Genomic DNA, 57671 nt, shown 5'->3' with positions numbered 1-57671 from the left:
ATTATTAGTCATAAATTAAAAAAAAATCTCCATTTAAATAAATTAATAAAAATATTTTAATTAATAAATTTATTTTATAATAGTGTTAATAATAAGTAGATAAAATTGATTTATAAACTAAAAATTAATAAAAATAAAAAATTTAAAATTTTAATAACTAAAAATTTAATTAAATATATAAAAAAATATCAACAAAAAGTTATAAATTACGAGATAAATCGTTATAAAACGAATATAACCAAATTATATTAAAATATAATAAGAATGTCAAGCATATTCAAAATAGCTTTAATAAATATAGATCTTTTTCATTTCAATAACCGAATTTGTTTTTATGATATTTATTAAAAGATCCTAAATCCAAATCAAAAGATCAAGTTCTCCGGCATCCGAATTTTCATAAATTTATCTTCTTGCAAAGACTAAATTTTTGCAACCACTAATTATTTATTTATTCTTATTCTTCTTATTTAATTAAATTATTTAATATCAGCGAATATATTGATGAATTATCTGATAATAGCAATTTTTTTACATAACATAATCATTATTTATTTCTAATTTATATACAACACCAGTTATTATATCGGTCATTTTCATATGATAAATTTATAATAATTAGCTATTGTAAATTTCGGAAAAATTTACATTTTTTTCAATCAATTTAGAACTTTTATAATTCAGAAATGTCTCTAATGCTTATCTATTAACTAATTTTCAATTGTTTGTTAAAATTATTTTTTACCTTGAATACATATCTATTCTTAACCATATTTTTTAATCTTTATTGTTAAAAGTTTAAAATTAAACCTTTTTATTAAAAAAGGGGAAGTTAGTAAGATTTAACATTTGGACTATTAATAAAACGATTTGATTTAACTTAACCATGTAAAATAAAAATGGGGTTTTTCCTAGACAGAAATTAGTTTGAGATTTATATTTAATGATAATTTTTTTACAAATACTGTTTCAGTAAATTTTATTTTTTAAATTTTTAGCTATATAAAATTTTCATTTGAAACTAATAATAATCCGCAGAATATATTCTGCTAGAAGGTTAGGTATTCAAATTTATGATATTTTTACTAACTTTATAATTACAGTATTTTTGGGATTATATAGTAAACAACAAGATATTTTAGAGTTATAAATACGAAACTTAAATCAAAAAAGAGAGAGTTAATAAGTATTCTATGACCTTCTTAATTAAATTTTTTTTAATTACAGGAATAATATTCGCAAAAATTTATATTTCTTTTAATAAGTTATCTAACAAACAATAAATTACTGACTTCTTTCGCCCTATCAAGGTCGTTAACCTTATTCCAGGGAGGACGATTCTCTTTATCATTCCAGATCAAGTTTTACTCCTCCGACTACTAAGAAGTCGCTTTATCCTTGGGCCTAATGACTTTAAACTCATTATTAGTTAATTTAATAACTGACCTTTAGGATTCTCCAAGTTACGCTAAATATCTACCTTGATTCCTTAGGTGAAGTAACCATTTTGTTAATGGTGAGATTCCAGGTTTGTTAATTGATAAACTATCCAATATTAGATATCTATATTGATAGATTCCGGACTACTCGATTAACAGTAGTTTGCGAAGTAGGTTTCATTATTACATCTGCTTATCTTCTTAGGCCATTACAGGCTTATCCTTAGAACCATTTGGTGGCGGTATCTTCTTGACTAACTACTTCGTCGCAACCCGCTTTTAAGAACTGCTGTAATTCCTGAGAGTTTCCGTTCAAGAACCGTTCTTAGCCTTACAGTGTTTATCGCACTGGTCATTGGTTAAATGACACGATATTCAGGCCTCTTTGGCGTCCAAATGAATACAATAATAAATTAAAAATTAAATTCCCAAAATAAAAATATTTTTATTTATATAAAATTCTACAAATTATTATTGTATAAATTTTAATTTAAACTGGAGCGAATGATGGGAATCGAACCCACATATCTAGCTTGGAAGGCTAGAGTAATAACCATTATACGACATTCGCATAAACGAAAATAATTAAATTATTAAATAATAAAAAATGGTCGGGAAGACAGGATTCGAACCCGCGACCTCCTGGATCGTGATAGAATTATTGCGTTTCATAGAATATTCATTATTACAATAAGCCCCACACAACACCGTACAAACAAGTTTCCAAGTATACGGCGTTTAAATAATTTCAATTTCAATTTTTCTAAAAAATAAAATTTAAATTAAACTTATTGAAAATTTAAACTTTATTAAATTTAGAAATATTAAAAATATATAAATTAATTAATATCCGATCTGAAATTATCTTGCCCCTTTCGCCTTGTGATTAGCTTTCCTAATCTCTTAAATGGGATCATATGATAAGAATATTCCAAAACTTACCTTAAATACACCATGACTACTATGGTTTTGCTTTTCCCTTGCTACTTTTCTTGAATCAAAATTTAAAATTTTTCTCCAAAAATATCATGCAGTTTAGGGAGATAGAAGTTACTCTAAAATATTTACCCAATGACCTTAGGTGAGATAACCTAGATCCAAATTTTTTTTACAAAAAACAGATAATAGGTGAATCTTGAAACTAGTCCTTTTGATTTTTCAAAAAAGGTGATAATTATTTTAATCTTGGGACCAAATTAAAATAAAACTGAAAAATTACTAATTATTTTAGTAATTTTATTAAAACAGATTTCTTCATTCTCTTAGACTTTATAAAAAGTTTATCCATAGCCATCATTCAACTTGCACAAACTTATTGTAAAAATATTTTTTACTCAATGCGCTTTTATACCTTGCTATAATCAATTAATCTTTCGAAATAATCAACCAGATATATGTTGCGTCACATTATCATAATGACGATGGTTGGTAAAACCACTAAATATTTTAGGCATCTTTCTCGCCCTCCCAAACCAGGCGCTCTAACCAAACTAAGCTACTTCCCGACAAAAAAATAAAAATGGCACACCCAAGAGGATTTGAACCCCCAACCTTCTGAATTGGGATAGATTAAATCGGTTTAGAAAATTAAAAAATATAATTTAACTTTCCTATTCGAAATTAGCCCCCCACAGAACCGGACAAGTAAGTTTCCAAACATCCGGCTCCTAATATCTTTTTTTCTTTATTAATTTTATTACTATCGACTTAAATAAATTATTTCTAATTTATCTTAAAAGTATATTTTTGTTATTTCTTTGCTCTTTTTTTAAACCGGTTTAGGTTTATATCGATTTTAAACATATTTTTTGATGGAATTTAACATAAATTAAATTATTTAAGATAAAAAATTATAAATTAAATCTATCCATCTACTCCGGAATTTCCTAAAAAAATTTAAAAATAAATAAAAATAAAATACAAAAATAATAATTAAATAATTTATTAATTTTTGTAGAAAAAATTTTTTAATTTTAGTCGCAAACTTTTACAAATGGAATTGAACGCAAACTAATATAATTTTAACTACCAATTAATAAGTATCTTTAATAAAAAACGAAAGATATTGAAACTTTTTCGCCTTGCAAAGGTTATTATCCTTCTCCTTGATAGGGTTATCCTGAAATATTCCAATTTTAGTATTATTCCTATGACTACTATAAGTTTCACTTTTCCCTTGGATCAGCATCTATTGGCTGTTTTAAGGTTTTTTTCAAAACCTATCTTTAGGGAGATCAAAGTTACTACATAATTCTACGTGAAGTTTATAGGTTCAGTTTACAATTTCTTTTTAAAATCGAATCATCAATGTGTTTTTTCGATAAACAAGAATAAGTATAGCTGTTTGAAGAGTTAGTTCAACTAACTTTACAGATAATTAAAAGATACTACGAATCTATATCCTTTACCTTCAAAATCTCGGTTTTTTTATCAATATCTTTCCGAAGATGTCTCTGAAATTACCATGCTTTTTATCTGATTAGGGATTTTCACCTTTTCCTTAACTTCTGGTCTAGCGTCGACTTATTGACTAGATATTTTGTCTCATCTCGCTTGCGTGCTTTTGCTATTGTCAATAAATCTTTCGAAATAATTGACCAAGCCCACCTTGAGGTGTTTACGTGACCTCTTGTAATTATCGTACAAGGCTATTCGTTAAATAGCAGAATTATGCGCATCTTTTGCGCCCTCCGTAGTCAGATGCTCTATCCAGTTGAGCTATGGGTGCAATATTTAAAATAAAATAATCTTAATGGTGACCCGTACGGGATTCGAACCCGTGAATGCATGCGTGAAAGGCATGTGAGTTAACCATTTCTCCAACGGGCCTAAATGAATAGTAAAATATTATAATAATATATAAAATATATAAAATAAATTAAAACAACAAATTTTTAAATTATAAATTAATGTAAAATATAAATTAAAAAATAATAAATTATCATAAAAAGTTTGTTTCAAATTTTTTTTTTACATTTAAATAAAACTTATAAAAATTACTTTAAAAATATTTATCAAAAAAGTAATGAAAATATAAAAATTAAATTTAATTAAACTGCTTTTTATTCTAACAACATTATTTATTAAAGTCAATATTAAAATAATTATTTAATCCAACTCATCATTTTATTTTGAAATTAAAATTAATAATTTTAAAAATATTGAATAAAAAATAAATTGAAAAAATTATAATTCAAAATAGTTTAATTTTAAAAAAAATTTTAAAAAATCAAAAATATATTTGTAAATTTTTATGTTAGAATTAATCTTGTATAAGATTAAAATAATCAACAGTTATACTAAGTTTTTGCTTTTTTAATCTTAAGAATGAAAGGATAAATTTTATATATGCCTAAAATAATAAATAATATCAAAAAATTTTTTTATATTAATAAATTAATAAATATTTTAATAGCGTTTATAATATTATTATTTGCTATTAATTACATAACTTTAAATTCAAAATTTTCATTAAAAGCTAATACAAAAGAAGAAGACAGAGATATATTAACATATTTAACACAAATGAGTAATAACCCAGTAATAACAAGAAATCAATCATTACTAGAAAAATGCAATCAATTACTAAAAGAATACAAAACTATCGAAGAAGATATCAAAAATTTTTTCAATAACCAACAAGCATTTAAAAATCTAAAAAATCAATTATTTGATTCAGAAGAAAGCAAAAAAAATGAAATAGTTAATGAATTAATTTCAATAATTGGTTTAGTAAAACAAGAAGATTCAAATACACAACAAAACTTTGAAGATATAAAAAATGAAATAACAAAATATTTCAATGAAAAATTAAAAAAATTAGAAGATAGTATAACATTCTTCCAAAATATAAATGAAGAAGATAACCCAACAACTATCGAATCATTAACAGAAAATTTAAAAGATTTCCAAACATTATATAACGATTTAGACAATGATTACACAAAAATAAACAACTTATTAATAGACATGGTGGATAAAATAAATACTTTAAAATCAAAAGACCAATTAACAACAAAAATGGATAGTGTTCGCGTAAAACTATCTAGTATAAATCAAATATTAAAACAAGAATTGACAAGCCAAAATATATTAAATGAAGAAATAAATTTACAAAAACTAACATTACAAACTATTATAAATGAAAGTTTAGATGAAAAATTACTCACTTTCCAAGAATTAAAAGAAGAAATCAATAAAGTTTTAGATAATGATACTGATAATAATTCGGATACTAATAATAGTAGTAACAATGAAGATAATTTCAAATTTTCATCAAATAATAACAGTTCTTTTGCATCAAAATTATTTTATTTATTATGCGTTTTAATAACAGTAATATTTGTACTTATAATTTATCAATTTAATAAAAAAACTCCAAATACAAATAATTTATAAATATTACAAAATAAAAAAACACTCTTTAATTTTTAATTATTTTAAAGAGTGTTTTTATTTTTTTTATATTTAATTTTTTTTATTCAATTATTTAAAAAATAAAAATGGCGGAGCAGAAGGGATTCGAACCCTTGCATCAATTTCTCGAACTACATCCTTAGCAGAGATGCCTCTTATAGCCACTTGAGTACTGCTCCAATGAAAATTTATTATTATTTTTATAAATTTTATTTTAAAAAAATAATACGACGTAAATTATAACAAATATAAATCAATAAATAAAAAAAATATTATTTTTTTATTTATCAAAGATAATTTTCCATTCTAAAACGGAAAATTAAAATTGATGGATATTAATTTTATTTTTTCAAATTATTGGAACGTAACAAATAAAAAACACAAAATAACAAAAAAATAAAAATAATAATTTTCACAAAATTATTTTCTACAAAAAAATTATTTTTTTGCTTATTATTAATTATATCTTTTGCATATTGTTGTAAAAAATTAAAAACTATATTTTCAATTTCTTGTTCTGATTTAATTGTTTTGTCTGATTTTAAATTATGATTAATCCATATATTAGCTCTTTTATTAATAAAATTAAGAGTTTCAAAATCAGGATAATCTTGAAAATAATTAGATAAAAAATATTTATTTACAATTTTATTAATTTTTTTTTCTAATTTTTGTTCAAACTGTTGCTGATAAAGATCAATTTTTTCATTTAATTGTTCAATAATATTACTTAATTCTAAATCTTGTTGAAAATAAGTTTTAATTAAGTGCTGAATTAAATATTGTTTTAATTTTAATTGTTCAAAAATAGGCAAAGAAATATCTAAATATTTATATATTTGTTCTTGCCAAAGTTTATAATATAAACTATCTTGTTGATTAAAATATTTTTCTTGATTAATAAATATTTTTATTAAAATTTCTTCAGATGAAATATTTTTTTGAGAAAATAAATCAAAATCCTTTTCAAATTCTTGAATAGTTGTTTTTTTTAAATATTCTTTAATGTGTTCAATTTGAAATGAAGAAAATATTTTTTTATTTAAATTTATATTATTAATTATTTCGCTAGTTTTAGTACGAATAAAATCTTTAAACAAATTATAAAAATTTTCATTCAAACGCATAATAATCTTTTCTAAACAATTTTCTTCAGAAAGATTATGTTCTTGCCAAAAAAAGTTAATTTCTTCTTCAATCAAATTAACAATATTTAAATTAAACAAATCATAAATAGTTTTTTCAGATAATTTCATTTTAGGAAGTATTAATTGAATCCATTTATTTTTAAATTGTTTTATCCAATCATTCAATAATTCATTTAATTCTAAATCATTTAAAGAATTAATTCGAGGATTCACTTCATCTCTCATAATATGATATTTTGTTTTTAAAAAAGGATATTTTTGAACAAAAATTTCCCATTTGTTCAATAATAAAAAGTCAATTTCTTTTTGTTTAAATAAATCCCAAACAAAATATATCCGATTAACTTTATAATTATATTTTTGAATATATAACCTTAAAATATCTTCTGGATTTGAAATTTTTAAATTATCCAAATTATCGGTTATAACATCTTCTTGAACATCTAAATAAAAACCTAATAAACTAGAAGGCCACATATTATCATTTAAATCAATATCATAAAAATAACTGCCATCTTTTTTGAAAGAAATATAAACAGGTTTTTTATTCTTTTGAATATTATTTTTAATTAATTTATAATATTCTAATTCTAATTTTTCAAAATCATTATCTTCAAAAAGTTGTTTTATAGAAATGCCATTATATTCTTTAATAAAAACTAAATCTTGCCAAGAATTAGCTTTATGTTGGTGATTTTCCCAATTAACCTTATTAAGACCTAATTTTAAATCTAAAGATAATTGTAAATCAATTAATGTTACATAAGAATGTTGATGATTTGATCTTTGAGATATAGTAACAGCTTGATTTAATAAACTAATTAAACCACGAGGAGTTTTTAATTCGTCATAATTGAATTTGAATATAATGTTAGGAATATAATTTATCAAATAATCATAAGCCATTAAATCTAATTTATAATTTATAGCTTTTAATTTTAAAAATTCTTGAATAGAAGAAAAATCCCATAAATCCACTTTAATACGTTTATCAAAACGACTCAAAATAGCTGAATCTATTTCTTCTAATATATTGGTCATAGCAACAATAAATACAGGTTTCTCTTTATCTTCATGAACACCTTCTAAATAAGATAAAAAAGCAGCTATAACATTGCCATGATCATTAGTCAAAGAATTACTAGAACGAGAACGAAAAACACTTTCGCATTCATCTATTAAAATAATGCTAGGAAATTTTTTACGAGCTTCTATAAAAAGATTTTCTATTAATCTTGGAGCTTCCCCTACATAAGTTTTCGAAAAATCTGAAGATGATAAAGAAAACACGGATAATCCTGACTCTCGAGCAAATGCTTCAGCTAAATGAGTTTTACCTGTACCTGGGGGGCCATATAATATAATACCTTTAGGAAATTTTTTCATACCCATACTCGAATATTTATTAGTATCCCGGAGATAATTTAAATAATCTTGTAATTGATCTTTTTCTTTTTTCATGCCAATTAATTCCCCGAATAAAGGCATTTGAGAAGTATCTTTAGCAAATTTTTGGGCAGACACATTTAAAAAATTATTTTTAATGTTTTCAGATTTTTGTTTATCTAATTGTTTTAGAAACGAAGATGTAATCGACTTCAAACTATAAAAAAATCTATCAGTAAAATCAATTAAAAAATTATTATTTTTTGTCATTTCATCCAAATCATGATTTAATGCAGTGTGTTTATCAGTTAAAACATTTAATTCTGATGTAAGTTGATCAACAGCGCCTTTATTGAGTTGAAGATCTTTCTTTAATTCTTCTCGAATATTAGTCAATTCATAAGAAGTTTTTTGTAAATCTTGTTGCGCTTTATCTAAAGTCTTTTTCTGGCCTTCAATTTGATCTTGGCTATTACTTAATTGATTTCTAAGTGTATCAATATCTTCTTTTAACTGTTGACGTTCTTCTTCAGATAAATTCATTTGTTGACGATATTGTCTTTCTTTCTCTTGGATTTTTATAGTTAAAGAATCAATATTTTCGTCTAACTCTTTTTGTTGCTTACGAGTTTCAGATACAAGATCACTTATTGAATCAATCATTCCGCGTTGTTCGGTAATACGATTTTGTAACGAACTAACTTCTGTTTTTAAATCTATTAATTGACTTTCTAATTGTTTGTTGTGATCTTTTAAAATTTGATTATCTTGTTTCATTTCATCCAAATCATGATTTAATGCAGTGTGTTTATCAGTTAAAACATTTAATTCTGATGTAAGTTGATCAACAGCGCCTTTATTGAGTTGAAGATCTTTCTTTAATTCTTCTCGAATATTAGTCAATTCATAAGAAGTTTTTTGTAAATCTTGTTGCGCTTTATCTAAAGTCTTTTTCTGGCCTTCAATTTGATCTTGGCTATTACTTAATTGATTTCTAAGTGTATCAATATCTTCTTTTAACTGTTGACGTTCTTCTTCAGATAAATTCATTTGTTGACGATATTGTCTTTCTTTCTCTTGGATTTTTATAGTTAAATTATAAATTATTTTATTTTCGCTATTCAAAGAATTTTTTAATTTTTTTATTTTATTTTTCATGTAATGAACATCTGTATCAGCTTTAGACAATAAAAGATGTTTTTTAAGAAATATATTTAATTCTTCTTCTATAAATGATTTTTGAATCGGATTATTTTTTAACTCCCAAATTGTTGTACTAAGTTTTAAAATAATATCTAAATAACTTTTAGATATAAATAACAAATTTTTAGGATACCAATTGCTCCAAAAAAAACCCTTTGAATCTATTTTAAAGGAATTTTCTTTATAAAACAAATATTTATCATAATTATTAAATTCATTATAATTACCAGGAAGAATAAAAATATATTTGTTCGGATCAAAAACTATTTCTTCTATTTTGTATCCAAATTCGTTAAATAAATCATATTTTTCTAAAATTGATAAATATTCTTTAAAAATTAAATTTGATTCTTTGTATTTATTAAACCATTGATAATTATGATTTTTCAGTTCTCCTAAAATTAATATTAAAATGTGATTTAATAAAAAACTATTTTTATCCTCGTTAGACTCTTGAAAATATTGAGGAAAAGATTCTTTAATTTTCAATAAAACCTTAAATTTGTCAGTATCAATATTTTTCAATTCATTTTCAAAATTAATATCTTGTTCTTGTAAAAATTTTGAATTACATAAAGAAACATTAACTAGATTAATATTTTTATCTTTAATTATCATTTTATAAAAAAATAAAAAAATTAAAACTTTAAAAAAACAAAAAAAAATAAAAAAAAATAAATAATTTTTTTTAATTTTCATAGCAAAGGAAACCTTACTTCGACCAATATCTTTCTAATGAATATAGCCAAATTAAATTAATAAATATTAAGAAAAAAATTTAACAATTTTATACTTAAAAATCAAAAATTTATAAAAAATAAAAAGACAAAATAAATAAAAAAGACCTATTTTCAAGATCTTTTTTACCACTCGAATATAATTTATAAATGCAATTTAAAATATTAATTATTTCAATTAATAAGATTTAATATAATTTAAAGGTATTTTATTCAAAAATTTCCAAACAAGAAATTATTTTTTTAGAATGCCCTCCAATCCTTAAAATTAATATTAACTTTTATTTAAAAATTTTGTAAAATCAATAATTTATTAACAAATAGCTTCTGGAGTTTCAATTACTTTATGAAAGTTAATAGCAGACAAATTTTTCATTTTTTCTAAATTTTTATTTTTTGTAATAGTAGCATAATCTGGTTCAAAATCAAAATTATGATTTACAAGATTATTTGTAGAGTTAAATTTTTTTAATTTTTTTAAATTTGTTCTAATATTACGAAATGGTTTAAAAAAAGAGCGAATTTTAGATTTAGATTTAATAACATTAGTTTGTATTATATCTTTTTTATCATCTGTTCGAGTTACAGATAAAACTTCAGATGGAGTTTCGGATTCGCCAATAATTTCTTTAATTTCAGAATTACTTAAGTCCGCTAAAATCTCACTATTATAATCCTTTAAAGAAGCATAATCAAGATCATCATGATTATTTTTTTCTTCTAAATTTATTAAATTTTCATTATCTGTATCAATTCGAGGGACTTCTTCAGAAGAAATATTTCCTGATGTCAAATTTTCTTTAGAATCAGTAAACATAAATGATGTATTTATTGGTTTTAAAAAAATAAATGTTAATAAACCTATAATCATTAAAAAAAACATAATAACGGCTATTTTTTTAACATTTTTTAATGAAATAATTTTTCTTTGTTCAGTATTTATATTTATTACTTTCCTTCTTTAATAATTAAATTAATTTAAAATTATAAAATTTTAATAATTCAATATTTTGTTTTTTTAACAAAAACTAAATAATTAAATTTATCAATGCTTAATCAATGCTTAATTAATAAAATATAATTTTTTCAACGTTCAAATTCAAATTTTCAAAATCAAATATTTATTAAATTTAATTAAAAATTAAAATTAATAAACAAAAAAACAATACACTCTTTTTTATCCAAATAAGTGTTTAATTTTTGTAGTAATCATAGCTTTTTAAAACTAAATTTTTAATTAGATAACTACTACATTTAATATTATAAACGAATTTTAAAAAAATAGATAGATAATAAAATAAAAATATTTATTTAATTCAAAATTATGAAAACAAAATAAGCCAATAAATTAATAAAATTGCTAAAATCTCATAAAAAATAAATAAATTAAAAAACGAATTTATATTTAAAAAATATCTCGCAAACCAAAATATATCAATAAAAAAAATAATAAATTAGCAATATCTATTATAAAATGAATAATAAAAAATCAAAAAGAATTCAAATTTAAAATTATACAGATCCATAATAATATCGAAAGTTTTTTTAAAATTAATAAAAATTTACTTATTTGAATTTAAAAAAATTATTTTAAAAGTTTAACTTTAATTTCAGTGTTAATAAAACCAATAATAATTATAATTAGCCAACTTAGAATAATAATATTAATAATAATTAAATTTAGCTAATTATTTTATTTCTATATTTTGACATAAATCATTATCGTTATTTAAATTATTATTATTTACTGACGTATTCGATTTAGTAAAGAAAAACGAAGACAAAAATTTTAAAAAATCCCATTTACTATTGAATTTAAAAATATTAGATAACCAATTAGAACAAATATTTAAAACTCCAGATTTTAGATCACTTAAATTTTGTTCAATTTGAGGCTCTAAAATTTGATTAAAAGTTTGACTAATATGTTCTTTTGTATGCTGCTCCAACTCATCAATACATTTATATAAACGAATTTGAACATTTTCTTTAATATCATCTAAAGATTCTTTGAAATATTCACTTATTACATCTACTTGACTTTTAATTTTTTCTGAAACGTCATTACAAGAGTTTTCTGCATAATTTTTAACATTTGAAATTAAATCTTTTTGCCCTGATTCTAAATTACTTTCTAAAGCTTGACTAACGTCCAAAACAACTTCTTCATGTTGTTGTTCGATATGACCTAAAATTTTTCCCATACAAAAGAACACGAAAAAAAATAAAATAGAAGTTACCAAAATCGATAATAAAAAAATTTTTTTTCTCCTAATTATTTGTTTTTTTTTATTCATAATTGCAATACCTATTTTCTTTTATATAAATTATTTTAAGAAATTTATATTAATCTAACATTCATTTAATAAATTAAGTTATTCGTTCATCATTAGTTAAAATTCTAAATAAATATCTATTTTACAATCATAATATCAAATTAAATATTAATATTGTAATATTGTAATATCTAAAATATTCAAAAATAAAAAAATTGAACTAACCACTAACAATAATAAATATAAAAAATTCCATAAAATATATATTATATACAAACATCTATCGATCCAATATTTAAAAGTTAAATAAAGAAATCATTATACTTTAATAATACTACAAGAATTTTATCAAAATTTTTAATTTTATGGAATAAAATATTTTATTTAATTTATTTAAAATTTGACAAACATCATTTTTTTTTATAGAATTTTAAAAATTAAAAAACCAATTTCATTAAATATTTAGCGATAATATCGAAAACATTCCATCTAACTAAATAAATTAAATTTTATAATCTAAAAGGAGCATAAAAATTATAATGAAATATATAATAGAAGTTAAAAACTTAAAAAGTTCTTTTAATAAAGAAATAATTTTAAATAATATTAATTTAAAAATAAAACCACAAGAAATAGTTTCTATTATCGGTAGATCCGGTTCAGGAAAATCAACTTTATTAAGATGTTTAAATTTATTAAATAAACCAGATTCAGGAAAAATATTCTTTAATAATTATAATCTTCTAAATTCTAATATTTCCTTGACTAATTTAAGAATAAAAATAGGAATGGTGTTTCAACACTTTAATTTGTTTTCAGAAAAAACTGTTTTAGAAAATTGTTGCCTAGCATTGAAATGTGTTTTTAAAATGCCTTATATAGAAGCTTCTCGAAAAGCTTTAAAAAAATTAAAAGAAGTAGGGATGGATAAATTTGCTTATGAAAACGTTCAAAAACTTTCTGGAGGACAAAAACAACGAGTAGCTATAGCAAGGACTCTATGTATGGATCCTAAAATTATTTTACTTGATGAACCAACTTCAGCTTTGGATTCGGAATCAGCCCAAGAAATATTAAAATTATTAAAAAATTTAGTTGATAAACATAATATAACACTTATTATTGTGACTCATGAATTACAATTTGCAAAAAAAGTTTCAAATAAAATTTATTTATTAGAAAACGGTCAAATTGCAGAAAAAGGTAATTTAAATGATATTTTCAAACTAAATAAATGTCCTAAAATTAGATATTTCTTTGAACAAGAAAAAAAATAATATTACAAATAATCACTTATTTAATATTATAAATTTTTATGCAAAAACTATTATTTTTTTTGTAAATTACCACATTTAATCCTAAAAAATCACGAACGAAAGAGAACTTATTTTAATGTTTCAATTAAAAATTCGAAAAATATTAAAAATTTTTATTTTTATTACAATAATATCATTTTTACATTATAAATTATTTAAAATTTGTAGCTTTAAAGAACAATCTTCAGATAGTATTATTTTAGGAGTAGTAAGTAATTCTCCGCCTTTATGTTTTGATAGCGATTCTTCTAATCCTAATAGTTTTCGTACCGAAACAGGAACATATGTAAGTGGTTCTGATATTTTTTTATTTGAAAAATTAGCCAAAAATATGAATAAACAATTGAAAATAAAATCATTAAATTTTCCTGGTATTTTAAATGAAGTTGACCAAGAAGTTATTGATGCTGCTATCGGTAACATGAATATTACGGAAGAGCGCAACAAAATAATGAATACTATTGAATATGATAGTTCTGAAATTGGTTTTTTAATTAGAAAAGATAATCATAAATTTAAAAATTATATAAACCAAAAAGAAATTACTATTCAAGATTTAAAAAATTTAATTAAAACACACGGAAATATTAGCGCAACAACTACAGCTAGTTCTATTTATGATATCGAAATATTAAATAAATTAAATTTATATAAATTAAATCCAAAAGAAGATTTAGTAAATTGCGTTAATGAAGTAGAAAAAAAACGTGTTGATTTATTTATTTTTGAACACCCTGTTATAAATTTAATGACCTCTTTAAAAGCAAATGATAAAAATAAATTTAAATCTTTAAAATTGATAGATAACGAAAAAAATAATCAAAAAAAAGATTTTCATTATCCTTTAGGTATTTTTATCCACCATAACAACAAAAAATTATACAAAGAAATAGTAAAACAAATTGATAAAATTAAAAAAGATAATCCTAATATAATGGAAAATTTACGTGCAAAAGCTATAAAAACTTACATAAATGATAACCAGCAAAAACGACAAAATAATAAGTTTGGAACTAAAATTATAAATATAGTTAAAACATACCAAGATAGCTTTTATATATCATTAACATTAGCTATAGATGCTATCTTATTAGGTTTCTTATTAGCATTAATATTTTTGCCTTTCAAAATATGGTGCCAAAATTCTAGCAAATTTATTCCAAAAATAATAAATTATATGTTAATTTTATGTATTCATGTTACAAAAGCTATTCCTATTACTATTCAAGTTGTATTAATGTATAATTTATTAATACAAAAAATATTTTTTTTAAAAGGTTTAATAGGGATTTTTTGTATTTCATTAACTATAACTTTCATTAATAATGCATTTCATTTTTTAAATAACATGTCTAGACAAATTAATTTTTTAGAATCCGGACCTATAGAAGCCGCTTATGCTCTAGGTTTAAGTTCCAAACAAGTATTTAGGCACATTATATTAGAACAAATTTTAAAAAGAGAAATACCTAATATATGGGATCAATTTGTAATAAATTTAAAAGAAACCGCTTTATATTCTATTATTGGATTACCAAATTTATTATGGACTGCACAACGAAATATAGCTATTACTTACGATACTATAACACCTTTTATTATCATAAGCATTATTTACATATCATTATCAAGTTTAACTCAAATTTTAAAATATACAAAAGCTTTTGAATAAAGATAATAAACAATAATAAAACAATAATAAGAAAAAACTAAATCATTCAATAACTAAAATTATGAAAACAAAAATAAACTCCATTTAATTATTATTAATAGTTATAGAAATAAAACATATAATAAAAAAAGTCAAATCGCTTTCCATAAGGATAAAAACAATTTGACTTTTTTATTTTTATTTAAATTATATATTTAAATCAGATAATCATATGAAATAAATTCAAAAATAAATTAAAATTTTTTATTTAATTCTTATATTTATTGTTAACATTATTACCTAAATCATCACTAATAATTATTAATTTATTTTCCCAATAAATATCTTTTCTAGACTTAATTTTATCAACAAAATTATTATTAATTTCAAAAATTGTTTTATCAGCAAAATGCTGAATATAACCAATATTTTTTCTATAAATATTAAATTTATCATATAAAATTTGTAAAAAAATGGCAGGATTATAAACATGATCATTTTTACCAATATTAATAATTAATTTTGTCATGTTAATATTATTTTGTTCATATTTTTTAGAATAATCATTATTATTAATACGATTATTTTTAATATAAGATGTTTTTGCAAAATCATTATTATTATAATTAGAAACATTTCGCATAATAATATTTTCGTATTGTTTACGACAAGGAGATATATAATGCAATAAAGATTTAATAATTAATTCATTATCATATTTTTTAACTAAATTATCTATTAAAGACATATCAACTGATAAATTATTATTTTGATAATTATCTATTAATTCAACAACTTTGTCACGAAATAATTGATCTTGTTTTTGATAAATCTCTTCGATCTTAGGAATTTCAGCTAATAATAACTTTTCTTTCAAATAATATTCTAATTTTTTTAATTTAATTTTTTGTCTAACATTAATAAAACTATAAGAAACACCTGATTTTCCAGCTCTTCCGGTACGACCTATTCTATGAACATAACTTTCGTAATCATTAGATAAATCATAATTAATAACCATTTGAACATCAGAAATATCTAAACCTCGGGCAGCTACATCGGTAGCAACTAAAATTTTAATTTTTTTATTACGAAAATTATTAAGAACATATTGTCTTTGATTTTGTTTCAAATCTCCATGTAAAGCATCTACTAAAAAATTTCTTGTTTGTAAATAATCAGTAATATTATCTACATTTCTTTTGGTATTAGCGAAAATAATAACAGAATCGGGATTTTGATAATCTAATAAACGTTCTAAAACTAAATTTTTACTTATATCTGAAACAATAAAATAAAATTGTTTAATACTTTTAACTGCAATATTTTTATTAGATATTTCTAAAGTTTGAGAATTTTTTTGATATTTTGCAGCTATTTTTTTAATAGAATCAGGCATTGTAGCAGAAAATAAAGCTGTTTGTCTTTCTGAAGGAATAGTCTTTAAAATATCTTCTACATCCTCTTGAAATCCCATTTTTAACATTTCATCGGCTTCATCTAAAACTAACAATTTAACATTAGATAAATCTATTTTTTGCTGTTTTAACAAATCTAAAATTCTTCCGGGAGTAGCTACAATAATATGAGGTTTTTTATTCAAAGCGCTAAATTGTTTAAAATATTTTTCGCCACCATAAATAACAGCAGTTCTAATATCAGAATAAAATTTCAACAGTTTATTGATTTCCGTAAAAACTTGTAAGGCTAACTCACGCGTAGGACATAATACTAAAGCTTGAATTTGAGCATTTTTAGCATCAATTTTTTGAATCATTGGGATACCAAAAGCAAAAGTTTTACCTGTTCCTGTTTGAGAACGAGCTACAATATCAATACCTTGAATCATTTTAGGAATCACCAAAGCCTGTACAGGAGTAGGATTATTAAAATTAAGCTCTTTTAAAGCTTCTTGAATTTGAGTTAACAAATTTAACTCTGTAAAAGAAGAAATCATTATATTTTCCTTTCAATCTTATTGAAAATTTTTAATTAAAAATAAAAATTTTTTTCAATCTTTAATAAAAATAAATATTTTATATTCTCAATAGTAAATAATCAAAATCTTTTATTTTAGGTATTAAAATAAATATTTTTAATTACTATATATTTTTCCTAAAAAAATTAAAAAATCAAAAATATTTATTAAAAGTTTTTGTAATTTTAAAATTTAAGAAAATAAAGTGCAACTTATATCGATCTTAATCTAAAAAAGTATTGGTAAACATAATCAACACAAATTTAAAAAAAATAACTCTCTTGAAAATTACAATTACTAATTTAAATAAAAATCTAAATATAGTTGAAAAAATAATTATTTTATTATTAATAATACCATAAAATAAATAATTTAATTTGAAAAAATTCTCTTCAATTGAAACAAAATGATAATAAAATTTTATTTTTGATAAATTAAATCGATAACATTTTGAATAAATTTAATCATTTTATATATTTATATAAATATTAAATTAATTTACATAATACAGACTTTGAACTTTTTTATATAAAAATCCAAATAATAAACAATTAATTATACCGTTGATGATAATAGGGATAATATTAAAACAACAAAATAAAATATTTATAACAAAATCTGAGTAAAAATAATTATATCGATAAAAAATGATTTTAATAATATCCCAATAATTTAAATAACCATTTAAGATACGAGAGATAGATTGTAAAATAATAATCAAAAAACCAAAAATAAAAATACGTTTTTTATTAACATAACGATAATTCAACAGAAAACTTATTAATAAAAATAGATTGGGTATAAAAGAACCTAAAACAATATTACTAATAACAAAAAAATATTTATCAGAAATACAAAAATTATAATTAATTTTTAAATACTCGTAAGTTACTAAATAATTAGGTACCGAATAAAAGAAACAATCTATAAAAATATAAATTAACCAAAACAAAATTAAATAATTAATATTTAAAAAAAATCCCAAAAACAATAAAGGTAAGTGCCAAAATAACCATAAATTAGAATTAATTACAGGGATTTTATTAATTTTACTTAAAACAGAATATTTATTTAAGTTAAACAAAACCCAAGAAATCGAAATTAAATTCGAACCTAAAATTAATTGTTTAATAATATTTCGTGTATTTTTTTTCGTACAGTTATTTTTATTTAACATAAATTGAATTTAACTTCTTTCTGAATAATTATGTTTATCATAATAAAATTAATTATTTTTTATTTTATTTAATTTTTAAATATAAAACAAAACTTTTATATCTAAAAAACAAAATATTGTTTTATATATTAGATCCATTTCAAATCCATATTAAATTTACAAATAACTATCTTTGTTTTAAACATGTTATAATAAAGAATGATTTAACTTATTTAAAAATATTTTTGTAAAAATTCAAAATAAAAAGGAGCAATAATATCTAAATATGAAATATCAACTACCTACCTTAAACTATAAATATAACGAATTAGAACCTTTTATAACAACAAAAACAATGATGATTCACCATCAAAAACATCATCAAACCTATATTGATAAATTAAATATATCTTTATCACAATTTCCTAATATTCAAGATAATATAAATAATTTATTAACAAATTTATCATCAATACCTCAAGAAATTAGAAAATCTGTTCATAATAATGGAGGAGGTCATTTTAATCATTCATTTTTCTGGAAAATTTTAAAACCAAAAATAACAAATGAAACAATTTTATTAAACGAAACACAAAAAATTATAAAAAGAGATTATAAAAATTTAGATAATTTTAAAAATCAATTTACCAATAAAGCTTTAAATCTTTTTGGTAGCGGTTGGGTATGGTGGATTATTAATAATAATAATTTATCCGAAATAATAACCACCAGTAATCAAGATACAACTCATAATTTAGGTCACCCGATTTTAGGTTTAGATCTTTGGGAACATGCTTATTATTTAGATTTTCAAAATCGTCGTCAAGATTATATTGAAGCTTTTTTTCATATTATTAATTGGGAACAAGTAGAAATTAATTTAAATAATTCATTCTTAAATAAAGAATAATGAATAATTATAATTATCAAAAATGAAGATAAAAATAACTTTAAACAAAAATATTTATTTTTAAGGGAAAATTATTGATTAAGAAATATAAAATAACAAAACCGTCGAAAAAATATCTTTTTCGATGGATTTTTATTTATCAATAACTTATCTAATCAAGATTAAATTGATTATTATTGAATATATTAAATAACTTTAAATTTATCTCTGAAAAATCAAATAAATAAAATAACCTACAGGGATAACAACAATAGTTACAAATATAATTAATACGATCAAAATCGAAATAATATTAACAAAAATTCTGTTTTTTGGAAATTTCCAAGATACATTTTTTTTTCTATTAACTATATTTTCAACTTTCGGTTGATTACTGAAACATTTTTTGCAATTTGATGAATTAACTTTTTTATTTTTATTTAAAAACCAAAACATAAAAAATTATTAACCTCTTAAAATTATTATCTTTTTTAATATAAATACTAACTAAACTAAACAATTTTTGATAAAAAGATCAACGACATATAAAGATAAATTATAAATAATAAATCAAATATTATAATTCAATTTCCATATAATATTAACAGATAATAATATTCTAACATATATTAAAATTAACTGGCAAAAAAAATAATTTATACAAATTTAAAACAAAGGAAATTTAATTACTTTGAAACATTATATAAAGCAAAAATTAAAACAACTAAATTTTCTCAAAATAACACCTATACAAAAACAAATGTTTAACAATTTCGAAAAACCTTATCATTTAGTATGTGTTGCTCCTACAGGAACCGGAAAAACTCATGCTTATTTATTACCTATATTATCAAAAATAAATTGGCAAAAAAATACAATACAAGCAATCATAATTACTCCCACCAATGAACTAGGTTGGCAAATATTGAATATGTTAAAAAAAATAGAACCTAAAATAGCCAATATTAAAATTTTATATGGTGGCATAAATAAACAAAAAATATCAGATCAATTTAAAAAAAAACAACCTCCTTTACTAATAACAACTTTAAGTAAATTGAATGAATATGTTCTTAGCCATAAATTACTAAAAATTCATAAACTCGATTTTTTAGTTTTAGAAGAAGCAGATATGTTATTTGATCAAGATTCTTTATCCATCTTAGATATAATATTAACAAAATGTAATCCTAAAATTATAATAATATCCGCTTCTATAACTGACAAATTAAAACCTTTTATCAATAAATATTTTGGAAAAAATTTATTTTTAAATACTACACAAGAACATAAATTAAAATTAAATTATTATAATCTTTTAACTACGACAGAACAAAAATTAAAAACTTTAATACATTTAATCCAACATATTAATCCTTATATTTCTATTATTTTTGTTTCCAACATTAAAGAACAAGCTAAAATTTATGAAGCAATGGTTCAAAAAAATTTAAAAGTTATTTGTTTTTCATCAGCATTAAATACTAAAAAACGAAAACAATATATAAATGATATCCAAAAAGCCAAATATCAATATATTATAGCAAGCGATATTATGGCAAGAGGCTTAGACCTAGATATAGATTTAGTGATACATTATGATTTACCACATAAAAATTTAGATTTTTTTCAACATCGCAATGGAAGAACAGGAAGAATGGAGAAATCAGGAGATATAATAGTTTTAATGACCGAAAAAGATGAATTATTCCTTGATACAATGCAAAAAAAATTAAATATTTCATTTAAACAAATTCAATTTAATAATAAAAAAAACCAATATTCTTTAATTACTCCTAGACATAATCAAATATCCAAGAATAAAAAATATATTTCAACCAGAAAGATAACAAAATAATATATGTTAATAATAGGAAGCCATGTATCCTTTAAAAAACCTAAAATGTATTTAGGAGCTTTAGAACAAGCTTTATCATTTAATTCAAATACTTTTATGTTATATTCAGGTCCCCCTCAAAATACTAAAAGAAATATTATTACAAAAGATGATATTGATCAAACTTTATCAGAAATGAAAAAACACAATATTAATGTTAATTATTTAGTAGGTCACGCGCCATATATTGTTAATTTAGCTAATCCTATTTTAAATAAAAGGGAATTTGCTATCGAATTTTTAATAAAAGAATTAAATCGATTTGCTCAAATGAAAATTCCTCAAATGGTAATACATCCGGGAAATAATCTAAATAAAAATAAATTAGAAGCTATAAAATGGATTGCTCAAGGTATTAACAAAATTTTTAAAAATACTTCTAATCTAAAAACTAAAATAGCATTAGAAACTATGGCAGGAAAGGGTAATGAAATTGGTTCTAATTTTCAAGAATTAAAAAATATTATCGATTTAATAGAAGATAAAAAGAGAATTTCTATTTGTTTTGATACTTGTCATGTATTTGATGCCGGTTATGATATTAAAAACCAATTTGAAAATATAATAAAACAATTTGATAAAATTATTAATTTAAAATACTTGTCCGTTCTACATATTAATGATTCAAAAAATTATTTAGGTAGTAAAAAAGACCGACACGAAAATATTGGATATGGCCAAATAGGATTTGAAGTTTTAATAAAAATTATATATTACCCATTATTCGATAATATCCCTAAAATTTTAGAAACACCTTTTGTTAACGAAAAGCCTATCTATAAAGAAGAAATTATTATGATTAAAAAAAGATTATTTAATAAAAATTTAAAACTTAAATAATAATTGTATGAATTCGATATATGATTAAAAATCTAAATCTAAAAAATCCTTTATCGATTGAGATAAATATAAAACATAATAATACTTCCGGCTATAGCTACATTTAAACTTTCTACTAAATCGGTAGTAGGGATGGAAATTAGATAATCCGAGTTTTTACGAGCAACATCAGAAATACCTTTTCCTTCATTACCTAATATTAAAGCAATTTTATTATTATATATCATGCTATAATCTATTAAATCATTAGATAAAAAAGTGTTTTCACGAACACAAGATCCTATAACAAAATAATTTTTTTTTCTTAAAAAAAACAAAAAATTAGCTAAATTACCACGATAAAAATTTAAATTAAAAATAGCTCCTTGACTAACTTGAATGGTTTTTTCATTATAAATATCTACACTATTATTACTAAAAAAAATAGTTTTAAAGCCAAAAGCACAAGCACTTCTTAATAAAAGTCCAGCATTAGATGGATCTTGAATATTATCTAAAATAAGTATTTTATCATCATATGAAGATGATTTTAACATTTTACAAATAGCTACCTGTGAATATAATATATGATTGTTATTTAATAATTTCATTAAAGATTTTTTAATAAATAAACCTGCTTCTTTTTCAGGATTAATAGTATATAAACTTACTACTAATCCTTTTTTGATAGCTTCTTGCACAAGATGATTACCAAATACAAGAAATTCTTCGTATAAATCTCGATATTTTTTAGATGATAATTTCATCATTTTCTTAAAAATACTATTATTAGATGATAAAATCATAGAATATTACAACTCACTTTAAATAATATTTATTATACATATTTATTCAACAAATATATTTTCAACTTAATTTATAACATTATTAAGATAATTTTGTATTAAATCAAAGGCTAACAACCAAGGAATAATAGTGCAATTTAATTTATTAGGAATATTAGCAATTACTTCAAACAATAACAAATCTGATTCCAAAACAGCAATATCAAAAGATTTATTCTGTAACATATTTATAAAATTATTAATAACCTTTAAACTTTGAGTAAATGTTTGATTAGATAAAGAAATTGACATAATAGATGACGAAGCGCATATTATAGAACAACCTTTTGTTTCATGCCGAATTGAATTAATAAAACCATCATTAAAAAAAATTTGTAATGTTATTTCATCTCCGCACAATAAATTGTGTTTTTTTTTGATAAGGCAATTATTGTTACAAGTAATAGGTAATAAACCATAATTAAAAGGTTTTTTTGAATGTTTTATAATTAATTGACGATATAATAAATAATTAACCATAATATTTTTACTCACATTTTTGAGATTAAAAAAATAATAAATTTTAATTATTAATTTAAATTTAAGAAAAATATATTAAAATGTTAAATTTCTTTTTTTTAGTCAATAAAATATATTTATTAAATAAAGCTAATTCAGAAGTTAAGCATAAATCATAATTAATAATTTTTTTACAAGGAAAAATTTTAATACTTTGAGATAATAACAATGATTTGCCTTCTTTCTTTGAAAAAGCTAATTTGCTTCGAATTAAAACATCTAATAAAGTAACTTTTTGGCCAACTGATAAACAAAATAAATATTTTTGTAAAAATTTTAAATCTGATTCTACCAAATCTGATCTTTTTTTATTAAATAAAAGATAACTGGCTTGTTCACAATCTTTAGATATTAATGGACCATGAACTAAAGAAACTATATAACTAGCTAATTCTTTTTGAGCTAATCTTTTGTAAGAATTAAATTTCATTTCAGATTCTAAATAATTAATGCGATCTAACGTAATTAAAGTCATTTGTTTTAAACATGCAATTACACGATTATCAGGTAAATTTACAAAATATTGATACATATCAAAAGGACTAGTTAATTCTGAATTTAACCATACATTACCTTTTTCACTTTTACCAATTTTAACACCTTGATCATTTAATAATAAAGGGATACTCATACCTAAAGGTTTATTTTGAGAAGGATTAATTAATTTTCTAATTAATTCCAAACCGCTAGTAATATTTCCCCACTGATCAGAACCACCAATTTGCAATATTACATTATAGTTGAAATATAATTGATAAAAATCAAAAGCTTGCAATAAATTATAAGAAAATTCAGTATAAGAAATACCGGAATTTTCATTATTCAATCTTTCGGATATAATTTTTTTAGATAAAATATATTTAATATTAAATAATTTACCATATTGACGTAAAAAATCTAAAAAATTAATTTGAGATAACCAATCATAATTATTAACAAAAGATACTCTTTTTTGAGGCAATAAACCTTTTAATTGTAAAAAAATATCTCGAGTATTTTTAACAACTTCTTGTGGTATTAATAAAGTCCTTTCTTTTGTTTCTTTAGGATCTCCAACTAAACTAGTGGCTTGACCTATCAAAATAAAAGGATTATGACCTTTATTATACAAAAGCAAAATGGTGTTAATTTGCACTAAATGTCCTATTGTTAAAGAAATAGCTGTAGGATCGAAACCGCAATAAAAATTAATAACATTATGATTCAACTTATGTTTTAAATCTGATTCATTGCTACAATCTTTTATTAAATTACGCAGTTTTAATTCTTCAAACAAAGACATTTTTTATCTCCAATTTTTAATTTTATTTTTTATAAATATATGTTTATTTCTGTATATTTAAGATAATAAAATAAACAAAAATAAAAATTATATAGATTATAAAAAATTTTTATTTATGTTTAGTTTTAATTCTAGCAGCTTTTGATGATAAATTACGTATATAATATAATTTCGCACGACGAACTATACCAGAACTAAGAACTTCTATATTTTCTAAAGAATCTGAATAAATAGGGAAAGTACGTTCTACTCCTACACCAAATCTAATAGCGCGTACAGTAAAAGTTGCAGATATACCACTACCTTGACGTTTAATAACTAATCCAGAAAAATTTTGAACACGTTTATTATCGCCATTAGATTGTCTAATTAACATTCTAACAGTATCACCAACTTTAAAAAAAGGTATTTTTTTAAAACTTTGACTATCTATAGATCTTATTAAAGACTGACCTTTGAATTCCATAATTTAATATTTCCGCTTCCTTAATAAAAAAAATTTTATTTATACTTACAAAAACATGAAAAATATAATATTTACTCTTCACCTTCATTTTTAATTTCTTTTAATATTTTTTGATTTAATCCATCTAAATTAATTTTTTCTAACAAATCTGGTCTTTTTTTGAAAGTACTCTTTAAACTTTCTTTTAAACGCCATTTATAAATTTTTTGATGATCCCCGGATAAAAGAATCGAAGGAACTTTATAATTTTTATATTCGAAAGGCCTAGTATATTGAGGATATTTTAATAAACCTTTTTGATGGGAATCAGATAAATAAGAATTTTTATGAATTACCCCTGGTATAAGTCTAATTATAACATCTATAAAAACTAAAGAAGCAATTTCCCCACCAGTTAAAACGTAATCGCCAATAGACAATTCTTCATCTATAAAATTTAAAATTCTAGCATCAACACCTTCATAATTACCACAAATAATAACTAATTGTTCAAAATCATTAACATATTGATTTGCTTTATATTGAGTTAATACATTCCCTTGAGGAGATAATAAAATAACTTTACTTTTATTCTTAATATTGGATTTTATTTTTTCTAAACAATCATATAAAGGCGGAAATGATAACAACATTCCTGCATCGCCACTATATGGCTTATCATCTATTTTAAAATGTTTATTATGACTATAAAATCTTAAATCATGTATATTCATAATAACTTTATTTTTTTCTTTAGCTCTTTTCAAAATAGAATGATTTAAGAAATAATCGAAAAAATTGGGAAAAATAGTTATAATATCTATTTGCATGTTATTTATCAAATAATCTTTCCTTTTCAAAAAAACAAAAAATAAATTTCTTATTTCAATTATATTTCCTTTTAAATTATTCTATTATTTTGAAAAAACTTTTAAACTCGAAAAATTAATTAATTTAATTCTTTTTAAATTTTTTACACAAATTTTTAACAGTAGTAGTGGGTTGCCCACCTAAAGATAACCAATAATTAATTTTCTCTAAATTCAAATTAATTATTCCTTTTAATGGATCATAGTTTCCTAAAATTTCTAAAAATTTACCATTCCTTTTGTTATGAGCATCAATTGCTACTACACGATAAAAAGGTTTGTGACGAGAACCGAAAAGTTGTAAACGAATTTTAACTGACATGTTTCTAACTCCAAACGCAATTTAATTAAAAAATATTTTGAAAAATAATAATTCAAATAATTATAAAATAAAAAATAATTACTGTCAATCATATATTGACTCATTTTCTTTAAAAAATAAAAATTGTTATTATAATAAATTATTTAAAAATTAAAACTTAATTAATAAAAATATTTTGTACGTAAATTATAAAAAATTATTAAATATGAGTTAATATTTATAATATTAAAAATTTAGAATATAAAAGGTTAAATAAAAATTTAAAAATATAATTAAGATGTAAACTTAATAGAATATTAAATATAATATTCTCTTAATTATATAGTCATTATTTATTATAATACCTAAATATAGTAAAATATATATAATTTAATAAATCATTTCAACAAATATCTAAAAATAATTAAATTATTTAAATTAAAAAAAGATAACCTTAAATTAATAATTATTTTTAGATCAAAAATTAATAAAAATAAATTATAAAGGAGTAAATAACCGTTAATATGTACTACTATATTACAGGTTTAGTAAAATTAATCAATAATAATAATATAATTCTTGAAAATAATGGTATAGGTTACGAAATAGGTTTTTATAATCCTTATTTATTCAAAATAAATCAAAAAGTAAAATTATTTACTTATTTATATATTAAAGAAAATATACGCTATTTATATGGTTTTACAAATATTAATCTATTAAATTTTTTTAAAACAATAATTACTATTCCAGGTATAGGGCCTAAAATAGCTATTGCATTGACACAAAACGAATTATTTGCAGACATTCAAATGGCTATTGAAACTAATAATATAAATTTCTTAAAACAATTTCCAGGTATTGGCGAAAAAACCGCACAACAAATTGTTTGGTATTTAAATACTAAAAACAAAAATAAAAAAACAAATTATATATTTAATCCAAAACAAAAAGATGTTCAAAATGCTTTATGTAATTTAGGTTTTGATATAAAACAAATTAATTCTATTATAAACCAAATCAATACAGAACAAGATATAGAAGCCATGATTAAAGAAGCTTTACAATTATTATTAACAAATAGGAAATAAAATGGAAAAAAAATTAAAAAATCAACCAAATCAAAAAAATAAAAATGAAGATGCTTTTTTAAGACCTCAAACATTAAAAGAATACGCGGGACAAGAAGATATTAAACATATTTTAGATATTTATATCAAAGCTTCACGAAAACGAAAAGAAACTTTAGATCACCTATTATTTTATGGACCTCCAGGTTTAGGAAAAACTACTTTAGCACGCATTATAGCTAATGAATTAAAAACAAATATAAAGATTACTAATGGGGCTGTTTTAGAAAAAGCTGGAGATTTATCTGCTATTTTGAGCAGTTTAAAAACAGGAGAAATTTTATTTATTGACGAAATTCATCGATTACCAAAAACCGTAGAAGAAATTTTATACTCTGCTATGGAAGATTATGCTTTAGATATCGTTATCGGTAAAGATTACGATAGAAGAACTATTAGAATTAATTTAGCAGCTTTTTCTTTAATTGGAGCTACTACTAAATTCGGGCATATCTCTTTTCCACTAAGAGATCGATTTGGTTTAACTTTAAAATTAAATTATTATAAAGAATCAGAACTAAAAACTATTCTCCAAAGAACAGCTAAAGTCTATAATAATTATATAGAAGAATCAGCATTAACAGAATTAGTAAAACGTAGTCGTGGCACGCCTAGAATAGCTAATCGTTTATTCCGGAGAACACGTGATTTTGCAGAAATATATTCTAATAAAATAATTACTCATCAAATAACAATAGAAACATTAAAAAAATTAAAAATTGATGAAAATGGATTAAATGAAACAGATTATAATTATTTAAAGAATTTAGTAATTAAGTTTAATGGTGGACCAGTAGGGATTAAAAATTTATCTGCTACTTTGGGAGAAGAAATTTTTACTATAGAAGAAGTTTATGAACCTTATTTAATCCAAAAAGGCTATATAAAAAGAACTCCCAAAGGCCGTATAGCAACTAATCTAACTTTTTTATTATTAAATAAATTAAATAGGGGATTAGTATGATATATTAATTAATATATTTATTTTATTAATGAAATTTAAGAAATTTTTTAATTATTTTTTGAAAAATATGTATTAAATATTTAAATTTTTTTATTTTTTAATTAGAATTATAATCTAGTATTTTTTGTAAAATCATTTTATAATCATGTTCCTTTAAATAAGAAGAATTATCTAATAATTGAAAACAGATTTCTTCCTTAGAAAAGCGAGGAATTATATGAACATGATAATGAAAAACAGTTTGTCCAGCTACTTCTCCATTATTATTTATTAAGTTTAAACCAGAAGCTTTAAAAGCTTTAATCAATGTATGGCTAATTTGATAAACTATTTTAAATAAATAAACAAAAATATCTTGTGGTACATCTTGAATATTAGAATAAACTTTTTTAGTAATAACTAAAGTATGACCACGAGTCGCTTGAGAAATATCTAAAAAAGCCATAACTAAATCATCTTCATAAATAATATAACTCGGTATTTGTTTATTAACTATTTTCGAAAAAATATTATGCATATTGCTTATTCCTTTTTTAATAATTTTAATTTAGATAAATATTTTTTTGAAAATTTTCATAAAATTCAATTTTAAAATCAAGATCAATTAAAACAAGTATTCTTACTAATATTTTTAAAATTAATTTTAGCAATTTTATAAAAAATGGATAAACCATATTTTTCATAAATTAATTTAATTTGTCGATTAACTAAATCAGAAGCTCCTAAAATTAATTTTACATTATTAAGTTGCCCTAATTTTTCTATCTCTCTTAAAAATAAATAACGAGCAATAATAGAAGAAGCGGCTACACATAAAAATTTAGATTCAGCTTTGGTTTGAAATCTAATATGACGATAAACATTAGATTCTGTTTTTAAATAATTAAAATAAAAAGATTCAGTTGCAAATTGATCTATAATGACTGGAGATGAAAATTTTAAATTATGATAAAATCTTAAAATTAATTTATTATATAAACAAGCAAGTATATGATTAAGATTTAATTTTTTCTTAATTAAATTATTGTAATCAAAAGGTTGTAAAATCTCAAAATCATAATCAATATTTTTCATCAAAAAAGGAGCTATTTGAAAAATAGAATTTTTACTTAATAATTTGGAATCTTTAACTCTATTGCGTAATAAAAAATCTTCTAATTCATACCTTATATAAACTATACTAACTACTATAGGACCGAATACATCACCCTTACCTGATTCATCTGCTCCGACACAACCGATATAATTTTGAAAATTTTTCTTCATGAATCAAAAAACTCCTTTCTAAAAGTGTTCTTATCAATGAATTAATTATAAAATATTAATTATTTTGTTCAAATATAATTAATAAAATAGATATTTACATTTTGAAAAAATCTTTTATTATTGTTTATATAAAGTACAGATAATAACCCCCCCTCATATAAACCATAAAAATAATACATTATTCTGAAAACTAATTTCTCGTTAACATTTATGATTTTATTAGGATGTTTTTGACTTCTAAATGTAATTATTGAAAATCATGGAATAATCTTAGTTAATATCCGCTCAATTTTAAAAATGTTTTGATTTCCATCGATTCTTTTTAATAAAAAATATTATTCTTATCCTTTAAATGTTTATCATTGTTGGTTATTGATGAAATATAACCTAGTATTTAAAAATCCTCTTTAGTGCAAATTCCAATTAATAGGTTGTTTTTGATGATGTTTTAAATATTCATTAGTACGAGAAAAAGGTTTAGAACCGAAAAAACCTTGATAAGCAGATAAAGGAGAAGGATGACTACTTTCAATAATTAAATTATCCTTAATATTAATATATTCTTTATACTCTTGAGCTTTTTTACCCCATAAAATATAAACAATATTTTTTTTCAAAGACAAATAATTAAATATATTAATAATAAAAATATGCCAACCAATATTTTTGTGACTCAAAGGAAATCCTTGTTCGACAGTTAAAATGGTATTTAATAACAATACCCCTTCGTAAGCCCAAGAAAATAATTGATTTCTAAAATTTATAATAGATAAATCATTTTGTAACTCAATAAAAATATTCTTTAAACTTTTAGGTGTATCCCAAGATAAAGTACTAAATGCTAAGCCGTGAGCTTGATTAGGTCCAGGATAAGGATCCTGACCTAAAATAACAACTTTTACTTTTTCCCAAGAAGTAAATTTAAAAGCGGTAAAAATATTTTTTGCATTTGGCAAAATTTTTTTCCCCAACTTAGATTGAAGTAGCAAAAATTTTTTTATTTTAAGAAAATAATTTTTTTGTTGTTCTTTATCAATAATATATTCCCAATCTATATTAATCAACATAAACATTATCACCTTTATACAATAACTCTTTTAACAAAATAATAATCTGAATTAATAAATTAAAATTTTAAACTAAATTCTCATCGTATTCATGTTCTCCCCAAACAATAAAATAAAATAATAATAACATCATTCCCCATATAAATGCATAAGTTATCTCATAAGGGATTTTAAAAGAATATTTATAAAAAATATTTTTATAAGGAATTTTTTCTTCAAATTTTTGAATAGCCGAATTATTATCGCCTTTCGTAGTAACATATTTTTCTTGATTATTATTAGCAACTACTCTATGAATAATAAAACTATCTTTTAAATAAGAAAATTGAGAATCATCAGCTTTAAATATAATTATATCACCATCTGAAGTTCTTGGATTACTTGGTTTTAATAATTTACATTTATTTTCATCTAATATAGTAAAAAAAACTATATCATCGACACGCATCGAAGGTAACATACTATCACTAGATACACGAGAAAAATTAAAACGAAAAATTTGAGAAGTTTTTTCTTTATCTAAAATTAAATTACACAATAAAAATATAACTAAAAAAAATAAAAATAAATTAAAAAAATAATAAATAATCTTTCTAATCATAGTTAACAAAATATAAATTTTATATTTTATAAATCCCATTAGTAAATACTCCTGATCTTTCGAAATATCAATTAAAAAAATTTATATGTAAAATTATTAAAATAAAATTCAAAATTTAGAAAAAATTTCAAAAACTAAATAATAAATTAATCTTTAAAATATTTTTTAAATAATTCAACAACCAATATAGGAATTAAAGAAATAACTATAATAATACTTATATCCCAAAAAGATAACTTAGCCAAATTAAAATATTTTTGGAAAACAGGAATAAATAAAATAATAAACTGTATCGCAAAACTTATTATAAAATAAATTATAAAAAAATTATTTTTAGTTTTAATAGAAAAAATAGACTTAGATAAACTTCTAAAATTCCAAGCATGAAATAACTGCGAAAAAGCTAATACCATAAAAGCAAAAGTTTGGCCATATTTAAAATTATCAATACTATGACTATAATAACCTAAAATAGCAGAACCAAAAACAATAATACCCAACATTAAACCTTCTAAAAAAATTTTATAAATGGTTGATTTATTTAAAAAATTATTATTTTTTTTCATCATAGAATGATCTATAATATTATGCTCTGGAGGTTCCATGCCTAAAGCTAAAGCTACTAAAGAATCAGTAACTAAATTAATCCAAAGAATTTGTAAAGTATTTAAAATAACAAAATCAAAAGGAAAATAAAAAAAACCAAAAAAACTATTAAATAATATAAGACAAATTTCACCCATATTACAACTTAATAAAAAAACTAAACTTTTACGAATATTAACAAAAACATTTTGCCCTTCTTTAATAGATGTTAAAATAGTATGAAAATTGTCATCCATTAAAACAATATCAGCACTTTGTTTTGTGATTTCGGTACCACTTAAACCCATAGCTAATCCTACATCAGCTTGTTTAATACTAGGTACATCATTAACTCCATCGCCAATCATAGCTACTATATAACCTAATTTTTGCCAAGCTCTTACAATTTTTAATTTATGTACCGGAATAGTACGAGCGTAAACCTTAATATTTATTAAATTTTGTAATAATTCTGTTTCAGTTAATTTATCTAATTCAGAACCATCAATAACTAAATCAGTTTTTTTATTTAAAATTTTTAATTTATTAGCTACTTGAATAGCTGTACAACGATGATCACCTGTAATCATAATTGTCTGAATATTAGCTTCATAGCATTCTTGGATCGATTGAAAAACTTCTAACTTTATAGGATCTTCAATACCTACCAATCCGATGAAAATAATATTGTTACGTAAAATATACAAAATTTCTTTTACAGAAATATTATCACATAAAAAACGATAATCAAAAAAATTTGTATAAGCGATCCCTAATACTTTATAACCCATTTGAGCTTTTTGATTTAACTTTAATTCAAAATCTTCTTTATGTTTTGAATCTTTAATAACATTTTTTTGTTTTTGACTATTATAAATATAGTATGATAAATCTAATATAATTTCTCCAGCGCCTTTGAAAATAGTTAAATATTGATGTTGATATTTATAGATAGCGATCATTAACTTCGAATGATCATCAAAAGGAAACATTTTGATTAATTTATATTGTTGTTGTAGCTCAGAAAGATCGATATTCAAAAATTTAGATAATTCTACAAAAGAACGATCTACAGAATCTAATAAATCATAACAAGAAATAATTTTTTCATTATAATGCTGAGCGATACTATTACATAAAAGGCCGTAATAAACTAATTCCTTACAACTTGTCATTAAGTTATTACAAATTAATTTATTAGAATAATCAATATGAAAAAAATCAGAATAAACATAAAATGATTTAATCAATAGCTTATTCTGAGTGAGTGTACCTGTTTTATCTGTGCAAATAACATTGATCGAACCTAATCTTTCTAATGTTTTTAAATTTTTGACAATAGCATTTTCTTTAGCTATCTTTTTTATACCAAAAGCAAAAATAATAGTCATAATAGCTAATAAACCTTCTGGAATAACTGCTACAATTAAAGCAATAGAAGATAATAAATAACTACTAATAACATCCCAACTCAAATAATGAAAAAATAAATAATATTTCATAACATTAAAAATAAAATTTATTAAAATTAAAATAAAAATAATAATACTCAATATTTTAGTTAATTTTTGTAAATAAAATTCTAAAATTGTTTTTTCTTTTTGAATTGTTTGAGATAATTTAGCAATATTACCTATTTGAGTTTTCATACCTGTATTAATAACTAAAGCTTCGGCATTTCCATTAATTACAACAGTATTCATAAATAACAAATGTTTATAATTCAATAAATTGGAATCGATAATTTGAATCTCAACTTGTTTAGCAACTGCTACAGATTCGCCTGTCAAAATCGCTTCATCCACTTGCAAATTATTAGAAACTAATAAACGCAAATCTGCAGGAACTATATCTCCTTTATCCAAAAAAACAATATCCCCTGGAACTAATTGATCACTAGTAATTGATTTTACATTGGATTCTCGTAAAACTTTTACATATATTTTAGTATTTTTAGTAATAATATCAAAAGATTTATCTTTTTGATGTTCATGAAAAGCGCCAAAAATAGCATTACCCAATATAATTATTAAAATTAAAATACCTTCATATAACTCTTCTTGATGGTTAGAAAAAAAACCTATTATTAAAGTAATAAAAGCTGCTGTTAGCAAAATATATATAAAAAAATTATTTAATTGGCTAAAAAATTTGTTTATTAAAGACTTAGGTTTAGTTTTGAACAATTCATTCAAACCATTTTCACTTAATCTAGTTTGAGCTTGTTGTTCTGTTAATCCTGTTTTCAAATTAGTTTGCAACTCTTCAACTAATAATAATATTTCAGAATTATAAAACAAAGAATTCATATATGACTCAACCAAACCTTCTAATAAATATGCCTAATCAATCATTATTAATTTAAATAATAAAATAAATAAAAAAAATAAAATTCAAACTTTACTTATAATTTATTTTAAGTATAAAAATAACAAATTTATTTTATCTGTTTAGGAATAATAGACTTAGTTACTTTAACTTTGGTAATTACTAAACCATTATGAGATAAACCGTCAAAAACCCAATCATTATAAACTATTCTTATTTTTTCATTACTTTCTGGCATTCTACGCAATTTATCTAACATAAAACCACTTAAAGTATCATAATCATCTACTGGTAAATTAGCATTTAAATATTCTTCTATATCACAAAGATGAGCAGTACCTTTTATAATAAATTCTTGATCAGAAATTTTTACAATTTCAAAATCATTTTTATCATATTCATCCTGAATTTCGCCTAGAATTTCTTCAATAACATCTTCAATAGTTACGATACCAGCTGTACCTCCATATTCATCAACTACAATAGCCATATGTTTTTGTTTAGACTGCATTTCTTTCAATAATTCACTAATATTTTTAAATTCTGTAATATAAAAAACCCTTCTTAAATAATGATTAATATTAAATTTGGAATAATTGTTTTTAGAAGATCTTTGATCATTTGTAACTAATAAAACCTTAAAAAGATCTTTGATATGTACTATACCTAAAATCTTATCCAAATTCTCCATATAAACAGGAAATCGAGTATATTTCTCTTTTAAAATAAATTCTCTCAATTCATTAATACCAATATCATGGCGAATAGCTACAATTTCCTTTCTATGACGCATAATATCAGAAACTTTAGTAGTATTAAAATCAAAAATATTTTGTATCATATTATTTTCATTACTATTAATAACTCCTTGACTATAAGAAGCGCTTAATAAAAAACGTAATTCATCTTCAGACACAATATCTTGAGTTTTATTAGGATCAATTCTTAAACAATATAAAATAATATTACTTATTTGATGTAACAACCAAACAAAAGGTTTCATACAAAAACAAACTAAATTAAATAAACCTAATAAATAATAAGCAGTTTTTAAAGGATAAATTAAAGCAATTCTTTTAGGAATAATATCTCCTAAAACCAAAGAAAGAACAGTTAATAAAATTTGAACTTCACCATGCGAATCATGATGTAACATATAACCTTGAATTACTGTTAATATATGAATAACAATTTGAATGACAGACAAAAAATGAGTAGGTTTAGATTTAATTTTTTTAATTTTTAGGGCTTTTTTAATACCTTTTTCTATTTCAATATCCAATTTACTTTCACTTAAAGAAACTAAAGATATTTCGATAGCTGACAATAAAGCATTGATAAAAATTAATGCTATGATAGTCAAAATAATTATACTCATTTTATTTTATAACCTCTTTCACATTTAACTGCAATAAAATATAGGTTATAAAAAATAAAACTTTTTAAATAATTATTTTTATCATCATTTTCCATATACGTTTAAATTACCTTATTCTCCTTGTTTTAATTTCTTATTTTATTAAGAATAACTTTTAATAATTTTACCATAAATTCAAATAAAAGTAAAATCATTAATTATTAAATTAATTTTAATTTTTATCTCTTTTAATAAGCTCTAGCAAATAAAATAGTTTGATTTGCTTTTTTACGAGTAACAGGACAAATCTTATTTAATAATTTTTCTTTCAAAATTATTCGAGCTGTAGCTCCTGTGTCTTTTTTGATAATTTCTTCCGCTTCGTTAGCTAAAACACTCATTTTAACATATCCTTTTTTAGCTAAATAAAGTTTAAATTCTTCATAATTATTAGCAATATAAATATTCTTTTCCATACGTTGCAAAGCATTATCAAACATATTTTGATGAATATTTTTAACTAATTTAGCTATATTTATTAATAACTCAGAAGAATTAATAACAATTTTTTTTCGACTGTGTCTAATAAAAATTGTTATTTGATCATTTTTTAATTCTTTTTCTCCTATTTCTAATCTCAAAGGTATTCCCTGTAATTCATAATGACTAAATTTCCAACCAATATTTTTATTTTGTATATCTAATTTAGTTCGATATTTTTTAAATAACTGTTTATAATAAAAATTAACTTTAGTTAATAAAAGCGAATTATTTAACCTTAAAGGAATAATAACTATCTGTATAGGAGCAATATAAGGTGGCATTACTAAACCTTCATCATCGCCATGAACCATAATTATAGCACCTATCAATCTAGATGAAATAGCCCAAGATGTTTGATGTGCTATTTGTATAATAGAATTTTGATCTTGAAATTGAATTTTAAAAATTCTAGAAAAATTAGTACCTAAATAATGAGAAGTACCTGCTTGCAAAGATTGACCATCATACATTAAAGTTTCAATAGCATAAGTTGTTACAGCTCCTTTAAATTTTTCTTTTTCTGTTTTAATACCTGAAATAAAAGGTATAGCTAACAATTTTTTGCCTAATTTTTTATACAAATTTAAAATATAAAGAGTTTCTTCAAGAGCTTCTTTTTTAGAAGCATGAACTGTATGACCCTCTTGCCATAAAAATTCTTTACTTCTTAAAAAAGGCTTAGTATTTTTTTCCCAACGAACTACACTACACCATTGATTAAATAATTTAGGCAAATCTCTATAAGAAGTAATAATATTAGAATAATACTTAGAAAAAATTACTTCTGAAGTCGGACGAAGAATCAATTTAGACGGTAACAATTGATTAGCAACATTATCGATAATCAAAGTTTCAGGAGCAAAACCTTGAATATGATCTTTTTCTAATTGAAACAAATTTTCAGAAAAAAGCAAAGGAAAATAAACATTTTGATGATTGCTTTTTTTTAGATAATGATTTAAAAATTTTTGTATCATTTCCCATAAAAAATAACCATCAGGTAAATAAATAAAAAAACCTGGTACATCAGAATAAGAAATTAATTTAGCTTTTAAACAAAGATCTGTATACCACTGGCTAAAATTAATATCACGACAACGAACCGTTTTAACTAATTTTTTTTTCATATATTTTTGTATAACCTTTTATAAAAATAACCTTAAAATAATTATAATGATTATCGATGATGATTAAAAAATAATTAAATAAATTTATTTAACTTCAATAAATAGATAAAAAAACATTAAATATATAATAATTATTAAAATTTTTTCAACAACCGAGAAAATAATTTTATTTTATCTGTTTTTTCCCAACTAAATTTATCATTATCAACACCAAAATGTCCGTATTTAGCAGTCATATGAAAAATAGGTTTAGTTAAATTTAATTGATTAATAATCCCTTGAGGACTTAAATCAAAATTATTATAAATTGTATCAAGAATAAGATTATCATTAACTCTATTAGTATTAAAAGTATTAATAAACAAACCAACAGGAAAATTTACTCCAATGACATAAGCTATTTGTAATTCACATTTATCACAAATACCAGAAGCAACAATATTTTTAGCTAAATACCTTAACATATATGCTCCGCTACGATCTACTTTAGAAGCATCTTTGCCACTAAAACAACCTCCTCCATGACGTATTTCACTACCATAACTATCTTGGATAATTTTTCTTCCTGTTAAACCAGTATCAAAACAAGGACCACCTTGAATAAAACTTCCAGCTGGATTAATATAAAATTTAGTTTTAACATTTATAAATTTAATAGGAATAACTGGAGAAATAACATATTTTATAATATCATCTGAAAAATTTTTATTATTTTTCACAACATTACTATGATGACAAGAAATCACAATTGAATCAATATAATATAAATTACCTTTTTCATCATATGTCATAGTTAATTGTGTTTTACCATCTGGTTTTAAAAAAGGTAAAATTTTATTTTCTCTTATTTTGTTTAATTGTAGAGCTAAATTTCGAGATAATATAAACTGTAATGGCATATAACAGGGTGTTTCATTAGTAGCGTAACCAAACATTGCACCTTGATCTCCGGCGCCACCATTAACTGAAACAGCTTTATTAATTTCTTCAGATTGTTGATTTATTAAATTAACAATTAACAAATTTGAATAATAAAAATTATCTTCTTTATTTGTATACCCTATATCTTTTACTGTTTCTCGAACAATAGTTTCTATTGTTTTTTGATCTAAATTAATAGAACTTTTAATTTCTCCACAAAGAATAATTTTATTTTTAGTGAATAGGGATAGATTATTTGCGTTTCGATCTCAAAATTTGTCTTTCTGATAGCTATTACAAATAGCCCCCCTCCAAACCGGACAAGCAAGTTTCCCAGCATCCGGCTTTCCATAATTTATCAATAAACAATAAATTACTGACTTCTTTCGCCCTATCAAGGTCGTTAACCTTGTTCCAGGGAGGACGATTCTCTTTATCATTCCAGATCAAGTTTTACTCCTCCGACTACTAAGAAGTCGCTTTATCCTTGGGCCTAATGACTTTAAGCTCATTATTAGTTAATTTAATAACTGACCTTTAGGATTCTCCAAGTTACGCTAAATATCTACCTTGATTCCTTAGGTGAAGTAACCATTTTGTTAATGGTGAGATTCCAGGTTTGTTAATTGATAAACTATTCAATACTTAAAATATATATTAATAGACTCTGGACTGCTCGCTTATAGTAGTTTACGAAACAAGCTTCTGAATTGCATCTTCTTATCTTCTTAGGCCATTACAGGCTTATCCTTAGAACCATTTGGTGGCGGTATCTTCTTGACTAACTACTTCGTCGCAACCCGCTTTTAAGAACTGCTGTAATTCTTGAGAGTTTCCATTCAAGAACCGTTCTTAGCCTTACAGTGTTTATCGCACTGGTGATTGGTAAAATCACACGATATTTAGGCCTCTTTGGCGCCCCTATTGTTTCAATAGCGATTTTCGCATTAGAATCTTGCTTCAAATAAGCATCTAATAAAACATCAGAAATTTGATCTGCTATTTTATCAGGATGTCCTTGAGATAGGAATAGATTATTTGCGTTCCAATAATCTGATTTATCAACCAGTTATTTATTACAAATAGCCCCCCTCTAAACCGGACGAGCAAGTTTCCAAGCATCCGGCTTGCCATAATTTATCCTCTTCTGAGGACTAACGTCGTGTCACCACTGATTAGTTGTTAATTCCGATCATATAAGTTCTATGATGATAATCATCATGCTTGCATAATACCTACCTAACTGGTTATGGTTAATATTGCTTTTTAATTTATTCATGGTGGTATTTTTAAATTTTGGGATTTTGATACCGTCTATGATTTGATTAAATTCTCAGCAGGTGTTTAATACCGTTGTTTGTAACTTTTGTCGAATAATGAAAGATTTTAAATGATTTCAAGATTGACAAAAAATACCTAATTAATAAAAACCGGACAATCAATAAATTACTGACTTCTTTCGCCCTATCAAGGTCATTAACCTTGTTCCAGGGAGGACGATTCTCTTTATCATTCCAGATCAAGTTTTACTCCTCCGACTACTAAGAAGTCGCTTTATCCTTGGGCCTAATGACTTTAAGCTCATTATTAGTTAATTTAATAACTGACCTTTAGGATTCTCCAAGTTACGCTAAATATCTACCTTGATTCCTTAGGTGAAGTAACCATTTTGTTAATGGTGAGATTCCAGGTTTGTTAATTGATAAACTATTCAATACTTAAAATATATATTAATAGACTCTGGACTGCTCGCTTATAGTAGTTTACGAAACAAGCTTCTGAATTGCATCTTCTTATCTTCTTAGGCCATTACAGGCTTATCCTTAGAACCATTTGGTGGCGGTATCTTCTTGACTAACTACTTCGTCGCAACCCGCTTTTAAGAACTGCTGTAATTCTTGAGAGTTTCCATTCAAGAACCGTTCTTAGCCTTACAGTGTTTATCGCACTGGTGATTGGTAAAATCACACGATATTTAGGCCTCTTTGGCGCCCTAACTGATTCATTAGTAAATTTTTGCATATTTAATTTATTAAAGACTCACTTCCTTATACTATGATTATTATTTTGCAAAAATAAATTAATTTTTTTATAATTAACAATAAAAAAAGACTTTTTCAAGTCTTTTTTTGATAATATATAAAAATAAATTAAAAAATTTTATTAATTCTAACAGCTTTTAAACCTTGTTGAGTAGATTCTACATCAAATTCAAAAAGAGCACCTTGATAAAAAAAGTTTCTTCTATCCTCAGGTGTCATATCTATAACAGATCTATCTGCTATTTGTGAAACATGAAAAAAAACTTCTTCTAATATTTTAGTATCTAAACCAATTAACTCTTTAATTTCTGAATATTTTTCGTTCATATCATCATTTGAAATTTCAGAATCTGATAACATATTTTTTAATTCTTGTACTTTATTTTGTAATATTAACTGTTGTTCTTCTGATAAATTAGGATTTCTATAAATAAATCCATAATTACCTTTTTCTTCATGATTATCTGTTGTTCTTTTTTCGGAAAAAAACTTTAAATAACCTATACTACGTGGACTAATTTGATCTGCTGACATTTTAAAAAAACTCCTCTGCAATTGCATTCTAATTTCATTCTCTAATTTTATTTTAATTAGTCGAAATAGTCACTTTCATTATACACAAATTAATAGTAAAATTAAATATTATATTTAACAATGAAAAAAATAAAATTTAATTTTAAACATTTTAATTTTATTTATTTCATTAAATTAATGTTTATGATATAATTACTCATTAAAGAAAATAAAAATATAGCCCTTATAGTTTAATGGTAAAACGCATCAATGGTAATGATGTAATATAAGTTCAATTCTTATTAAGGGCACCAATTATTTTGTAAAAAACAATAATTTTTTTGGTAAAATTTAATAGTAATATTAAACTAAATAATAAATATTTTAAAAAATTATTAATATATAATATATTTTTAATTAAATCGCGGGTGTCGTATAATGGTTATTACATATGCTTGCCAAGCATATAATGAGGGTTCGATTCCCTTCACTCGCTCCATAAATTTTCTAAAAAATTTATAATTTAAATAAAAATATAAACAGTTAAAAAGTATTACATTATATAATAAACATAGATAAAATAATATATTAATTTATTAAATTTTAAAATTATTCTTTAAATAATAATTAACAAATATTTTAATTTTGAATTTAATAAAATAATATATTCGATATAAATAAAAAATTGTTCAAACTATTAAAACTATATAAATAAAATTAATATACAATATATCAAATAATTAATCTTTATTATTAATCAATTAAATAATAAATTAAAAATAAAAAAGAAATGTTTTCTTAAGATAAACACTTAATTTAAACATTTCTTTTTATCATTTTTAACTGATGACGTTTAATCATTAAACTACGTTTAGCTTGAAAATCTCCAGGATGATTTTTAATATGATACGATAATATTTCTATATTAGCAGTTAATAAATTAAACTGGACTTTATTGGAACCAGTATTAATAAGAGTAGCATCACATTTTTCTAAAATTTTTTTCTTTTGTTCTTTATTCAAAGCCATTTTGCCAAGTTATATCCTTTCAAAAACCCAAAAACCAAATTAAATAAATTAATAAGTTAATATACAATTTGTTTAATAGTTAATTACAATTTTAAAAAATTTTCCACATCTAAAATAAAAATAGTAGCTCCACCAACAGAAACTTCAGAAGGTAAAGAATAATAAGCAGAAAATTCATTTAAAATATCATTAGGTATGATTTGTGTTTTCTGTCTAGAATGGAATTTAATAATTTCTATAGCTTGTTCTACTTTATCCGCTGATAAACCTATAATTAAAGTAACATTTTTTTTGCTCAAAAATCCTCCTTGAGTTGATAATTTTGTGCTAAAAAAGTTATTTTTACTTAAATTATGTTGCACTTCATCAGAATCTTCAGAAGAAACAATAGCTAAAATTAATTTCATTTTTTTATTCATATGCTAACATTATATAATATTTAAATATATAAAAAATATTATTTTATAATAAAAATTTTAAATTATTATAAAAATGGAGGCCCTGAACGGATTCGAACCGATGTTCAAGCTTTTGCAGAGCTATGCCTTACCACTTGGCTACAGGGCCAAATAAAATAATAACAAAAGATTTAAAATATTATTTTCGAATATAATCTAAATAATAAAATTGAAACTTCGTTATATTTATATATAAAATACAAAATAATATAAATTATTATTTTTTGAATTATTAAATTCATTTTAATTTATTATTTTTTCTCTTTATGAAGCAAATATTTTCTTTCAAAAGGACAATATTTATTCAATTCCAAATTTTTAGGATTTTGTTTTTTAATAGAGATAGATTATTTGTGTTTCAATCTCAGGATTTATTTTTCTGATATCTATTACAAACAGCCCCCCTCTAAACCGGACAAGCAAGTTTCCAAGCATCCGGCTTGCCATAATTTATTCTCTTCTGAGGACTAACGTTGTGTCACCACTCGTTAGTTGTTTATTCTTATCATTCTTGAATGCTATTGATCATACTAAACCAGTTGTATACTTTTTTAAATATACTTTTCTTAAATAAAAAATCTACGAAAAAGATAAAAATTAATTCTCATATCTAGAATTTCCTTTTACTTTTCTCCTCATTTATCGCAATGAATACTTTAAATGATCTATTTTTATCTTACATTTTGGATATATTTAATTCTCCGAATTTACCTTAAACTAAGTATTTTTATCATTTTAACAATGAATTATTTTGTTACCTAGTTAGTTTGTTTTAAACAAATATATTCTCATAAGCAGTTCAGGTTTAGATCTTAATTGAACCAAATTTTTATCTAAACAAAAAATAATTGAGTCATTAATAACCTAATCTTTTTATAGATAAAAATTATTTCTAATCATTTTCTGTTATTAGTTAAGGTAGGTTTTATGATTTTTTCCGATTCTCTTAACTTATAACCAAATATATTCTTAGGCATATTCCTTAGCTTTATTTATTGAGATTTAAATTCGTAATACCTCTTTTAAAATTCTTTTTTATTATTTAAAGAATCCTGATAATGACGATGAAATAAAAATTAACAATGTAAAACAAAAACTTTATTCGTTTATGGTCGGAACAATTTTGTCAGTTATAAATCTTGTGCGAGCCATTTCATAACTTGGTTTTTTGATTTTTTTTGGGTTATTTTGTAGTTTATTAAAACCCAATATAATAAAATTATTTGCATAACGAATATACTCAACTCTTAGATTAAGATTTATATTGATTTAACTATCTAATATTATTTGTTTATTGTTAAAATACCTATTGTATTTGTTTCCAATTTCAAGAAAAGAGTTGAGGCAAAACTTAATTTATTTTTTATTATTTTAGCACAAAAACTCTCTCTTATCGACAGCGAATAGTAGTAATCAACATAATCCAATACAATTATAGTTTTTTCGGTTAACCTCGCTTGTCTCGACGAATTGCTTATAGATTGCGATTTAATCGAAAACATGATAAGAGTTGATAAAATTATTCCATATACTGATTTGAGTTTTTGTTTAATACTTCGTTTTTCGGTTTTTTAATAAATAATTTAAAATTATTTTTAAAGATTCGCAACAATTTAATTTCTTAATAACATCGAATAAACAATAAATTACTAACTTCTTTCGCCCTATCAAGGTCATTAACCTTGTTCCAGGGAGGACGATTCTCTTTATCATTCCAGATCAAGTTTTACTCCTCCGACTACTAAGAAGTCGCTTTATCCTTGGGCCTAATGACTTTAAGCTCATTATTAGTTAATTTAATAACTGACCTTTAGGATTCTCCAAGTTACTCTAAATATCTACCTTGATTCCTTAGGCGAGGTAACCATTTTTTATAATGGTAAGATTCCAGGTTTTTTTATTTGATAAACTATCCAATACTAAAAATATATATCGATAGATTCCGGACTACTCGTTTTTAATAGTTTACGAGATAGGTTTACTTCTTACATCTGTTTTCCCTCTTAGGCCATCTCAGGCTTATCCATCGAACCATTCGGTGGCGGCATCTTCTTGACTAACTATTTCATCGCAACCCGCTTTTAAGAACTGCTGTAATTCCTGATGGTTTCCTTTCAAGAACCGTTCTTATCCTTTCAGTGTTTATCGGCACTGGTTATTGGTTAAATAACTCGATATTTAGGCCTCTTTGGCGCCCTTTTTATAAGTATGATAATTTTCTCTGCCACATTTTTGACAAAATAATTTAACTAATTCACTCATTTTTTTAACCTCATTGAATTATTCTAAATAATTAAAATAATAATTTTACAAAAAAATCAAATTATTATAAATTAAAAAAATAGCCATAAAAAACTATTCTTTTAAAATATATAATAAATAAAATTTAAAATGTTTATAAAATATAAATATGATTTAAATTAATATTCAATAATTTTAATTAGATTTTTTTCAAAAACTTCTGGATAAAGATATTTAACTTCTCTCATTTTTTTAAATAAAACGCATACAATTTTATTTTGAATATCAATTCTAGTTACTACGCCTATCTCTTGTTCGCCTGCAACACTAACTTTAGCTCCAATAAAATGGCGATAGGGATTTTTATCTATACAATTCAAAAAATCCACCTCTTTTTACAAAATTTATTTTATTATTATTCAGATAATATTTTTTTAAAATCTCTTTTAACTTTAGTACTCATTTTAAATGTTGGAACTGTTTGAGGAGGTGTAACGCGAATTTCAGATGTAGTAGGTATTTTAAATTTTCTAGATTTACGATATGACATTTTAAAAAAACCTAAATATGGAAGTGTAAATTTTTCTTTTTTATTTAAAGTTTCGCCCATAGTATCATATAAAGATTTAAATACTTTGACAACATCCTTTTTTTTAATATTTGTGTCTTTAGCTACTTTAGAGATCAATTCAGCCTTATTCATTATTTTTTGGCTCCTTTATTAAATTTTTAAATTCATTTTCAAATAAAATAATTACAAGTGAAAAAATAATTTCAACTTCTTATGAAGATTCAAATTTAGATAAAAATAAATTAATGATTTCGAACAAATAATATAAATATATCGAAAAATTAAAATTATATCCAAACATTTGAATCTAGTTTGATTTTAGCATAAAAATAAATTTTATTAACATAAAATCTTTATTTGTGTATAAATTTATTAATAATTGTTTCCAAAAGGCAATTTACAGGTTTTTTTTCTATAACTACCTGATAGGCGCTTTTAATAATGGGTAATTTTAAATTTTTCTCCAACATCAAATGATAAAAAGCTTTTAAATTATTAATACCTTCGATAGTTTGGCAACTATTTAGATAAATTTTTTTTATATCTATTCCCAAACCTATTTGAATACCGGCTCGATAGTTTCGAGAATCTTCATTAAAACTTGTTACTATTAAATCACCTAATCCTGCTACACCTAAAATTGTCTCCAAAGAAAATTGCAAATATTTCATTAATTCATACAATTCTAACATAGCTATACTAAAGAAAGCAGATTTAGCATTATTTTTAAAATTATTCATATCTAAAATACCACTAATCAAAGATAAAACGTTTTTAAAAGCGCTACATATTTCACAACCATAAACATCATTAGAACAAACAATTTTTAAATAATTTGCATTAGCAAAAATATGAGATATAAAATTAGTAAATTTCGAATTTAAAGAAGCAGCTACTAAAAAAGTTAAATAACAATTGATCACTTCTTCAGCATGAGATGGACCCATAATACAACCATAATTTTTAATTTTAAATAAATCTAACTCTTCGTTAATAATTTCTTGAATAGTCTTAGCGCTTGCAACTTCTATTCCTTTAGAAGCGTTAATAAAATTTTTTGATTGTTTTTTTAAAATTGAATTAATTTCGCGCAACAATAATCTTATTTTTTGGGCAGGTATACATAAAATTATTGATTCTGAATATAATAAAGCTTCAGATAAACAAAAAGTAGCTTGAATATTTGGATTTAAATTTTTATCAAAAACAGAATGTTTATGTTTTTTAATACGATTGACATATTCAATATTATTATCACATACTAAAACCAAATTACCGTTATCTGCTAAAACTTGAGCTAAAGTAGTTCCCCAAGCTCCTCCACCTATAATACTAATTTTTTCATTCATAAATTATTACTTTTCTTTTTAAAAATTATTTTAATAGGTAAACCTTGTAATTCTAAATTTAATCTCAATTGATTTTTTAAAAATCTTTCATAAGAAAAATGAATAAATTGAGGATCGTTAACTAAACAAACAAAAGTAGGAGGTTTGTTAAAAATTTGTTTTAAATAATAAAAACGAGCTTTTCCTTGGTTAAATATATGAGGAGGATTCAATTGAATAGCTTTATATAAAATATCATTTAAAATATGATCTGTAAAGATGCGCTTATAATTATCAAAAACTTTATCTAAAATTTTTATAAATTTATCCAAATTATATTTTTGTAAAGCAGAAATATTAACTAAAGGCATAAAATCCAAAAATTTTAATTCATTTCTTAGATTATTTTCAAATGTATTTTGAATTTGATAATTTGTATAAACTAAATCCCATTTATTAGCAATAATAATACAAGGTTTGTTGGCTTTAAAAATCATAGAAGCAATGTTTTTATCTTGATCGCTAATTTTATGACTAACATCTATCATAAAACAAACAATATCACTTTCTAATATAGCCATAGAAGTTCTTAAAAAGCTATATTTTTCTTTACCAATTTGGATTTTCCCTCTTTTTTTTAAACCCGCTGTGTCAATAATGCGATAAAAACATTTTTTATATTGGAACAAATTATTAACTGCATCTGTAGTAGTACCAGGAATATCAGAAACAATCATTCTTTCTTGAGATAATAAAGAATTTGTAAAAGTAGATTTGCCAACATTAGGTTTTCCAATCACACAAAACTTAACTACATCTTCGATTTGAACTTTATTAAAAGTATTTTCTGATGGTCGTTTAGAAACAATAATATCCAAAAGAGTCCCTATACCGATACCATGAAGAACGCTAATACCTACGATTTCATCAAAACCTAAACTATAAAAATTATAAATATCAGATAACAAATTAACATTATCCATTTTATTTGCTGCAACCACTACTTTAGAAATCTTTGAATACAAAATTTTTGCTATTAATAAATCTTCTTGAACTAATCCTTCGCGAATATCTGTTAAAAATATAATAACATCGGCTTCTTGAATAGCTATTTGGGTTTGATATTTAATTTTTTCTTGAAAAGGTAAAGAATCAAAACTAAGACCACCTGTATCAATAATAATAAAATTTTGATTTAACCATTGAGTATCGGCATAAATACGATCTTTAGTAGTTCCAGCGTCATCATCGACTACAGCTAATCTTTGCCTTAAAAGGCGATTAAACAAACTAGATTTACCTACATTAGGACGACCTACAATAGCTACTTTAAACATTTTTAACCAACATTTTCTTTTTAATTAAATCCTCTATCAAATTAACTGTTTTTTTAACAGAAATATTAGTACTATCTATTAAAATAGCATCTACTGCTTGTTTTAAAGGAGCGATAGGACGTTTTTCATCTTTTAAATCTCTTAATCTAATTGTTTCCATAATCTCAGATAAATTTATTGTATCTTGGCCTATCATTTTCAATTCTTTTTGCTTCCGCAAAGCGCGTTGTTCAATACTAGCGGTTAAAAAAATTTTTAAATCAGCATCTGGCATAACAACAGTACCAATATCTCTTCCATCCATAATAATGTAATCATTTTCGCGTATCATTTGATACTGTAATATTAAAATTTTGTTTCTAACAGGTAATAAAGAAGAAATATTAGAAACCTTTTTTTCAATATAACAATCATTTAAATTGACAGAAAAATATTCATTATTTAAATAAAAACCATTATTTGTTAACATAATATTTAGATTTTTTAACAATTGTTCTAATTTAGTAATATCTAAATCATTATTATATCTTATTTCATTTTTTAATATATAAAAAGTAATTAAACGAAATAATAATCCGGTATTTAAATAAAACCATTTTAATTTATTAGCTAATAATCGACTAACAGTACTTTTACCAGCTCCAGCTGGACCATCAATAGCTACTTTAAAATTCATATTAATACAAGACACTCCTTAATATGGATAATATTTTCTTATTAAATAAAAAATTTTTTTCTAATTTATGTAATTTTATTTCTCATTATAACGAGATACATAACAATTATTAGAAGTATTAATAACAATTTTTTCTCCTGTTTCAATAAAAATAGGAACTTTTATAATTAAACCCGTTTCCAAAATAGCGTCTTTATAAGCAGTATTACTTTTACGATTATTTTCCCCAAAAATAGAATCTGTTTGGTCAACTTTTAAAACTATTTTATCTGGTAAAATAGTGCCTAAAATATTATTTTGATCACAAAAAAGAAATTCCACAATAATACCTTCAGCTAAATATTTTTTAATACTTTGTACATCTGATTCAGCGATTTCAATTTGTTCATAAGTATGTTCGTTTAAAAAAACATATATTCCGTTCTGTATATAAGAAAATTTTAATTTAACTTTATTTACTAAAGCTGTTTCAATTTTAATACCCGAATTAAAAGTATATTCTATAATACCGCCTGTTTTTAAATTTTTTAATTTACTTCTGACAAAAGCAGAACCCTTACCAGGTTTAACATGCAAAAAATCAATTATTTGATAAATATTATTTTTTAATTTAATAGTCATTCCTGTTTTAAAATCGTTTGTGTTAATCATTTAATTTACCTTTTTTTCAAAAATTTTTTAATTATATCAATAGCTTTAGTTTCTAGTTCAGGATCTAAAGATTCTAGTTGTACTAAAGATAACATTTGATTCATAAACCAAGTTTTTTGTCTTTTAGCATATTTAAGAGTTTTAGTAATAATCAAATCATAAGCTTGTTGAAAAGAAATTTTTTGTTCTAAAAATTCTTTCATTTCTCGATAACCAATTATATTAAAATTAGCATTAGGATATTTATTTATTAAATATTGAACTTCTCCAATAAATCCTTGTTTTAACATTTGATCTAACCTTAAAATAATACGTTGTTTTAAAAATTGAGGATCTATATTCAAATAAATAGTCAAAATATTAAATAAAGGTTTATTAGAACCATTTTTTTGAGATCTTAAACTATTACAAAGAGCTTGACGATAAGCACTAATAACTCGACGAGGATTTTTTATATCTATAACTAAATTTGGATCTTTCTTAAAAATGACTTTTAACATATATTCTAAATTTACATTTTGATAAGATTTATTTTCATAATCTTTCGAAATAAATAATTCATAATCAAACAAAGCCGCTTTAATATAAAGGCCACTCCCTCCTACAACAAAAGGTACTTTAATATTAAAAATTATATTTCTTGCATCTCTTTGAAAATCAAAAATATTATATTTCTCGCCAGGATTAACAATATCTAACAAATGATGAGGTATATGAGTGTCTTGAAGTGAAATTTTAGATGAACCAATATTAAATTCTTTATAAATTTGAACTGCATCAGCATTAATTATTTCTCCACGAAAGAAATTAGCTAATTTCAAAGAAAGAGAAGTTTTTCCTGAAGCAGTTGGACCAACAATAACTATAATTTTTTTTTGAATTTTATTATTCATGATACTTAATTTTCATAATTTTTTGTTTTTTACCCAAAGTTAAAACAACTCCGTTTAATTGTCTTTTTCCTTGAGCAATTTTGTGTTTTAATTTATTATTATTTAAAAAATTATTAATAATAATATTTTTATCTTGACCTATTATACCATCTAAAGGTCCTGTCATACCTACATCAGAAATATAAAGAGTTTTGTTAGGCAAAATTCTTTCATCATTAGTCTGAACATGAGTATGAGTTCCTACGATAGCATTAATTCTTCCATCAAAATAATTTGCTAAAGCTAATTTTTCACTAGTTGCCTGAGCATGAAAATCTAAGAAAGCATAATGATATTGATTTTTATAAACTTTTAAAACATTTTCTATTTTTTTAAAAGGGCAAGATAAAAATTTATTATTCATAAAAACTCTGCCTAAAGCATTCATAATTAAAAGTTTTTTATCTTTATATTTAATAATTTTATGACCATAACCGATACGTAAACTATCATCATTTAACGGCCTTATAATATTAGTATTTTCTATAAATGATTTTAAATCATGATGTTTCCAAGTATGATTACCCATAGTAATCATATTAACACCTGAAATTTTTAAATTATAAAAACTTTTAAAATCTAATCCTTGTCCTTCTGCGGCATTTTCAGCATTCGCGATAACAATATTAATTTTATAATGTTGTTTCAAAAAATTAATTTTTTCGATTAAATAATTAATACCTATCGAACCGCAAATATCTCCGATAAAAAGAATATTCATAATGATACTACCTTTGTATTAAAATTAACTAATGCTTAAATTTGAAATTTCGGTTAAACGAACTTCTCTAATAACAGTTATTTTAATACTACCATTATATCTAATATTTTTCATAATTTGATCTTTAATTGTTTGAACTACTGTAAAAATAGCTAAATCATCAATTTGTTTGGGATCCACGATAACTCTAATTTCTCTTCCAGATTTAATAGCATAAGATTTTTCTACACCAGGAATTTTATTAGCAATTTCTTCTAATTGAGTAATTCTTTTAATGTAATTATCTAAAGAATCGCGACGAGCTCCAGGCCTAGAAGCGCTAATAGCATCAGCGATAGCAACTAAAACAGAAATGATACTACTAGGTTCTTGATCTTCATGATGAGATGCTACAGCATCTATTACTTCTAAAGGTTCTTTATATTTCATAACAATATCTAAACCTATTTTAACATGACTGCCTTCTAACTGATAATCTAAAGATTTTCCAATATCATGTAATAATCCTGCACGACGAGCTAATACTTCATTTTCTCCTATTTCTGCAGCTAATTTACCCGCTAAAAAAGATACTTCTAAAGAATGTTTTAACACATTTTGCCCATGGCTAGTACGAAAATGCAAAGAACCTAATAATTTTATTAATTCTTCATTTAAAAAACCTATTTTAGCTTCTAAAATAGCTTCTTCACCTATATCTTGAATAAAATTATCGAGTTCATCTTGGACTTTAGTAAACGTTTGCTCTATACTAACAGGTGTAATACGTCCGTCTAAAATTAAATATTCTAAAGTACGACGGGCTATTTCTCGCCTTTTAGAATCAAAAGAACTTAATATAACAGTATTCGGTATATCATCTATAATTAAATCTACGCCTGTTATAATTTGAAAAGTTCGAATATTTCTTCCTTCTTTGCCAATAATTCTCCCCTTTAATTCATTATTATCTAAATAAACTATATCCACATTATTTTCGGAAGAGATTTTACGAGATAATTGTTGCATAGTCGAAACTAACAAAACATTAGCTTTTTTTTTAACTTGAAATTTATATTCTTCTTCTTGAGATTTAATATAACTCATAATTTCTTCTTGAGAATTTTTACGAATTTCTTCCATAATAATTTTTTTAGCTTGTTCTTTAGTTAAAGAAGCAATATTTTCTAATCTATTTTGTTGTTTTATAATAAGATTTTGAACTTTATTTTGCATTTGTTCAATTTGTTCTTGAGAAATATTAATTTTTTGTTCTTTCATGTACAATAATTCTTCTTTATCATTTAAATATCTAGTTCGTGAATTTAACAATTCTTCTTTATGAATAATTTGTTCTTCTAAATTAACAATTATTCTTCTTCTCAAATTCAAATCTTCTTCAACTTCTTTTTTTAAAATATGGATTTCTTGTTTAGCTTTTGAGATCATTTCTTGAGCTATTATTTGAGCACTAGAAATTTTTTCTTGAGCATTTTTTTTCGTTGTTTGTATAATTTTTTTAATTTTTTGTTGATAATAAAAAATTAAATAATACAAAAATCCTAAAATAACAATAATTAAGGGCAAGTAAATAAACAAAGCAAGGAACCATTTTGTTGATGTTCCTAACATAATAATAAATTTATGCCTTCCATTTTAATTGTTTTTTTAAATATTATTTAAAAATTAATTAATTATAAATATAATGTCAAAAAACAAAATAATTTATAATTAAAATATATTTTTTAATACTTTAAAATTAATAATTTATTAATTTTTTTAAAAAACAAAAAAAATAAACAAATTAATTAAAAATTAATTTGCTTATTATAACGATAATTTATAAAAAACTACATTTAATTATTAAAATAATCTATCAAAAATACTCAAAAATACAAATATATAATATCTATATAAATTATTTGATTTTTATAATTTAAATAAATGAGTTTTTAATTGATAATAGTTAAAATATTTATATATTTTAATTTAAAAAGCAACTTTTAATTTTATTTACTTAAAAATAAATTTTATTTAACATTGTCAAAAACTATCTGAAAGCGAAAACAATTTTAGAAAAACATACACGTATTAAACCAAATGAAGTAACAAACAAAGATTTAAAACTACGAGGTAATATTTGTTTGGAAGATGAAATTTTTTTAATAGTTTTTATATCATTATTTGAAGGTTGTTTTTCTAAGATATTTAGATGATTATTTGAAGGTTTTTTTTCAAAAACATTTTTAATTTGATCTAAATCTTTATCCAATAAATTATCAGAAAGTACAGAAAGTTGTTCATTCTCTTCATAGTCAGAATTTATTGATTGTAATGAATTTTCTTTCGGCATTATAGAAGATATTGGATCGTAAAAAGGATGTTTTGCGGATTCTAAAAAGTTATCGCCATATTTTTGCAATGTTTTTAAGGCTTTGTTCCTGATTTACGATACTTTGGTGAATTAAAAGATCTATCCTCTTCTTGAAGTATTCTGTTTGAGCCTGTTTGTTTGTGTCCTTGAGTAGTTGAAGTTAAATCTGATACTGTTCTATTTAAATCTCCTGTGGTAAAAGATTGGCCAAGATTTTTTTTACCTGCTTTTTCTTCTGCCTTATTTCCTGATGGTGAGATAGAAGATGGTTCAGGGGTTTTTTTACCTGCTTTTTCTTCTGCCTTATTTCCTGATGGTGAGATAGAAGATGGTTCAGGGGTTTTTTTACCTGCTTTTTCTTCTGCCTTATTTCCTGATGGTGAGATAGAAGATGGTTCAGGGGTTTTTTTACCTGCTTTTTCTTCTGCCTTATTTCCTGATGGTGAGATAGAAGATTGGCCATTATTCTTGTCATTTGTTGGAGTATTGCTTAAAATTTCAGATACACTTTGTTTGAGATTTTTAAATTTATCTGTATTCTCGCTAAACCAATTAATTGCACTTTCTGCTGTATCAAAAATTTTTTGTTCTTTTGATGAAGGAGGAGTCGGAGAATTAACAGATCGTTCATGAATAGAATCAGAACCAGATAATACTGAAGATGAAGAAACATATTCTGAATCATCATCACTAGAATCATAACCAGATAATACTGAAGATGAAGAAATATATTCTAAATCATCATCACTAACGCCATATTCATCTTGTTCATGTGAATAGAAATAACATAATGCAATTTTATAAATATTTAGATAAAAAAATTATGTTAAACCCTCACCCAAACCGCACGGGCATATTCCTATGCATACGGCTTTCCGAGTTGAAGTATACAAAAAATAATATGTATATTTAACTCTGTTTTTCTTCCCCTTGTGTAACAGGTATTACCTGCGCCTTGGTAGGACATGACCCCTACGAGTACTATAAAACTCTGTAAGCATTTATAAAATATCTAAGATGGATAAAATGATTGGGCATAAATGCTCAAATCTAAATCAATAAATACCTTATTAAAAAAAGATATTTGCAAAATCTTTATTAATTTTTATAAGAAGCTTATCCAAGGTAGCTGTTTAATCATTGGTAAATGTTAAAGATCGCATGGCTTATTTAAAATAAATCACTTCATTATTATGAAAATATATGAAAACGTCAAAAATATGTGTCCAAAACAAACAATATTTTTTAGGATAGAACTTAATTGTAAGATAAAGAAAATACAATTAATGCGTTTAATATGTTATTGAAAAGAAAATCAATTGATTCATGAATTTTTTTAATAAAATATTTTTATTCACAAATAAACATATTTTGTTTGATTTATTTCATTTGTAGCTTTAATTTGAGAAAATTTCATGCTTATTTTAACTTCGCCTCGCAAATTTTTTTTGAACAATATTAAAATTCAAAACAATTATGCTTTTTGAATATGCTATTTTCCCTTATAAATTTTCATTCTCAGGTAAATTCAACGGCTTAGCATGCTATCCCTATGCTAGGAGGACCATATAATCTCCTAAATTAAACGCCCGAACTTGCGCACCTTATCCTGTGATTGTGTTAAAATAGATTCATTATCTAATGAATCAATGTCGTCTGAATTTTCAAAAACACCAGCACAAAACATTATTAAAGGGACTACTAAAACAGAAAATATCAAAAAAGATAAACCTATAAACTTTTTATTAAAATTTAATGGTTTGTTCAAATATAGTTTACTCCCTTATTTATTCATTAATTTTTTACAACACTTAATACACTAAATAAACTTATTATAATAAAATTAAATTTTTATATTATTTAAAATTTTATTTCGTAAATTTTCAAGTTTTTTAAATTTTTTTTTCATTTTTTCAAATTCTTAATTTTGATAAAGTATAATTTTTTTTAATTTAAATTTTGGGTATTCTATCTATAAATTATTCACAAAACAAATTACCCACTTATATTATACCTCAAATAACTCCAAAAATAAAATTGAAAAAAATCTGAAATTATATTATATATTTATTTCTCAACTAAATAAATATTTATTTAAATTGACTATTATATAGATTATAATAAAAACCTTGTTTAGACAATAATTCTTTATGACTGCCTTTTTCAACTAATAAACCATTTTGTAAAACCAAAATAATATCTGCATTTACAATAGTAGATAAACGATGAGCAATCACAAAAGAAGTTTTATCTTTTAATAATTTTTGCATAGATTGTTGAAAAATAATTTCTATTTGAGTATCAACAGAAGCAGTAGCTTCATCCAAAATAACTATAGAAGGGTTATTTAAAAAAGTTCTGGCAATAGTGATTAATTGTTTTTCTCCTTGGGAAATATTATCTAATTCTTCATTAATAATAGTATTATAACCATTTTGTTTAGTCATAATAAAATCATGCACATTAACCTGTTTAGCAGCTTGAATAACTTGTTCTTCTGTAGCAGTAAAATTGCCATAACGAATATTATCCATAATAGTACCATGAAATAACCAAGAATCTTGAACAACTATACCAATCATTTTACGTAAAGCACTCTTTTGAATAGTAGAAATATCCACTCCATCAATTGTAATTGTACCTGCACTAACATCGTAAAAGCGAACTAACAAATTCACTAAACTAGTTTTTCCTGAGCCTGTTGGACCTACAATAGCTACCATTTTATGTTTGTTAATCTCGAAACTAATATCACGAAGAATAGGTTGATCGGGTTGATATTGAAAAGTTACATGCGAAAATTTAATATAACCTTGAACAGAAGAAGGAATAATTAAATTATTTTTGATATCTAATTCTTCATTTTCTGCTAAAAAATTAAAAACACGATTTGCAGCAGAAGAAGTGGATTGTAAAATAACAAACATCTGACTCAAATCTCTTAATGGATTTCCTAAACGCCAAATATATTTTATAAAAGATTGAAAAAGCCCTAATTGAATAGTTCCAAAACCTAATTTAAATAATAAATATGGCATTTCCGCATCTTGATAATTTAATAAAAAATAACCTAATATTACAATTAAAGTCATCACAATATAAGTGAAACTATTAATAATAGGCATAACTAATCCGGATATCCAATTAGATTTAAAAATAGTAGAAGCTAATTGTTTATTTAAATTTTGAAAATCACTAATATTATTTAATTGTTGATTATATAAAATAATTTCTTTATGTCCAGTGTATTTTTCTTGTAAAAAACCTAAATATTCACCTGTTTTTTCGAATCTTTGGATAAAAACTGATCGCGCTTTTTTGTTAATCAACCAAATAACAAATAAAGAACTCGGTATCATTAAACAAATTAATACAGCAAATCTTAAATTTGCCCAAAACATAATAAAAATAATCATTATAATGCTAAAACAAGAAAGCACAAAAGCTACACAGGATTGTTGTAAACCGTTCGAAACTGTTTCTAAATCATTTATAACAATACTCATGATATTGCCTATAGTATTATTTTCAAAATATGATATAGGTAATCTTAACATTTTTTGATAAACACGTTGTCTAATATTTTGAATAGATTTATGAATAATAACAATTATCAATTTGTTATAAATAAATCTAGCAACAATACATAAAAGATATAAAAATAAATTAATAAATAATAAAAGAATAATATAACTCATATATTCAGATATAATTCGAAAACTACTTAACACTTTTGTTCGTAGAAAATTAAGAATAATATTGTCTGAATAAATTATTTTGGAATTATTATTAAAATTATTTTGAATAAAATTAATAATAATATTACCTTCGAAAATAACAATAAAAGCATCTATAGCAGCTACTACAAAAATTAAAAAAATGCTAACCAAAATTTCTTTACGAAAAGGTTTTAAAAAATAAAATATTTTTTTCAATTTAGAACCTCTTTTATTTTTTGCGAAAAAGCAATATTTTTATAAATTTGACATCTATTCATTAATTCCTCATGCTTACCGACATCAATAATTTTACCATTGTCTAAAACAATAATCTTATCAGCATTTAAAATAGTACTTAATCTTTGTGCTACTATAATAATAATAGAATCTTTTCGTAAATAACTTAAATTTGTACGAATAGTTAAATCAGTTTGATAATCTAAAGCGGAAAAAGAATCATCAAAAATATAAATATCAGGTTTTTTTAATAAAACTTTGTTTATAGCTAATCTTTGTTTTTGTCCTCCAGAAAAATTAGAACCTAATTCACTAACTGGTTCTTGTAATTTACCTTTAGTTTTGTTAATAAAATCATAAGATTGAGCTTTTTTAGCACATTCCCAAATTTCTTCAGAATCT

The 57671-nt window shown here is 22.8% G+C and carries 50 protein-coding genes, 6 tRNA genes and 1 pseudogene (2 of these 57 cut by a window edge); 11 read left to right on the top strand and 46 right to left on the bottom strand.

Annotated elements, in window-relative coordinates:
• The 3 genes from rplM to OC705_RS00475 form a co-directional block, all read right to left on the bottom strand.
• Positions 1 to 12, bottom strand: the 5' end (the start) of a protein-coding gene (rplM, locus tag OC705_RS00485; RefSeq protein ID WP_304512459.1) for a 50S ribosomal protein L13. 468 nt of this gene lie to the left of the window's left edge; 12 of the gene's 480 nt are visible here — the first part of the coding sequence; the start codon lies at positions 10 to 12; its stop codon lies beyond the left edge, outside the window.
• A gap of 1923 nt (positions 13 to 1935) precedes the next feature.
• A tRNA-Gly gene (locus tag OC705_RS00480) sits at positions 1936 to 2010 on the bottom strand.
• Positions 2011 to 4192: 2182 nt separating this feature from the next.
• Positions 4193 to 4268, bottom strand: a tRNA-Glu gene (locus tag OC705_RS00475).
• Between the two features lie 519 nt (positions 4269 to 4787).
• On the opposite strand from OC705_RS00475, the gene OC705_RS00470 reads away from it, so the two are divergent.
• On the top strand, positions 4788 to 5837 hold the full coding sequence (locus tag OC705_RS00470) for a hypothetical protein (protein WP_304512239.1): 1050 nt from the start codon (positions 4788 to 4790) through the stop codon (positions 5835 to 5837).
• A 105-nt stretch (positions 5838 to 5942) separates the two neighbouring features.
• Here OC705_RS00470 and OC705_RS00465 read toward each other — a convergent pair.
• The 4 genes from OC705_RS00465 to OC705_RS00450 form a co-directional block, all read right to left on the bottom strand.
• Positions 5943 to 6034: transfer RNA gene (locus OC705_RS00465), tRNA-Ser, on the bottom strand.
• A gap of 162 nt (positions 6035 to 6196) precedes the next feature.
• A complete protein-coding gene (locus tag OC705_RS00460; RefSeq protein WP_304512240.1) occupies positions 6197 to 10291 on the bottom strand; it encodes an AAA family ATPase in 4095 nt (1364 codons plus the stop codon).
• A 351-nt stretch (positions 10292 to 10642) separates the two neighbouring features.
• Entirely contained in the window at positions 10643 to 11212 is a 570-nt protein-coding gene (locus OC705_RS00455; protein WP_304512241.1) for a hypothetical protein, read from the bottom strand.
• 805 nt (positions 11213 to 12017) lie between these two features.
• Entirely contained in the window at positions 12018 to 12626 is a 609-nt protein-coding gene (locus OC705_RS00450; protein ID WP_304512242.1) for a hypothetical protein, read from the bottom strand.
• A 518-nt stretch (positions 12627 to 13144) separates the two neighbouring features.
• Between OC705_RS00450 and OC705_RS00445 the strand changes: the two genes are divergently transcribed.
• Together OC705_RS00445 and OC705_RS00440 are read left to right on the top strand one after the other, a co-directional pair.
• Entirely contained in the window at positions 13145 to 13882 is a 738-nt protein-coding gene (locus OC705_RS00445) for an amino acid ABC transporter ATP-binding protein (protein ID WP_304512243.1), read from the top strand.
• 115 nt (positions 13883 to 13997) lie between these two features.
• Complete coding sequence (locus tag OC705_RS00440) at positions 13998 to 15593, top strand: transporter substrate-binding domain-containing protein (RefSeq protein WP_304514012.1); 1596 nt, start codon at positions 13998 to 14000, stop codon at positions 15591 to 15593.
• 247 nt (positions 15594 to 15840) lie between these two features.
• Here OC705_RS00440 and OC705_RS00435 read toward each other — a convergent pair whose 3' ends face one another.
• Positions 15841 to 17529: a DEAD/DEAH box helicase gene (locus OC705_RS00435; RefSeq protein WP_304512245.1), complete on the bottom strand. Its 1689-nt coding sequence runs from the start codon at positions 17527 to 17529 to the stop codon at positions 15841 to 15843.
• Positions 17530 to 18043: 514 nt separating this feature from the next.
• Positions 18044 to 18727, bottom strand: coding sequence for a hypothetical protein (locus OC705_RS00430; protein WP_304512246.1), 684 nt, complete (start codon positions 18725 to 18727; stop codon positions 18044 to 18046).
• 265 nt (positions 18728 to 18992) lie between these two features.
• Here OC705_RS00430 and OC705_RS00425 point away from each other — a divergent pair, with 265 nt between their 5' ends.
• Positions 18993 to 19616, top strand: coding sequence for a superoxide dismutase (locus tag OC705_RS00425; RefSeq protein ID WP_304512247.1), 624 nt, complete (start codon positions 18993 to 18995; stop codon positions 19614 to 19616).
• Positions 19617 to 19817: 201 nt separating this feature from the next.
• Here the strand turns inward: OC705_RS00425 and OC705_RS00420 are convergent, their stop codons facing one another.
• Complete coding sequence (locus tag OC705_RS00420) at positions 19818 to 20051, bottom strand: hypothetical protein (RefSeq protein WP_304512248.1); 234 nt, start codon at positions 20049 to 20051, stop codon at positions 19818 to 19820.
• 235 nt (positions 20052 to 20286) lie between these two features.
• Between OC705_RS00420 and OC705_RS00415 the strand changes: the two genes are divergently transcribed.
• A complete protein-coding gene (locus tag OC705_RS00415; RefSeq protein WP_304512249.1) occupies positions 20287 to 21453 on the top strand; it encodes a DEAD/DEAH box helicase in 1167 nt (388 codons plus the stop codon).
• 3 nt (positions 21454 to 21456) lie between these two features.
• Entirely contained in the window at positions 21457 to 22332 is an 876-nt protein-coding gene (locus tag OC705_RS00410) for a deoxyribonuclease IV (protein WP_304512250.1), read from the top strand.
• Between the two features lie 50 nt (positions 22333 to 22382).
• Here OC705_RS00410 and OC705_RS00405 read toward each other — a convergent pair whose 3' ends face one another.
• From OC705_RS00405 to rpsP, 6 genes are all read right to left on the bottom strand, one after another.
• A complete protein-coding gene (locus tag OC705_RS00405; protein ID WP_304514011.1) occupies positions 22383 to 23117 on the bottom strand; it encodes a TrmH family RNA methyltransferase in 735 nt (244 codons plus the stop codon).
• A gap of 66 nt (positions 23118 to 23183) precedes the next feature.
• Positions 23184 to 23636: an iron-sulfur cluster assembly scaffold protein gene (locus OC705_RS00400; protein WP_304512252.1), complete on the bottom strand. Its 453-nt coding sequence runs from the start codon at positions 23634 to 23636 to the stop codon at positions 23184 to 23186.
• A 61-nt stretch (positions 23637 to 23697) separates the two neighbouring features.
• Positions 23698 to 24957: a tyrosine--tRNA ligase gene (gene tyrS / locus OC705_RS00395; protein WP_304512253.1), complete on the bottom strand. Its 1260-nt coding sequence runs from the start codon at positions 24955 to 24957 to the stop codon at positions 23698 to 23700.
• A 109-nt stretch (positions 24958 to 25066) separates the two neighbouring features.
• Positions 25067 to 25426 (bottom strand): 50S ribosomal protein L19, encoded by a 360-nt coding sequence (rplS, locus tag OC705_RS00390; RefSeq protein ID WP_304512290.1) that lies wholly within the window; start codon positions 25424 to 25426, stop codon positions 25067 to 25069.
• Positions 25427 to 25494: 68 nt separating this feature from the next.
• A complete protein-coding gene (gene trmD, locus OC705_RS00385) occupies positions 25495 to 26232 on the bottom strand; it encodes a tRNA (guanosine(37)-N1)-methyltransferase TrmD (RefSeq protein WP_304512291.1) in 738 nt (245 codons plus the stop codon).
• Positions 26233 to 26356: 124 nt separating this feature from the next.
• Positions 26357 to 26593, bottom strand: a complete 237-nt coding sequence (rpsP, locus tag OC705_RS00380) for a 30S ribosomal protein S16 (protein WP_304512254.1) — start codon at positions 26591 to 26593, stop codon at positions 26357 to 26359.
• 503 nt (positions 26594 to 27096) lie between these two features.
• Between rpsP and ruvA the strand changes: the two genes are divergently transcribed.
• Entirely contained in the window at positions 27097 to 27663 is a 567-nt protein-coding gene (gene ruvA, locus OC705_RS00375; protein ID WP_304512255.1) for a Holliday junction branch migration protein RuvA, read from the top strand.
• 1 nt (position 27664) lies between these two features.
• Positions 27665 to 28666, top strand: coding sequence for a Holliday junction branch migration DNA helicase RuvB (gene ruvB, locus OC705_RS00370; RefSeq protein ID WP_304512256.1), 1002 nt, complete (start codon positions 27665 to 27667; stop codon positions 28664 to 28666).
• 97 nt (positions 28667 to 28763) lie between these two features.
• Here the strand turns inward: ruvB and OC705_RS00365 are convergent, their stop codons facing one another.
• From OC705_RS00365 to OC705_RS00305, 13 genes and pseudogenes are all read right to left on the bottom strand, one after another.
• Positions 28764 to 29183, bottom strand: a complete 420-nt coding sequence (locus tag OC705_RS00365; RefSeq protein ID WP_304512257.1) for an HIT family protein — start codon at positions 29181 to 29183, stop codon at positions 28764 to 28766.
• 83 nt (positions 29184 to 29266) lie between these two features.
• Positions 29267 to 29932 carry a ribonuclease HIII gene (locus OC705_RS00360; RefSeq protein ID WP_304512258.1) on the bottom strand — a complete coding sequence of 222 codons (666 nt, stop codon included), beginning with the start codon at positions 29930 to 29932 and terminating at the stop codon, positions 29267 to 29269.
• 407 nt (positions 29933 to 30339) lie between these two features.
• The gene (locus OC705_RS00355; RefSeq protein ID WP_304512259.1) at positions 30340 to 30999 is read right to left on the bottom strand and encodes a uracil-DNA glycosylase; all 660 of its coding nucleotides are present in this window, start codon (positions 30997 to 30999) and stop codon (positions 30340 to 30342) included.
• Between the two features lie 67 nt (positions 31000 to 31066).
• Positions 31067 to 31639, bottom strand: a complete 573-nt coding sequence (locus OC705_RS00350) for a signal peptidase I (RefSeq protein ID WP_304512260.1) — start codon at positions 31637 to 31639, stop codon at positions 31067 to 31069.
• Between the two features lie 107 nt (positions 31640 to 31746).
• Positions 31747 to 34494, bottom strand: a complete 2748-nt coding sequence (locus OC705_RS00345; protein WP_304514010.1) for a cation-translocating P-type ATPase — start codon at positions 34492 to 34494, stop codon at positions 31747 to 31749.
• Positions 34495 to 34622: 128 nt separating this feature from the next.
• Positions 34623 to 35891 (bottom strand): hemolysin family protein, encoded by a 1269-nt coding sequence (locus tag OC705_RS00340; protein ID WP_304512262.1) that lies wholly within the window; start codon positions 35889 to 35891, stop codon positions 34623 to 34625.
• A gap of 227 nt (positions 35892 to 36118) precedes the next feature.
• Positions 36119 to 37540 carry a proline--tRNA ligase gene (proS, locus tag OC705_RS00335; RefSeq protein ID WP_304514009.1) on the bottom strand — a complete coding sequence of 474 codons (1422 nt, stop codon included), beginning with the start codon at positions 37538 to 37540 and terminating at the stop codon, positions 36119 to 36121.
• Between the two features lie 134 nt (positions 37541 to 37674).
• Positions 37675 to 38658: a methionine adenosyltransferase gene (gene metK / locus OC705_RS00330; RefSeq protein ID WP_304512292.1), complete on the bottom strand. Its 984-nt coding sequence runs from the start codon at positions 38656 to 38658 to the stop codon at positions 37675 to 37677.
• Positions 38649 to 38813: a hypothetical protein gene (locus OC705_RS00325; protein ID WP_304512264.1), complete on the bottom strand. Its 165-nt coding sequence runs from the start codon at positions 38811 to 38813 to the stop codon at positions 38649 to 38651. Before OC705_RS00325 ends, metK begins: the two co-directional genes overlap by 10 nt.
• A 570-nt stretch (positions 38814 to 39383) precedes the next feature.
• Positions 39384 to 39464, bottom strand: a pseudogene (locus tag OC705_RS02570) (S-adenosylmethionine synthetase N-terminal domain-containing protein); the annotation flags it as partial.
• A complete protein-coding gene (locus OC705_RS00315) occupies positions 39461 to 39595 on the bottom strand; it encodes a hypothetical protein (protein ID WP_304512266.1) in 135 nt (44 codons plus the stop codon). The pseudogene OC705_RS02570 and the gene OC705_RS00315, both read right to left, overlap by 4 nt.
• Positions 39596 to 40315: 720 nt before the next feature.
• Positions 40316 to 40483, bottom strand: a complete 168-nt coding sequence (locus tag OC705_RS00310; protein WP_304512267.1) for a hypothetical protein — start codon at positions 40481 to 40483, stop codon at positions 40316 to 40318.
• 128 nt (positions 40484 to 40611) lie between these two features.
• Positions 40612 to 41037, bottom strand: coding sequence for a hypothetical protein (locus tag OC705_RS00305; protein WP_304512268.1), 426 nt, complete (start codon positions 41035 to 41037; stop codon positions 40612 to 40614).
• Positions 41038 to 41256: 219 nt separating this feature from the next.
• Here OC705_RS00305 and OC705_RS00300 point away from each other — a divergent pair.
• Together OC705_RS00300 and OC705_RS00295 are read left to right on the top strand one after the other, a co-directional pair.
• Positions 41257 to 41330, top strand: a tRNA-Thr gene (locus tag OC705_RS00300).
• Positions 41331 to 41440: 110 nt separating this feature from the next.
• Positions 41441 to 41515: transfer RNA gene (locus OC705_RS00295), tRNA-Gly, on the top strand.
• A 317-nt stretch (positions 41516 to 41832) separates the two neighbouring features.
• Here the strand turns inward: OC705_RS00295 and OC705_RS00290 are convergent.
• The 14 genes from OC705_RS00290 to OC705_RS00225 all read right to left on the bottom strand — a co-directional run bounded on the left by OC705_RS00290 (position 41833) and on the right by OC705_RS00225 (position 53361).
• Entirely contained in the window at positions 41833 to 42045 is a 213-nt protein-coding gene (locus tag OC705_RS00290; RefSeq protein ID WP_304512269.1) for a 30S ribosomal protein S15, read from the bottom strand.
• Between the two features lie 83 nt (positions 42046 to 42128).
• Positions 42129 to 42452, bottom strand: a complete 324-nt coding sequence (locus OC705_RS00285) for a cyclic-di-AMP receptor (protein WP_304512293.1) — start codon at positions 42450 to 42452, stop codon at positions 42129 to 42131.
• Positions 42453 to 42538: 86 nt separating this feature from the next.
• Positions 42539 to 42612, bottom strand: a tRNA-Cys gene (locus OC705_RS00280).
• A 142-nt stretch (positions 42613 to 42754) separates the two neighbouring features.
• On the bottom strand, positions 42755 to 42841 hold the full coding sequence (gene rpmG / locus OC705_RS00275; RefSeq protein WP_320411896.1) for a 50S ribosomal protein L33: 87 nt from the start codon (positions 42839 to 42841) through the stop codon (positions 42755 to 42757).
• Positions 42842 to 44923: 2082 nt separating this feature from the next.
• On the bottom strand, positions 44924 to 45124 hold the full coding sequence (locus tag OC705_RS00270) for a hypothetical protein (RefSeq protein ID WP_304512270.1): 201 nt from the start codon (positions 45122 to 45124) through the stop codon (positions 44924 to 44926).
• Positions 45125 to 45159: 35 nt separating this feature from the next.
• On the bottom strand, positions 45160 to 45447 hold the full coding sequence (locus OC705_RS00265; RefSeq protein ID WP_304512271.1) for an HU family DNA-binding protein: 288 nt from the start codon (positions 45445 to 45447) through the stop codon (positions 45160 to 45162).
• A 221-nt stretch (positions 45448 to 45668) separates the two neighbouring features.
• A complete protein-coding gene (locus OC705_RS00260) occupies positions 45669 to 46664 on the bottom strand; it encodes an NAD(P)H-dependent glycerol-3-phosphate dehydrogenase (RefSeq protein WP_304512272.1) in 996 nt (331 codons plus the stop codon).
• A complete protein-coding gene (gene der, locus OC705_RS00255) occupies positions 46661 to 47980 on the bottom strand; it encodes a ribosome biogenesis GTPase Der (protein ID WP_304512273.1) in 1320 nt (439 codons plus the stop codon). Before der ends, OC705_RS00260 begins: the two co-directional genes overlap by 4 nt.
• Positions 47973 to 48656 (bottom strand): (d)CMP kinase, encoded by a 684-nt coding sequence (gene cmk, locus OC705_RS00250; protein WP_304512274.1) that lies wholly within the window; start codon positions 48654 to 48656, stop codon positions 47973 to 47975. The genes der and cmk overlap by 8 nt, the downstream gene beginning before the upstream one ends.
• 75 nt (positions 48657 to 48731) lie before the next feature.
• On the bottom strand, positions 48732 to 49307 hold the full coding sequence (efp, locus tag OC705_RS00245; protein WP_304512275.1) for an elongation factor P: 576 nt from the start codon (positions 49305 to 49307) through the stop codon (positions 48732 to 48734).
• Positions 49308 to 49312: 5 nt separating this feature from the next.
• On the bottom strand, positions 49313 to 50200 hold the full coding sequence (miaA, locus tag OC705_RS00240; RefSeq protein WP_304512276.1) for a tRNA (adenosine(37)-N6)-dimethylallyltransferase MiaA: 888 nt from the start codon (positions 50198 to 50200) through the stop codon (positions 49313 to 49315).
• A complete protein-coding gene (locus tag OC705_RS00235) occupies positions 50193 to 50960 on the bottom strand; it encodes a TIGR00282 family metallophosphoesterase (protein WP_304512277.1) in 768 nt (255 codons plus the stop codon). Before OC705_RS00235 ends, miaA begins: the two co-directional genes overlap by 8 nt.
• A 24-nt stretch (positions 50961 to 50984) precedes the next feature.
• Complete coding sequence (gene rny / locus OC705_RS00230) at positions 50985 to 52571, bottom strand: ribonuclease Y (RefSeq protein ID WP_304514007.1); 1587 nt, start codon at positions 52569 to 52571, stop codon at positions 50985 to 50987.
• A gap of 418 nt (positions 52572 to 52989) precedes the next feature.
• Positions 52990 to 53361 carry a hypothetical protein gene (locus OC705_RS00225; RefSeq protein WP_304514006.1) on the bottom strand — a complete coding sequence of 124 codons (372 nt, stop codon included), beginning with the start codon at positions 53359 to 53361 and terminating at the stop codon, positions 52990 to 52992.
• A 144-nt stretch (positions 53362 to 53505) separates the two neighbouring features.
• Between OC705_RS00225 and OC705_RS00220 the strand changes: the two genes are divergently transcribed.
• Positions 53506 to 53946, top strand: a complete 441-nt coding sequence (locus OC705_RS00220) for a hypothetical protein (RefSeq protein ID WP_304514005.1) — start codon at positions 53506 to 53508, stop codon at positions 53944 to 53946.
• Positions 53947 to 54889: 943 nt separating this feature from the next.
• On the opposite strand, the gene OC705_RS00215 is transcribed toward OC705_RS00220, so the two are convergent.
• From OC705_RS00215 to OC705_RS00205, 3 genes are all read right to left on the bottom strand, one after another.
• A complete protein-coding gene (locus OC705_RS00215; RefSeq protein ID WP_304512281.1) occupies positions 54890 to 55081 on the bottom strand; it encodes a hypothetical protein in 192 nt (63 codons plus the stop codon).
• Positions 55082 to 55403: 322 nt separating this feature from the next.
• Complete coding sequence (locus tag OC705_RS00210; protein WP_304512282.1) at positions 55404 to 57248, bottom strand: ABC transporter ATP-binding protein; 1845 nt, start codon at positions 57246 to 57248, stop codon at positions 55404 to 55406.
• Positions 57245 to 57671, bottom strand: partial view of an ABC transporter ATP-binding protein gene (locus OC705_RS00205; RefSeq protein ID WP_304512283.1) — the 3' portion only. 1307 nt of this gene lie beyond the right edge of the window; the window shows 427 of its 1734 coding nt (coding positions 1308–1734); the start codon falls outside the window, past its right edge — the gene reads right to left on this strand; the stop codon is at positions 57245 to 57247. The genes OC705_RS00210 and OC705_RS00205 overlap by 4 nt, the downstream gene beginning before the upstream one ends.

This window comes from Candidatus Phytoplasma fabacearum (assembly GCF_030586805.1).
GTDB lineage: Bacteria > Bacillota_I > Bacilli_A > Acholeplasmatales > Acholeplasmataceae > Phytoplasma > Phytoplasma fabacearum.
Note: the sequence above shows the minus strand (reverse complement) of the source record. Positions and strands in the feature narration are given on the sequence as shown.

Bases quoted from the DNA above. Each gene is read 5' to 3' on its own strand.
- OC705_RS00445 (WP_304512243.1), top strand. From the start codon at position 13,145: ATGAAATATATAATAGAAGTTAAAAACTTAAAAAGTTCTTTTAATAAA.
- tyrS (WP_304512253.1), bottom strand. From the start codon at position 24,957: ATGTCTTTGTTTGAAGAATTAAAACTGCGTAATTTAATAAAAGATTGT.
- OC705_RS00260 (WP_304512272.1), bottom strand. From the start codon at position 46,664: ATGAATGAAAAAATTAGTATTATAGGTGGAGGAGCTTGGGGAACTACT.
- der (WP_304512273.1), bottom strand. From the start codon at position 47,980: ATGTTTAAAGTAGCTATTGTAGGTCGTCCTAATGTAGGTAAATCTAGT.
- OC705_RS00325 (WP_304512264.1), bottom strand. From the start codon at position 38,813: ATGGAAAGCCGGATGCTGGGAAACTTGCTTGTCCGGTTTGGAGGGGGG.
- OC705_RS00350 (WP_304512260.1), bottom strand. From the start codon at position 31,639: ATGGGATTTATAAAATATAAAATTTATATTTTGTTAACTATGATTAGA.
- OC705_RS00425 (WP_304512247.1), top strand. From the start codon at position 18,993: ATGAAATATCAACTACCTACCTTAAACTATAAATATAACGAATTAGAA.
- miaA (WP_304512276.1), bottom strand. From the start codon at position 50,200: ATGAATAATAAAATTCAAAAAAAAATTATAGTTATTGTTGGTCCAACT.
- OC705_RS00440 (WP_304514012.1), top strand. From the start codon at position 13,998: ATGTTTCAATTAAAAATTCGAAAAATATTAAAAATTTTTATTTTTATT.
- rny (WP_304514007.1), bottom strand. From the start codon at position 52,571: ATGTTAGGAACATCAACAAAATGGTTCCTTGCTTTGTTTATTTACTTG.
- ruvB (WP_304512256.1), top strand. From the start codon at position 27,665: ATGGAAAAAAAATTAAAAAATCAACCAAATCAAAAAAATAAAAATGAA.
- OC705_RS00305 (WP_304512268.1), bottom strand. From the start codon at position 41,037: ATGTCAGCAGATCAAATTAGTCCACGTAGTATAGGTTATTTAAAGTTT.
- efp (WP_304512275.1), bottom strand. From the start codon at position 49,307: ATGATTAACACAAACGATTTTAAAACAGGAATGACTATTAAATTAAAA.
- OC705_RS00235 (WP_304512277.1), bottom strand. From the start codon at position 50,960: ATGAATATTCTTTTTATCGGAGATATTTGCGGTTCGATAGGTATTAAT.
- OC705_RS00435 (WP_304512245.1), bottom strand. From the start codon at position 17,529: ATGATTTCTTCTTTTACAGAGTTAAATTTGTTAACTCAAATTCAAGAA.
- OC705_RS00450 (WP_304512242.1), bottom strand. From the start codon at position 12,626: ATGAATAAAAAAAAACAAATAATTAGGAGAAAAAAAATTTTTTTATTA.
- OC705_RS00400 (WP_304512252.1), bottom strand. From the start codon at position 23,636: ATGGTTAATTATTTATTATATCGTCAATTAATTATAAAACATTCAAAA.
- OC705_RS00460 (WP_304512240.1), bottom strand. From the start codon at position 10,291: ATGAAAATTAAAAAAAATTATTTATTTTTTTTTATTTTTTTTTGTTTT.
- OC705_RS00315 (WP_304512266.1), bottom strand. From the start codon at position 39,595: ATGGCAAGCCGGATGCTTGGAAACTTGCTCGTCCGGTTTAGAGGGGGG.
- OC705_RS00420 (WP_304512248.1), bottom strand. From the start codon at position 20,051: ATGTTTTGGTTTTTAAATAAAAATAAAAAAGTTAATTCATCAAATTGC.
- OC705_RS00360 (WP_304512258.1), bottom strand. From the start codon at position 29,932: ATGAAGAAAAATTTTCAAAATTATATCGGTTGTGTCGGAGCAGATGAA.
- rpsP (WP_304512254.1), bottom strand. From the start codon at position 26,593: ATGTCAGTTAAAATTCGTTTACAACTTTTCGGTTCTCGTCACAAACCT.
- OC705_RS00355 (WP_304512259.1), bottom strand. From the start codon at position 30,999: ATGTTGATTAATATAGATTGGGAATATATTATTGATAAAGAACAACAA.
- cmk (WP_304512274.1), bottom strand. From the start codon at position 48,656: ATGAATTTTAAAGTAGCTATTGATGGTCCAGCTGGAGCTGGTAAAAGT.
- OC705_RS00410 (WP_304512250.1), top strand. From the start codon at position 21,457: ATGTTAATAATAGGAAGCCATGTATCCTTTAAAAAACCTAAAATGTAT.
- OC705_RS00455 (WP_304512241.1), bottom strand. From the start codon at position 11,212: ATGTTTTTTTTAATGATTATAGGTTTATTAACATTTATTTTTTTAAAA.
- ruvA (WP_304512255.1), top strand. From the start codon at position 27,097: ATGTACTACTATATTACAGGTTTAGTAAAATTAATCAATAATAATAAT.
- OC705_RS00290 (WP_304512269.1), bottom strand. From the start codon at position 42,045: ATGGCTTTGAATAAAGAACAAAAGAAAAAAATTTTAGAAAAATGTGAT.
- OC705_RS00365 (WP_304512257.1), bottom strand. From the start codon at position 29,183: ATGCATAATATTTTTTCGAAAATAGTTAATAAACAAATACCGAGTTAT.
- OC705_RS00285 (WP_304512293.1), bottom strand. From the start codon at position 42,452: ATGAAATTAATTTTAGCTATTGTTTCTTCTGAAGATTCTGATGAAGTG.
- trmD (WP_304512291.1), bottom strand. From the start codon at position 26,232: ATGCAAATAGATATTATAACTATTTTTCCCAATTTTTTCGATTATTTC.
- OC705_RS00265 (WP_304512271.1), bottom strand. From the start codon at position 45,447: ATGAATAAGGCTGAATTGATCTCTAAAGTAGCTAAAGACACAAATATT.
- OC705_RS00310 (WP_304512267.1), bottom strand. From the start codon at position 40,483: ATGCAAAAATTTACTAATGAATCAGTTAGGGCGCCAAAGAGGCCTAAA.
- OC705_RS00345 (WP_304514010.1), bottom strand. From the start codon at position 34,494: ATGAATTCTTTGTTTTATAATTCTGAAATATTATTATTAGTTGAAGAG.
- OC705_RS00470 (WP_304512239.1), top strand. From the start codon at position 4,788: ATGCCTAAAATAATAAATAATATCAAAAAATTTTTTTATATTAATAAA.
- OC705_RS00405 (WP_304514011.1), bottom strand. From the start codon at position 23,117: ATGATTTTATCATCTAATAATAGTATTTTTAAGAAAATGATGAAATTA.
- OC705_RS00430 (WP_304512246.1), bottom strand. From the start codon at position 18,727: ATGTTAAATAAAAATAACTGTACGAAAAAAAATACACGAAATATTATT.
- proS (WP_304514009.1), bottom strand. From the start codon at position 37,540: ATGAAAAAAAAATTAGTTAAAACGGTTCGTTGTCGTGATATTAATTTT.
- OC705_RS00340 (WP_304512262.1), bottom strand. From the start codon at position 35,891: ATGAGTATAATTATTTTGACTATCATAGCATTAATTTTTATCAATGCT.